The following is a 56,423-nucleotide window of genomic DNA, read 5'->3' on the forward strand; positions in this document are numbered from 1 at the left end:
GGCCGGCACTACCAGAACCCGCTTTCCGAACCCTCACCGGCGCGCTGATGCGCTGTCCGCGCTCGCAGGAAACTGTCAGGAGGGGGCGGGGGCCGCTGGACAGGACCGTTGGCGCCAAGGATGGCGCCATCGAGCACCATGGAGGGGCTTTTGCGTGTCCTGGCCAGCGGCCCCCGCCCCCTCCCACACGGATCAACAAAAGCGCCGGCAGGCGAACCCGCCGCCAGCGCTTTCATCAACTCAACCAGTCCTTGCAGGCGCCATCCACCTGGTCACCGCACGCCTGCTGCATCCGCTGCTGCAGCCGTGCCAGCGTCTCCGCACCCTGATGCTTGCCGCTCCACGCCTTCAACTGCCCGGCAAGTCGCTCGAAGCGCTGGCGGGTGCGCTGGTGGTAGCCCGACGGCTGCGCTTCCAGTTCGGCGATCAGCGAGGCGGTGGCCTGCTCGATGCGCGGTGCATCGTCCGGCGCCAGCTTCAGCAGACCTTCCACGTACAGCACGCCCCATTGCACGCGGGTGGCCGGGCCCTGTGCACCATCGTAGGCGCGCTTCAACCACTCCAGCGCGCCGGCGGCGTCGCCGCGTTGCTCGGCCAGTTCGGCCAGCTCGGGCATGTAGTAGTACGGCTGCTCGCTGCGCTTCAGCTCGGCCAGCAACAGCGCCTCGGCACCCGCGTCGTCACCTACCTCGCGCAATGCGTACACCGCGCTGCTGATCGTGGCCTGGCGTGCATGCGCATCGGTGGCGGCGGCATCGGCAGCGGCCACGCGCTGCTTGACCCGCTCGACCAGCGCCGCGGGCAGTGCGCCCTTGGGCTGTTGCTGGCGGGCCAGCGATACTTCGGTCAGCGCACGCGACAACGCGTCGTCGGCGCGATCACCGCGCTCGGCGTCTGCACGCTCCAGTGCGACCAGCAGCTGCTGTCCGAGCGTGTTGCTGGTGGCCGGCCCGGCACTGGCCTGCTTGACCAGCTGCACGCCTGCATAGCCGAGCAATTCACGGTTGCGGCGCACTTCCGCCGGTTGCGCCAGTACGGCCTGCAGCAGCCCGCGCACTTCGGTGGGCGAGGCATCGGGCTTTTCGGCTGTAGCCAGAGCCAGCAGGGCGAAACGGCGCTGCAGGGCGTCGTCGGGTGCCGCCTTGGACAACTGGCGCAGCACGTCCTGGCTCCTGCGCTCGCCGGCCAGGCGGTTGGCGTCCACTTCCCAGCCGTAGTCGCCCAGCACCTGCCAGTCTTCGGCGGCCAGCCGGTCCGGCGTTGCCAGCGCGGTGGCCAAGGTGGCGGCAACAGCACTGCGGCGGCCAGCGGCGACGGTCAGTGCCCGGGTCAGTTCGGCGGCGTCATTGCCGCCAGCCACGCGGGTGATTTCGTTGCGCTGTGGGTCCAGCACGATCAGCGTGGGATAGCCGCGCACGCCGAAGCGTTCGCCCCAGGCCTGCGCACCTTCCTCGTCGCCATCCAGGTAGACGGGAACGAATTTGCTGGTCAGCGCGATGAAGGCCGGGTCCTTGAACAGGCCCGCCTTGAGCTGGTTGCACGGCGGGCACCAGACCGCACCCCAGTACAGCAGCACCGGCTTGCCGCTGTCGGCGGCTTCGGCGAAGGCATCGTCCACATCGCCCTGGCGTCAAGCGATGGCGGATGCCGGCGCGGGTGCCTCGGCGGAATTGGCGGTGGATACCGGGGCCGGGGTGCAGGCGCTCAGCGCCGAAGCCAGCAGCAACACGGAAAGCGCGACGCGCATCGGCAGCATCTCGAAGGGCAGGGTGACAGGCCATTGTAGGAACCGCCGGGGAGCCTGCTGATTCAGTTTGCTTATGACAGGCGTGCCGCAGGGCATGACGCCCACCGGGCATTGCCGGGCGGATGCCTTCAGGCCGCTGCCCGCACCATCTGCTGGTACACCAGCCCGTTGAACTCGCCGACCTCCCCATCCAGCACAAAGCCATAGCGCAGGTAGGTAGGCACTGCGTTGAGCGAGGCGCGCACTGTCAGTACCGGCTCGCGTACCTGCGGCAGCACGGCTTCGAACAAGGCATGGCCGATGCCTTGGCCCTGGCAGGCGGGATCGACGAACAGCATTGCCAGGTGCCGGCCCTCCTTCAGTTCGACCACGCCGACCACGCGCGCATCCTGTTCGGCCACCAGGATGTGGTTGTCACCCTGCAGGCGCGCACCAAATGCGTCGGCTGCTGCGATACTGCCGAAGGTGGCGATACCGGCAGCGCTGAGCGAAGGCGCCACCGCTGCAGTGAACGCGGCCAGGCACACCGCGCTGATCGCGGGCAGGTCATCGACGTGGGCAGGGCGGATCGTCAGCATGTAGTGTTCTTCCAGTGGTGGGCGGCGCGTCATCGTCGCCGCAGGCCTGCGCGCTAAGCTGGCGGCATGAGTGATTTCAATCCTGCTTACGCTGCCTTGTTTCCGCAACAGGGTCTGAGCCTGGGCCTGATGACGCCGGTTGCGGCGCATGGACTGGCCGATCCGGACGAGGCGCGGCGCATCGCACGGCTGGCCGATGATCTTGGCTTCGCCGCGCTATGGACGCGCGACGTGCCATTGATGGTGCCGCAGGGCCCGGATGCAACAGCGAGTGCGCTGGATGACCCGTTCCTGTGGCTGGGCATGCTGGCTGCAGCGACCGAGCGCATCGTGGTCGGCAGCGCAGCCATTGTGCTGCCGCTGCGGCAGCCGTTGCAGGTGGCGAAGTCGGCGCTGAGCCTGGACCGGATCAGTCGCGGACGTTTCGTGCTCGGGCTGGGTTCGGGTGACCGCCCGGAAGAATTTGCCGCGTTCGGTGAGGATCTGGAGGGCAGGGCGGCGGCGTTCCGTGAGCGCTGGACGTTGTTGCGCGCAGCGTTGTCACCAGAGGCCGATGAACGGACCGCCGTACTGCAGGCGACCGGTGGTTTCGACGTGTTGCCGGCGCCGGCAACGCGGATTCCGATGCTGGTGGTGGGTACTGCGCGGCAGAGCCTGCAATGGATCGCGCGTGAAAGCGAAGGCTGGGCCACCTATCACCGCGAGGAGGTTGCGCAGGAAGGACGCATCGGCCTGTGGCAGCAGGCGCTCGTGCAGCGCGGCGGGCCAGGCAAGCCGTTCGTGCAGTCGATGCTGCTGGACCTGCAGGCGGATCCGGAGGCGCCAGCCGAACCATTGCCGCTGGGCTTGAAGGTCGGCCGCGACGGGCTGCGCGACTATCTGCGGCGCGTGCATGCGCAGGGCGTGGCGCATGTGATGTTCAATCTGGTCGACAACGGACGGCCGATGGACGTGGTGCTGCGCGAGATCGGCGAGCAGGTCCTGCCGGATGTGCTCCGGTAGGTGTCCACCTTGGTGGACACGTTCCAGCAGTCGAGCACGGCTCGACTCTACATGGGGTTCGCATCTGCGTATCATTCGCATTTGATATCCCGCTGCCGGAGCTCCGCGTGACCCAACGTTCCCCCATGCACCCGACTGGACGCCTGTTCGCGGTGGTCGCTTTCATCGAGGCCGTGACCTGGGCCGGCCTGCTCATCGGCATGTGGATGAAGTACGGCCCGATGGCCAACGTTGCGCTGGTCAAGCTGTTCGGGCCCCTGCACGGCGTGGCGTTCCTGGTCTATGTGGCGGTGACGCTGATCGCGGCAGTACGCCTGCGTTGGCCGTGGTGGGCCAGTGCCCTGGCCCTGCTGTCGGCGATCCCGCCGCTGGTGACGCTGCCGCTGGAGTGGTGGTTCAAGCGCCGTGGTCTGCTGGGCCTGCGTGCAATGCGCTGAACCCACTGTTGCATGCCCATTCAAGAGAATGGGTATCAAATGCAAATACGAGCCGTTATCATTTAAGGATGGCATCGGGCCCTGAGCAGGACTGATGCCGGGCGGGGGCGTACAGACGCGCCCGGCCATCCTTTCCTGTTACGGCTGGTGTTTCATGCACGCACGTCCCGTCGTTCCCGGCTTGCCGGCGCTGGTGTTGGCTGCCCTGATCGGCACCATGGCGATGATGTCCTTCGTCGCCGTGATCGGCCCGGTGGTCCGCATGCTCGGTTTGTCCGAGTGGCATGCCGGCCTGTCGGTCACCGCCGCCGGTGTGTTGTGGATGCTGGCCGCGCGCCCGTGGGGCCAGCTCAGCGACCGCGTCGGCCGCAAGCGCGTCCTGATGCTGGCGATGAGTGCCTACACCGTGGTCTACATCGCGCTGGCGGTGTTCATCGACGTGGCCCTGCAGGCGGTGCCGCCTGTGTTGGTATCGGTGCTGGCGCTGGTCGGTGCGCGTGGCCTGATCGGCCTGTTCTACGCCGCGGTGCCTCCTACCGCTGCCGCGCTGATCGCCGACAAGGCACCGACCGGGCAGCGTGCGAAATTCCTCGCTCGCCTGGGCAGCGCCAACGCGCTGGGCATGGTGCTTGGCCCGGCCGCCGCTGGCTGGCTGGCCTATACGAATCTGTCGCTGGCGCTGTATGTGGCCGCATTGTTGCCGCTGCTTGCGCTGGCATTGCTGGCGTGGCGGTTGCCGGCCACACCGCCGGTGGAGAGCGCTTCTGCGCAACGCCGCCAGCCGATGAGCCGTCTCGACCCGCGCCTGCGCCTGCCACAGCTGGCGGCGTTCATCGCCATGATCTCGGTGACCATCGCGCAGGTCACGGTCGGCTTCTTCGCAATCGACCGCCTCGGCCTGGATGCAGCGGCGGGCGCGCGCATGGCCGGCATTGCACTCACAGCGGTTGGCGTCGGCCTGATCCTGGCGCAGGCGCTGGTGATGAAGCTGGAGGTACATCCACGCCGCTGGATCGTCCTCGGCGCACTCATTTCCGGCATCGGCTTCGCTTCGGTGGCTGGCGTGCAGCAGGCCTGGCAGTTGCCGACGGCGTACGCGCTGGCCGCGTTCGGCATGGGTTTCGTATTCCCCTCGTTCCAGGCGCTGGCTGCCGACGCGGTGGAAGCAAACGAGCAGGGTGCTGCCGCCGGCACCGTTGCTGCCGCGCAGGGGCTGGGCATGGTGGCCGGGCCGATGCTCGGCACGTTGTTGTATCGCGGTGGGCCCAGCCTGCCTTACCTGCTGGTGGGCGCGCTGCTGCTGTTGCTGTGCGCGCTGGCCGCCGCGTATCGGATGAAGGAGACCTCATGAACGATTCCCTGATGCAGGGCGCGTGGCCGGAGGCTGCGCCGGCTGCGCTGGAAAGCACCGACGACGCGTCGTTGTTCCTGCTGCAGCATGCCGGCCAGCACGTGCACGCACGTGGCTGCCGCGCCGCGCTGCCGGCCGGTGCACTGGCGACGCTGGCAGAGCGCGTTTCGGAGTTCTTTGCCCAGCAGCGCGGTGGTCCGGGCCTGTTGGTTGGCGCGGTGCCGTTCGAACCGCGTGCGGACGATGCGTTGTACCAGCCCGAGCGCCTGTTGCCTGCGCTGGCATTGCAACCGCAGGCCGCACCGCCGCTGGACGGCGCCCTGCGGGCCGAGCCTGCGCCACAGGACTATGCGTCAGCGGTTGCCGCGGCGGTGCAGGTCCTGCGTGCGCCCGAGCAGAACCTGCACAAGGTGGTGCTGGCGCGCAGCCTGTTGGCACGCACCCGCCAGGCGCTGTCGCCGGACGTGCTGCTGGCACGCCTGGGCGCGGATCCGTCGGTGGCGACCTACGCGGTGCCGTTGCCGGTGGAGCTGGGCCAGGCGCCGGCGTGGCTGGTGGGGGCAACCCCGGAACTGCTGCTGCGCAAGCGCGGTGCCGAACTGCTGTCGCATCCACTCGCCGGTTCAGCACGCCGCAGCGCCGATGCTGCCGAGGACGAGCGTGCCGCGCAGGCGCTGCTGGCCTCGACCAAGGACCATGACGAGCATCGCCATGTGGTGGACGCCATCGTCGAGGGCCTGGCACCGTACTGCAGCCACATCGATGCACAGCCACGGCCGGTGCTGCATGCCACCGCCAGCATGTGGCACCTGGGCACCCGCATCCATGCCACCCTGAAGGATCCGCAGACGTCTGCCGCCGAACTGCTGGCACAGCTGCACCCCACGCCGGCGGTCTGCGGTACGCCGCGGCTGGCGGCACTGCAGCGCATCCGCGAACTGGAACCGGTGCCGCGCGGCTTCTACGCCGGCGCCGTGGGCTGGCTGGATGCGCAGGGTGACGGCGACTGGTACGTGGCGATCCGCTGCGCACGCCTGCAGGGCACGCAGCTGCGCCTGTATGCCGGTGCCGGCATCGTCGCAGAATCGGAACCCGAGGCCGAGGTGGCCGAAACCGCGGCGAAGTTCGCTGCCCTGTTGAACGCGCTGGGTGTCCATGAATCCGCGCCCGCCATCGAGCCTGCCGCATGACTACCTCCATTGATTCCTCCCGCCTGCCACTGCAGCAGGTGTGGCCTGATGAACTGATGGCGCGCTATCGCGAGGCCGGCCACTGGCGCGGCGAGACCTTCCCGGCGTTCCTGCGCGAGCGCGCGGAACGCTATGCGGATGACATCGCGGTGGTCGCCGGCGATGTCCGCCTGAGCTACGCGCAGCTGTGGCACGAAGCCGGTCGCATCGGTTCCGGACTGCTGGCACTCGGCCTGCAGCCCGGTGAGCGAGTGCTGGTGCAGCTGGGCAACACCGCAGGCTTCATCACCACGGTCTGTGGTCTGTTCCGTGCGGGTCTGGTGCCGGTATACGCGTTGCCGGCGCATCGCATCACCGAACTGGTGCACTTCGCGAACAAGGCCGAGGCCAGTGCCTACATCACTGCCGACCTGCACGATGGCTTCGATCATCGCGGGCTGGCGCGGGCGCTGCAGGCCGAGGTGCCGGCGCTGCGCCATGTGGTCATCGACGGCGATGCGGCGGAGTTCACCGCGCTGGAGGCGCTGCAGGGCGATCGCAGCGAGCTGCCGGCCGACCCGGATCCGCAGTCGGTGGCGTTCCTGCAGATTTCCGGTGGCAGTACCGGCCTGTCCAAGCTGATCCCGCGCACGCACGACGACTACATCTACTCGTTCCGAGCCAGCAATGACCTCTGCGGCATCGACCGCGACAGCGTCTACCTGGTCGCGCTGCCGGCCGCGCACAACTTTCCGATGAGTTCGCCCGGCTTCTTCGGTGCGCTGTATGCCGGCGCCCGCGTGGTGCTCAGCCCCGGCCCCGGCCCGGATGCGGCCTTCCCGCTGATCGCCCGCGAGCGCGTGACCTGCTGTGGCCTGGTGCCGCCGCTGGCGCTGCTGTGGGCGCAGGCAGCGGCTACGAGCAAGCACGACCTGTCCAGCCTGCAGGTACTGCAGGTAGGCGGCGCCAAACTGGTACCGGAAGCCGCACGGCGAGTGATCGACGGCCTGGGCTGCACCCTGCAGCAGGTGTTCGGCATGGCCGAAGGCCTGGTCAACTACACCCGGCTGGATGATCCGGAGGAACTGATCGTGGCCTGCCAGGGCCGGCCGATCAGCCCGGACGACGAAGTGCGCGTGGTCGATGACCACGACCAGCCGGTGGCCGAAGGCGAAGTGGGCCATCTGCTGACCCGCGGCCCGTACACCATCCGTGGCTATCACAACGATGCGGTGGCCAACGCGCGCTCGTTCACCGACGACGGTTTCTACCGAACCGGTGACCGCGTGCAGCAGCTGGCCGGTGGCTATCTGGTGGTGCAGGGCCGTGCCGGTGACCACATCAACCGGGCGGGCGAGAAGATCTCCGCCGAGGAGATTGAAGATCACCTGCTGGCCCACCCTGGTGTGTTCGACGCGGCCGTGGTCTCCATTCCCGACGAGTATCTCGGTGAGCGCAGCTGCGCGTTCGTGATCCAGCAGGGGGAGCCGATCAAGGCGCCGGCACTGAAAGCCTGGATGCGTACGCGCGGCCTGGCGGCGTTCAAGGTGCCGGACCAGGTCGTGTTCGTCGACAGTTTCGATACCACCGCGGTCGGCAAGATCAGCCGCCGCGAACTGCGCGCGCAGCTGCGTGCGCGTCATCTGCAACAGACAGGAGGAACGCGCTGATGGCGCTGCCCCGTATCACCGATTACCCCTTGCCGACCGCCGCCGAACTGCCGCAGGCCCGTGGCCCGTGGCGCCCGCAGCGTGATCGTATTGCGCTGCTGGTGCACGACATGCAGCGCTACTTCCTGGCGGCATTCGACGCCGGTAGTACGCCGCTGCGGCCGGCGGTGGAAAACATCGTGCGCCTGCTGGCGCATTGCCGCGCGCACGGCATTCCCGTGTTCTACACCGCCCAGCATGGCGACCAGGATCGCCGTGACCGTGGCCTGCAGGCCGATCTGTGGGGGCCCGGAATGCGCCGCAGCGCCGACCATGAACCAAACATCGAGGCGCTGGCACCGCAGCCGGGTGAGCACGTGCTGGTGAAGCACCGCTACAGCGCGTTCCAGCGCAGCAATCTGGAGACGCTGATGCGGGTGCGTGGCCGCGACCAGCTGCTGGTGACCGGTGTGTACGCGCATATCGGCTGCACTGCGACCGTGGTGGAGGCGTTCCAGCGTGACATCGAGGCCTTCATCGCCGCCGATGCGGTGGCGGACTTTTCGCGTGCCGATCACGATCAGGCGCTGCACTGGATCGCACGCACCTGTGGCGTGCCGATGACCACCGATCAGTTGCTGGAGGTGCTGTGATGGCTGCCACGGGTGATGCGCTGGATCTGGAGCGGATGCGTACCGACGTTGCGCGCGTGCTGGAGTGCACGCCGGCCGAGATCGGTGACGACGACAACCTGATCGACCTGGACCTGGACTCGATGCGCATGCTCGGCCTGGTCCTGGCCTGGGGCAACACCGGGTTGCCGCTGGAGTTCTCGCAGTTGGCCGAACACACCACGCTGCGCCAGTGGTGGGGTGTGGTGCAGAAGCTGCAGGCCGCGCAGAACGCATGAACGTCGCTGTGCTGGCCACGCCGGTGGCACTGACCGAGGCCCAGGCCGGACTGTGGTTCGCGCAGCGGCTGGCACCGGAGAATCCGTCGTTCAATACCGCGCATGCCGTGTGGATCGAGGGTGCGCTGGACGAGGCCGCGTTCGTCGCCGCGGCAGACCAGGCAGCGGGCGAAGCCCAGGCCTTCGCACTGCGCTTTGCCGAAGGGGCCGACGGCCAGCCGCTGCAGTGGCATGACCCGGCACATGTGCCGCTGCTGTCGGTGCGCGATCTATCCGGCGAGACAGACCCGGCATCGGCGGCGCGTGCCCTGATGCAGGCCGACCGGCTCAGCGCGGTCGATCCGACCCGCGACCGCATAAGCCAGCAGGTGTTGTTTGATCTGGGTGGGCAGCGCTGGGTCTGGTATCTGCGTGTGCATCACCTTGCAGCCGATGGCTATGGCATGGCGCTGTTCACTGATCGCGTATGTGCCTTGTATGCCGGTCGTGCGGGTGAGGCACTGCCGGGACTGGCGGGCGTGCTGGCCGATGATGCCGCCTATCGTGCCGACCCGCGTCGCACGCAGGCGGGGCAGTGGTGGCGCGAGCAGATGCAGGGCGCGCCGGCGGGCGCGGGCCTGGCCGGTACGCTCGCGGCCAGTGACGACGCGCTGCGCTGGGTGCAGCCGCTCGATGCTGCATTCCGTGAGCAGCTGCTGCAGGCATCGGTGCGTTGGCTGCAGCCCTGGCCGGATGTGCTGGCCGCGTTGTCGGCCGAGTACCTGCGGCGGACGAGCGCCGCCGATGAAGTGGTGCTGGGGGTGCCCTACATGGGGCGGCTCGGCAACGCATCGGCGCGGGTGCCGGCGATGGTGATGAATGTGCTGCCGCTGCGCGTGGCGGCTGGCGAGGGCAGCGTCGAGGCCTATACCCGCGGCCTGGGGCGGCAGCTCAGCCAGGGTCGCAAGCATGGCCGCTATCGCGGCGAGCAGTTGCGCCGTGACCTTGGTCTGGTGGGCGCACAGCAGCGGCTGCACGGTCCGCTGGTGAATGTGCAGCCGTTCTACAAGCCGCTGGCGGTGACTGGCGTGCGGGCGACGCTGGAGGTGCTGTGCACCGGTCCGGTGGATGATCTGACGCTGGGTTTCCGTGGCGATGGCCAGCACCTGCTGGACCTGGAGATCGAAGCCAATCCCGCGTTGTACAGTCGGGAGGATGTCGAGGCGCACGCGACCCGGTTGCTGCATTTCGTATCGGCGGCGCTGGAGGCCGGAGACATCGCGGCGGTGCCGCTGGCCACCGTCGCAGAAGCGCAGCAGGTGGTGCATGGTTTCAATGCCACCGCGCATGCGCTGCCACAGACTACGTTGGTTGAACTGCTGCAGCAGGGCATGGACCGTGATCCGCACGCGCCTGCGCTGGTGTCCGGCGACACCACGCTGGACTACGCAACGCTGGAAGCGCGGAGTTTCGCGCTGGCGGCACAACTGCGCGCGATGGCGGTCGGTCCGGGCAGTGTGGTGGCGGTGGCATTGCCGCGCTCGCTGGAACTGGTGATCGCGCTGGTGGCGGTGCTGCGTGCGGGTGCCGCCTACCTGCCGCTGGACCTTGCCCATCCCGATGAGCGCCTCGCGCGTATTCTCGCCTCGGCGCAGCCGGCGTGCGTACTGGCTGCGGCAGAGGTATCGGCGCGCATGGACGGCGTGCCGGTGCTTGCCCCCGATCAATGGACCGCGCTGAGTTTCGCAGCACCGTGGGCCGATCCGGCGCCCAGCGATGCAGCCTATGTGATCTATACCTCCGGTTCGACCGGCGAGCCGAAGGGCGTGGTCATCGAGCACCGTGCCATCGTCAATCGCCTGCTGTGGATGCGCGAGCACTACGGCATCCGTTCCGATGACCGTGTTCTGCAGAAAACCCCGGCCACGTTCGATGTTTCGGTCTGGGAGTTCTTCCTGCCGCTGCTGTGCGGCGCGACGCTGGTGGTGGCGGGTCCGGACGCGCATCGCGATCCGACCGAGCTGGCGCGGCTGATCCGTGCGCATGGCATCACCACCGCGCATTTCGTGCCGTCGATGCTCGACGCGTTCCTCGCCGCACCAGCCTCCGAAGGCCTGCAGCTGCGCCGCGTGTTCACCAGTGGCGAAGCGCTGGACGCATCGCTGCGTGATCGTTTCCATGGGCGCGTGCAGGCCGAACTGCACAACCTGTATGGCCCGACCGAAGCGGCCGTGGACGTGAGCTACTGGCCGGCCTCGGCGCAGGACCGCTCACGGCCGGTACCGATCGGCTTCCCGGTCTGGAACACCCGCCTGTACGTGCTGGATGCGCGGATGCAGCCGCTGCCGGTCGGTGTGCCGGGCGACCTGTATCTGGGAGGGGTGCAGCTGGCGCGTGGCTATCTTGGCCGCGATGACCTGACCGCCGAACGTTTCCTGGCCGATCCCTTCCTTCCAGGCGAGCGCATCTACCGCACCGGCGACGTGGGGCGTTGGCGCGGAGATGGTGCGGTCGAGTACCTCGGCCGCAGCGACCATCAGGTGAAGCTGCGTGGCCTGCGCATCGAGCTGGGTGAGATCGAGGCGGCACTGCGTGAGCTCTCGGGCATGGAGCGGGTGGAGGTGCTGCTGCGCCAGGACGCTCCCGGTGACGCCAGGCTGGTGGCCTACGTGCCTTCCGCACTTGCCGATGCGGCGACGCTGCGCAGCCATCTGGCCACGCGGGTGCCGGACTACATGGTGCCGTCGGCCTTTGTCGGCGTGGAGTACTGGCCGGTGACCGCCAACGGCAAGCTGGACCGCAACGCGCTGCCGAAACCACCGCAGCAGGAAGCGGGTGGACTGTTGCCGCGCACGCCGCTGGAACAGGAACTGGCAATGCTGTTCGCACAGGCGCTGGGCCGCGAGGCAGCGGTGGCAGTGGATGCGGACTTCTTCAGCCTCGGCGGCGACTCGCTCTCGGCGGTGCACCTGCTGCTGGCCATCGAAAAACGCTGGCGCTGTGACCTCGGCCTCGGTGCCTTGTTCGTGCAGCCGACCGTGGCCGCATTGGCGACGCGCATTGCCGAACCGCCGGCGCTGGCCGACCACGCATTGGGGCCGGTGATCTCGTTGGCTGCCACTGATGCTGACGGACCCACTCCGTTGTTCGTGCTGCACCCGGCCGGTGGCATCGCCTGGAACTACCGGACGCTGGCGCGCGCCCTGCAGCCGGCACGCCCGGTATATGGCCTGCAGTCGCCCGCGCTGGATCCGAAGCAGCCGTTGCCGTCCAGCATCGAAGCCATGGCCAATGACTATGTGCAGCGGGTGGTCACGCTGCAACCGAAGGGACCGGTGCATCTGCTGGGCTGGTCGGTGGGCGGCATCCTCGCCCAGGGGATGGCGGTGCGCCTGCATGAAATCGGCCGTGAAGTCGGTGAACTGGTGCTGCTCGACGCCTACCCCAGCGAATGCTGGCGGGCTGAGCCGGAACCCGATGCCATCGCCGCATTGCGTGCGCTGCTGGCGATTGCAGGCCATGACCCGGAGGCGCATCCGGAGCTGGACAGCCGTGAACGCATTCTTGCCTTCCTGCGTCGCGGTGGTAGTGCGCTCGGCAGCCTGCCGGACGTGGTGCTTGATGGCGTGGTGCGCGCAGTGACTGGCACCAACCGGCTGATCCGCGAACACATCCACCGTCCGTTCGACGGCACGCTGGTGCACGTGCGCGCGGGGCGGGACCACCAGGCGCGGCCGCAGTTGCATTCGGCACTGTGGCGCGCGCACGCACGCAAGGTGCAGGCGCTGGAACTGCCGTTCCTGCATGCCGAGCTGACCGGCCGCGATGCGGTGGCGCAGCTGGCACCGTGGTTGTCGGCGCGCCTGCGCCACTGGGATGAGCAACAGGAGATCGCAACATGCAGTTGACCGGCTTTGAAGGTCGCGTGGCACTGGTGACCGGCGCCGCCGGCGGCATCGGCGAGGCCCTGGTACGGCTGTTGGCCGAGGCCGGCTGCACGGTCGTGGCAACCGATCGCGAGGCGCCCGTGGTAGTGGATGCACGTGTGCAGGCGTTTGCGCTCGACGTGACCGACAGCGCGGCGGTGGACGCCCTGGTGGATCGTGTGGAAGCCAGCATTGGGCAGATCGGCCTCGCCGCAAGCGTGGCGGGTGTTCTGCATGTGGGAGCTGTTGCGGAGACCGCGGATGCCGATTGGCGCCGGGTGTTCGCGGTCAATACCGATGGCGTGTTCCATGTTGGCCGTGCGCTGGCGCGGGTGATGTCACCGCGGGGTCAGGGCGCGATCGTCACCGTCAGTTCGAATGCCGCCGGCGTGCCGCGGCACGGCATGGCGGCCTACGCCGCGTCCAAGGCAGCCGCCACGATGTTCACCCGCTGCCTCGGGTTGGAACTGGCGCCGCTGGGCATCCGCTGCAATATCGTCGCCCCGGGTTCAACGCTGACCCCGATGCAGACCGGCATGTGGCAGGACGAGCACGGTGCCGAGCGGGTGATCGCCGGCAACCCGGAGACGTACAAGGCCGGCATCCCGCTGCGCAAGCTGGCGACCCCGGAAGACATTGCCCATTCGGTGATGTTCCTGCTCTCCGAGCAGGCCGGGCATGTGGCGATGAGCGACCTGTACGTCGACGGCGGCGCCACCCTGCGCGGCTGAGCCCCGACGGCGGCCTGCCGGCAATGGTAGTGCCGGCCGCTGGCCGGCAACCCACAGCCCCGGTAGTGCCGGTCGCCGGCCGGCAATCCATAGTCTCCGGTAGTGCCGGCCGCTGGCCGGCAACCTTATTCAACTTCAGACATCTCCGAACATCCATCGAGGCATGGCCTGACGTTCAACGCGCAATGATCGCTCCACCATGGGGCATGAGCAGCCATCGCCTCCGCCTGGGCCGGCGTTCCATTGTCGGTCAGGTCTACGTTCTGACAACGACCACACATCAGCGCCGCCGGCTCTTTGAAAGCGAAGCTGCAGTGGCATGTGTAATCGACCAGCTTCATTACATCGAACAGCGCGGGCTCGTACAGTCACTCGCATGGGTCGTCATGCCGGATCATGTCCACTGGATGTTCGAGCTGCGTGCAGCTCATCTTCCAGACATTGCGCGCCGAATGAAGTCGTCGAGCGCGCTTGCCCTGAATCGCCTGGCGGGTCGTCGAAGTACGGTGTGGCAGCCAGGCTACTTCGATCATGCCGTGAGGGCCGAGGAGTCGCTGGCGCGGCAAGCGCTGTACATCCTGGGGAATCCGGTACGCGCCGGTATTGCCCGGCAGATTGGCGAGTATCCGCATGCGTGGTCGGCCTGGACGTGATGCCGGCCAGCGGCCGGCACTACCGGTTACGGTGAGGGCTGAGCAGGCGCTGTACATCCTGGCGAACCCGGTACGCGCCAGTATTGCCCCGCAGGTTGGCGAGTATCCGCATGCGTGGTCGATATGGGCGTGATGCCGGCCAGCGGCCGGCACTACCAGGGGTTCGAACATGGCGGTTGCCGGCCAGCGGCCGGCACAACCCGTTGCAGTCAGGGTAGGGTCAGTCGGTAGACCAGAATGCGGTTGTCGTTGTCGTACGCGCTGTCGCAGGATTGGCCCTGCATGCGGCAGCGGCGGGCGATGAAGTCGTTGTCGTTGCCGATCAGCAGCAGCACGTCGTTCGGATGCTGCGGGTCCAGCGCTGGCAGTACGTCCATGGCTTCCCACTTTTCCGAGAGCAGCCCGGCATGCGGGCCGCGCTTGGTGTTCAGGTCAAGGCCGGCACGCGCCAGCTGCGGGCGGTCGAGCAGGTTCAGCAGTTCGTCGCTGCGTGCGGGCACGATGCCGTCCTTCAGCACGGTGCCCGCCGGGTCGGCCAGCACCGAGGCCGTACCGGACTCATAGTTGCTTCCTGCCAGGTTGCTGGCATCGGCCACATCCACCAGCAGCACCGACTTGTAGACGATCGGGTCATCGCCGTCCTTGCCCAGACCGTTGCCATCGCGGGCCAGCAGCAGGAAGCGGTGGGCATCCAGTGCACGCAGCTCGCTCTGCGCGGCGGTACGGTCCAGCTTGCCCTTGCCGTCGTGTGCATAGGCGGGCAGGGCCATCACGTAATGGCCGATCGGTTGCTGCGGCGTCGGCGAGGCCGTCACGTCGTAGACCAGCACGCGGGTGTTGATGCGCCCGGCCGCGTTGCCTTTTGCGCTGTCCTGCAGCGTCGCGCTCTGAAGGGCCACGAACAGGCGGGTACCGTCGGGGGACAGGCCCATGCCTTCCACGCCCTGGTTGTTGCGGCGCCCAGTCTGCGGCGCCGCCAGCGAACCGAAGGCGGGCTTGCCATCGCGCTGCGGACGGATCGCCGGCGGCGCCACGATCACGCCCTGCAGCTGGCCCTGTGCATCGAAGTAGTAGACGTTGGCGGTGTACTCATCGCCGATGTAGAAGTGGCCATCGGCGGTGAACTGCAGCGACTCCGCATCCAGCGAGACCTTGCCCGCGCCTGCGCCGCTGGCCGGTGAGGGCAGCACCACATCGCGCTGGGTGATCGTGTGCTCACCCGGGTCGGCACCGGTGAACGGCTGCCCCTTGAAATCCTTAAGTACCACGCCCTTGTCGGGCACCATCGTCAGCGTGCCGAGCGCACTGGGCTTGCCAGGGGAAACGTCGATACGCAGCTGCATGCGTTCCACGCGGCCGGCGTAGTCGTAGAACAGGCCGGCCTCGGGGTCGTTACGGCCGCGGTCGGGCAGTGTCCAGAGCACGCCTTCGTAGCCGCTGGCGGTGCGCTTCCAGGTGCCGGGCTGCACCGCGAGCGACGAGAACGAGCCCAGCGTGTCGCCGAGGAAGTCCACCGTGCCTGCGGGCAATCGCCCGGCGGCGACCAGGCCCTTGTCGACATAGGTACGACCGCCCAGCTGCAGGGTGCGCGGTGGTGCACCCGTTGCCTCATGCGGAGCGGAGTATCCGCTGGCGGAGAGGGTGGCCAGCAGCAGGGCGGTCGCGAGCATCGGTGGTCTCCGGGTGGTCGATCAGAAGCGAAGGTCGATCGTACCGAACACCTGGCGCGGTGCCGAGGCATGGAACACGTACAGCTTGCCGGCCGGGTCGCTGGGTGCGAACACGCTCGAATCCAGGTTGCTGGCGTAGCGCTTGTTGGTCAGGTTGGTCACGTTGAACGACAGGCGCATGCCCTTGGCGAAGCCGACCTGCCCGAAGTCATAGCCACCGGCCAGATCGAATACGGTGAAGCCACCGAAGCCCTGGTCGTTGGTGTAGGTGTAGAAGCGCTCGCCGGTGTACTTGCCACGCAGGCTGGCGAACCAGCCGTTGTCGCGCCAGGTGATCTCGGTGGCCAGCAGCTGCTTGGGCGTATCAGTCTGGATCCTGCCCTGGATCTGCTGCTCGACACCGGCCTGCACGTAGTTGGACGCGTAGGTCGAACGGTTCAGCGAGGCCGAGGTGTACCAGCTGAAGTGCTCGTTCGGGGTCCACAGCACGGTCAGCTCGGCACCGTGGCTGTCGACGCCGCCGACGTTGTAGAAGCGGTTGCCGCAGGTCGGGCCGACCGGCTGCCGCGAATCGCAGGGGTTGTACTGCAGCAGGCGGTTGTCGAAGCGCACGCTGTAGGCCGCGATCGAGGCCTGCAGGGTATCGGTGACGAAGCGGTAGCCGGCTTCGACTGAGCGTGACTCCTCCGGTTTCAGGTTGCCCTGTGCGTTCCAGGTGGCCTGGCTGACCGCCTGCGGACCGAGCTTGAAGCCGCCCTGGAACATGGCGATGTTCTCGGCATAGCTGGCGAAGATCTCGTGGTGCTCGGACAGGCGGAAGTTGGCGCCGATGCTGGGCAGGAAATTCTTGCTGGCCTTCAACGAACCGGTGGCGAACTGGTTGTTCGAGGTCGGCGAGATCGGCGTCTTCGCGTCGCCCGGCAGTGCCTGTGCATCGGAGGTGGCATGCGGGCTCTTGGCGCCGAACTCCAGGGTCAGGCGATCATCGAGCAGGCGCCAGGTGTCCTTCAGGAAGAACTGGTGGGTCTTCCAGCGGGTGCGCTGGGCGAACACGCCCACATCGGAGGGCAGGGTGTTCATGCCGCTCAGGTCACGCGGGCCGTCCACGGCGGTCTGGTAGCGCTCGGCGCTGCTGGTGTTGCGCTCATACCAGACGCCGCCTTCGATGCGGTGCGCGCCCAGCTCCCAGTCGAACGACAGCGTGCCGCCATCGCGGTCGATGGTGTAGATGGTGTTGCGGAAGATGATCGGGATCTCCTGCGCGGTGCCCTTGTTCGACCACGCGCCGCTGTTCCAGTTGTGGCCTTCGCCGCGGTCATCGTGGTGGTAGGCCAGGGCGCGCAGGCTGAAGCCATCGGCCAGGAAGAAGTCGCCGGCCAGGTAGTACAGGTTGTCGTCGCGCAGGATCTGGCCGGCGGTGAAGGAACCATCGGCATCCTTGTCCGGGCCGCTGCTGTCGCACTTCTTCGCATTGAAGCTGGCGGTGTTGCAGTAGGCCTTGGCCACCGCCTTGTTCCAGTCCGGCGCGTAGCCGCCCCAGTCCCAGCCCAGGCCGCGCGACATCTCGTCCTTGGACAGGTAGAAGTAGTCCGCCTGGGTGGTGCGCGAGGTATCGACGAAACCGGTGATCTGGCCGCGGCCAAAGTTCCACACGCCCTTGGCGTTGAACTGCTTGGTGGTGGATTTGTTGTAGGCGGTCTGGTCGTTCCACAGATCGGAGACGGCATTCATGCCGGAAACGTAGCCGGAGAAGCCGTTGTACTCGCCGCTGTCCACGCGCACGAAGGTGCGGCGGTTGGCATCGCTGCCGAAGGTCTGCACCACGCGGCCACCCAACTCCTGGGCTGGGCGGTCAGAGGTATACGAGATGGTGCCGCCGAGGTTGCTGGTGGACGGCGTGCCGAGGCTGCCGATGCCCACCGCCAGTTCCGCGCCGGCCATGTTCTCGCTGATCAGAGCACGGTTGATGGTCAGGCCGTTGTAGTTGTTGTACGCGCCGTCTCCCAGCGGCACGCCGTCGAGCGTGTAGCCGAGACGGGTGGAGTTGAAGCCGCGCAGGCTCAGTGTCATCGACTGCTCGTTGGTGCCCAGCGCATCGGCCGACTGTGCGTTGACGCCTGGCAGCAGGTTCAGGGTTTTCTGCAGGCTGGTGCCCGGCGGCAGGATGTCGAGGTTCTCGCGGGTGATGCGCTGCACCTGGCGCGCTTCACCGCTGCCGATCACCGAGACCGCATCGAGATCGGTGGCGGAGGTGCCAGTGGAGGTCGGGGCAGCATCCTGCGCCCAAGCCGCGGGAGCGAGCGCGATCGACAGCGCAGCGGCCAACAAAGTCTTCGTCATGTTACGGACACTCAGGCAGGCACGAGCCACCGCACGGGCGCGGAGCTCATGGAGTTCGAAAGGAGGGACAGCTGATGCGACCGGTGGCGCTGCAGGCGCCGTGGATCAACGTGAAAATGGTGCGCTAGACAGATGACTGTCTGGTGACACTGCTATGCGCGTGGCATGCGGACGCATGCATTGGTAGATGCCAACCTTGGTTGGCATGCGCAGCATCGTTGGTGGAGCGCCAACCAAGGTTGGCGTCTACCAGGAGCGCGGAAAAGGATTGTCGTATCCAGGGGTGCCGAACGAGGTTAGCATCAACGCGCGATCAGCCCGCGTTGCGCGGCTTGCGCGTACGCTTCGGCTTCGCGGTATCGCCGCCGCTGGCGGCGCCATCCTGCAGCGCCTGCAGCCAGGACAGGGTGTCCACGTAGTCGATGAAATGCCGCAGGTAGCCAGGGCTGGTCGCCTGCATCGTGTCCAGCATGCGCTGCACCAGCACCGCCGAGTTCAGCGGGCCGCCATCGGCCGGGGCCTCGGTGCGCAGCGAGCGGCGCACCTGCAGTTCGCTGCGCAGTTCCGACCACTCGCGCTGTACCTGCGCCAGCATCGGCACCTGCGGGTAATGCGGCAGCGAGCGCGACCCCGCATCGAGGTCGCGCACCAGTGCGCGCAGGCCCTCCAGTGCGGGCGGCTTACTTGGCATCCGGGGCCTTGGGCTTGGGAATCGGCGCGATCTCCACGCGGCGGTTGCGCGCGCGGCCGGCTTCATCGGCATTGGAGCTGACCGGCTGCTCGCTGCCGAACGCGGCGGCAAACACCGCATCGGCCGGTACGCCATCGGCAATCAACGTGCGGGTCACGGTCAGCGATCGCTGCGCGGACAGCTCCCAGTTGTCGGCGAAACGCCGGTTGCCTTCGCGCACCGGTGCGTCATCGGTGAAGCCGCTGACCATCAGGATCTCTTCGCGCGTGCCCAGGTAAGCGGCCAGCGGTGCGGCCAGGCTGCGCAGCAGCTCCTGGCCTTCCGGCTGCAGCTGGTCCGAGTTCAGCGCGAACAGCACGCTGCCGCTGATACCGATGCGGCCATCGACCAAGGTCACGCGACCGGCGGCCAACGGGCCGGCCAGTGCCTGTTCCAGGGTCTGCAGGCGCTTGGCTTCGGCCTGGCGCTGCTTCACTTCCTGGTCCAGCCGCTGCGACAGCTCCAGCTGCACGGCGACCACACCGACGAGTATCAGCACGAACGCACCCAGCAGCACCGACATCAGGTCGCCGAAGGCGGCCCAGATCGGGGCGTGCGAACCGCCATCGACCTCCAGCTCGTCGCTCATGCGCTGCCGGCCTTGCCGCGGCGCGTGGCCAGCTGCTGCAGTTCTTCCATCACCTGCTTCTGCGACAGCAGGCTGAGGTCGACCACCTCGCGCGCCTGCGCCACGTAGTAGGCCAGCTGCTCGTCGCTGCGCGCCAGCGAGGCATCCAGTGCGCCGCCGATCTGTTCCAGACGGCCGGACAGCTCGGTGGAAGCGCTGCCGAACTGCGCAACCGCGTCGCCGAAGGCGCCAGCCAGCTGGCCGACGTCACCGGCGCTGCCGCTGAGCGCTGCGGCAATGCCATCCAGCTTGCCGGTCTCGGCGGCGATATGGTCGGTGAAGCGGTTGCCGACGCGTTCCAGCAGCTCGGCCGAACCGTCGACCAGCGCGTCCACCGCGGTGCGCTGCTCGTGCGAAGCATGGTTGATCGCATCCAGCAGGGTCTGCACGGTGGCCAGCAGGCGGCCGCGCTCTTCCAGCATCGCGTTGTCGCGCACCAGGCTCTCGGAGAGCGTGCTGCGCAGCTCGTTGATGACGTCGGCGGCGGCCTTCGGCGCAGCGGCGGCGGTCTGCAGCAGGGTGGACACTTCGGCCAGCGTGGCGCTGGCCTGTGCGCGACCGTTCTCGCCAATCTGCTGTGCGGTCTCGGCCAGCGTGTCGCAGACCTGCTGCTGCTGCGCAGCCAGGCGTTCGCCGTTGGCCTGCAGGCGCTCGGCCAGATCGGCGGAAACGTGCTGCAGGGCATCGCTCCAGCGCTGCAGGCGCTGTTCGTCGCCGGCCTGCAGCTGGGCCTGCAGCGCGGCGTGGGCCTGCTGCAGTTCGGCACTGACCGCATCCCAGCGTGCCTGGCGCTGCTGCTCGCGGCTGTCCAGGCTGGCCTGCAGTTCGGCGTGCGCGGTCGCGGCGGCGGCCTGCGCGGCCTGCCACTGCTGCGAGCGCTGCTCTTCATGATCCTGCAGCAGCGACTGGCTGGCGCTGTGATGCTGTTCCAGTGCCTGCAGCAGCGCCTGCGCACGCGCGTCCAGATGCTCGCTGGTGGCCAGCAATGCCTGCTGCTGGCGTTCGACCAGCGCGGTATTCAATGCCTGCTGCTGATCGGCGGCGGCGCGCCAGGCCTCGGCATTGCCGCTGGCATCGGCATGCAGGCGCTCGCCGATGCGTGTCACCAGTGCTTCGGCCTGCGTGCCCTGGCCATCGCTGAAGGCCTGCAGGTGCTGACGCAGATCACTGACCAGTGCCTGCTGTGTCTGGCTCTGTTCACTCAACGCCTTGGCCCAGCTGGCCTCGGTCGCCACGCGGCTGCGCTCGAAGCCTTCGCTCAGGCCAGACAACTGCTGCTGCACCGCCTGTTCGACACGGGCATGCAGCGCCTCACCATGGTGGGCCAGTCCGGCCAGGGTGGTCTCGGCCATCGGCTGCAGCGCGCCACCGATGGCGGCGGCGCTGGCCTCGGCACCCTCGCGCAGCGACTGCTGCAGCGAGACGGCCAGGCGTTCCTGCAGCGCCTGGCTCTGGGTCAGGAACTCGGCCTGGCCGGCCAGCAGGCGCTCATTGGCGGCTGCACTGTGCTGTTCGAAGCTGTTGGTCATCGCCTGCAGGCGGTCGACCAGCGCCGGCAGTGCGGCGGACTGCGCCTGCAGCAGGCGCAGCGATTCGGCGCGCTGCCAGGCCTGCGAGTATGGGTGCAGGTCGCCGGCAATGGCGCGGTCCAGCTGCTGCACGGCCTGCAGGCGGTCGCGGCGCAGCAGCGCTGCCAGCAGGCCGAGCATGGCGGAGCTGGCCACACCGGCGATCGAGGTGCCGAAGGCCACCGCCAGGCCCTGTACCGGCGAGGCCAGCGAGCCGCGGATGGCTGCCATGTCGGTCGCGCTCTGCAGGGCCAGTCCAGTGCCGCGCAGCGTGTCCATCATGCCGAGCAGGGTGCCGAGCATTCCCAGCAGCACCAGCAGGCCAACCAGATAGGGGGTCAGCACCGGCGCGGGCAGGGCGGTGCGCTCGCCTTCCACGCGCAGGCGCACGGCGTTGCGCAGGCCCATCGGCACGCGCTCCAGCCAGGGGGCAAGGCTTTCCTTCGCGCTGGACAGGTCACTCAGCGCGCTGCGCAGGCCGTTGCTGGCCTGGCGGTAACGGTACAGCTCCACCCCACCAGCGATGTAGCAGGCCGCGATGATCGCCGCCACCGCTGCACCCAGTGGATGCACCGAAACGTAGCCAATGCCGATCCAGCACACGGCCAGCAGGCCGACAAGGAAAACAACGACATGGAAAGCAGTTCTGGACATGGTGTTCCGGTCAGTGGGAGCGCAGGGCGTCTTGCAGCCCTTCGATCGGGTGGAAGCGCAGCTGCAGCTCGGCAAGCAGCAGGGTGCGCATGTCATGGCGGAAGGCCGTGCGCCAGCCGGGCTGGCCGTGCACGCGTTCAAAACGGGCGCCGAGCACCGCCGGCGCGGTGGCCAGCAGGCTGTGCTCGCGCGGGGTGAGGGTCTGTTCCATCACCGCATCGACCTCGGCCAGCCGTGCCAGCTCGGGTGAAGCCTGCACCAGCTGATCGCGCAGGCGGCCCCGCAGGCGCCCGGTGGCGGTCTGGATGGCCTGCTGCAGTACCCGGTAGCGCTGGCGCAGCGAGGCGAAGTTGGGTGCGGCGGCGGCTTCGGCCAGATCCAGCAGGCGCTCGGCCTCGGCATCCTCACTGATCGAGGCCAGCAGGCTGGCATGGGCCTGGGCGCAGTCGTCCAGCACATCCCCGGCCGCTTCGGTGGCCTCACCCGGCTCGGGCAGGCGTCCGCCGAGCGCCCCGGACAGGGCCACGGCACGGCTCCAGTCCACCCATTGGCCGAGGCGATCGGTCAGGGCGGGACTGCTGGCCGGCATCGCGCCGTCGCTGAGACGGGCGAGCAGGCGGAGGAATTCCGGTCCACCCAGGACCGGCTGCGCTGCGTTCGCCATCAAGGGGTGAGGGGCCAAAAACCGTCGATTTTACAACCAGATGACCCGGCCTGGATGAAGGCGGGGCCGGGGGAGGGGACCCGCAGGCGCGACAAGGCTTAGAATGACCGGCTGCACCCATCCCGTTCGACCCTTGGAGTACCCCATGACTGTTGCGCAGTTCTACCCGATCGGCACCCCCGGACAGCCCTGGGGCGACGCGGAACGCGCACAGTGGCGGGCCCGCCAGCAGCGCCAGCGCAGCTACCACGACGACGTGGTGGCCGCCCTTGAACGCCTGGACGACAGCTTCGATGTAATCCAGTACGGTCAGCTGGACTATGCACCTGACCATTACCCGCTGTTCGCCGTGGTCAACCACGACTGGAACCCGGCGCTGCCGACCGCGCTGATCACCGGCGGCGTGCATGGCTACGAGACCAGCGGCGTGCATGGCGCCCTGCAGTTCCTGGAACAGCAGGCCGAGCGTTACCTGGGCCGGCTGAACCTGATCGTGGCGCCGTGCGTCAGCCCGTGGGGCTACGAGCGCATCCAGCGCTGGAACCCGGATGCGATCGACCCGAACCGCAGCTTCCGTGACGGTGGCCAGATCGAGGAAGCCGCCGCGCTGATGCGCTGGGTGGCCGAGCGCAAGCCGAACCTGCTGGTGCACCTGGACCTGCACGAGACCACCGACAGCGACCTGCACGAGTTCGATCCGGCGCGCTGCGCCCGCGACGGCAAGCCGTTCGAGCGCGACACCATTCCGGATGGTTTCTACGTGATCGGCAACAGCGAAGATCCGCAGGCCGAGTTCCAGAAGGCCCTGATCGCCGCAGTGGCGCCCATCACCCACATCGCCCCGGCAGACGCCGAAGGCAACCTGGTCGGCCTGCCGCTGCAGTCGCCGGGCGTGGTCTGGGGCGAGTCGCGTTCGATCGGCGCCTGCGCCGGCTTCACCGACGCGCGCTTTGCCACCACCACCGAGGTCTACCCGGACAGCCCGCGCACCAACCCGCAGGAATGCAATGATGCGCAGGTGGCGGCGGTGTGCGCAGGCCTGGATTTCGCCCTGACGAAGTAAGGCACGTGGGTGTGCAAGCGGACCCGGCAGGTTCCTGCACGATGCGCCGGGTCATAGGATCGATTGTCGGGTTACGATCGGGCGATGACCACGATCAAGATTCTGCTCCGGCCATCACTCGTATCGGTCCTGGTGGCGACGACCGCACTCGGTGGATGCAAGCTGTCGGCGCTCGATCTGACGCCGCCGCGGGTGATCCAGCTGTCCTGCAGCAGCACAAGCGCCACGCCCCAGGCGCCGATGGTGTTGATCCTGGACTCCGGCCAGGCGTCGGTGGTCTGGGTCAACCGTCCGAGCGCGCGCGCGGGCAAGCTGGAGGTGGAGGCGAACCTGTATCGGCTGGATTTTCCTTCGATCGCTGGCGCGGGCAGGCTGCAGGCGGTGATCAACCGCTACGACGGTAGAATGGCGTTGAGCGGGCCTGGCACAGATGTGGCCGGCGCTGGCCAGCCGCAGATGTCCTGTGAGGTACAGCCTGTGCAGCCCAAGGTATGAACATGCCCGATACATCGTCTGATCTGATTGCCGTGCTTACCGGCGACCTGGTCAAGTCCACGGAGATGGACGCGGCCACCATTGATGACGTCCGTGAAGTGATTTCCGTTGCCGTGGCCCAGGCCATGGAGTGGCCTGGGCCGGGCATTGTCGGCCCCGAGTTCTACCGGGGCGACGCCTGGCAGCTGGCGGTCACCCAGCCGCACGGTTTCCTGAGGTTGGCGACCTGGATCAAGGCCAAGCTTGCCGCGTCGGAGTCGCGGGCGCGCACGCGGATCGCGATTGGACTGGGTACGGTAGAGGCATTGGACCGGAAGGCGGTGTCGCGTTCGCTGGGTGAGGCATTCGTGCTGTCCGGTCGGTTGCTTGAATCCATGGGGCGCACGCAGGACATGGACGTAGCCCTGCCAGTACAACGGGAGGATCTGTACTGGTTACCGGCAGTGGTGTCTGCCTGCGATGTTATTGTTGCGCGCTGGACACGCAGTCAGGCTGAGGTGGCGTCGTTGTTTCTGATCCCCGATGCCCCCTCGCAGTTGGAAGCTGCCAATGCGTTGAACCGGCACCGACAATCGGTGAACCGGGTCTATCACGATGCTGGCGTCTTTGCCTTGCTGGCGCTGATCACGGCGGCTGAACGTGCACTGATGCAGCCGTACGGGAGCGTTCACGGTTCTGGAAAAGCAACTAAATAGCGTTGCTTTGGCTTAAGCAACTAAATTTCGTTGCTTTTGGCGGCGACTTGGCTATCGCGACGCGAGTCACAGGAAGGACTCACAGGCAGAAAGGACATGCTTGAAACGCTGCTCGTACTGTTGACCGCTCACCTTGTCGCCGATTTCGTGCTGCAGACCACGAAGATGATCGCGCGCAAGCAGGAACTGCATGGCTTGCTGCTGCACGTAGCAGTGGTGCTGCTCGTCATCGCCGCGCTGACCGGTTCAATCAACCCATGGGTCTATCTCATCATCGGTTTCAGCCATGCGGTGATGGACTGGATCAAGGTGCATTGGCTCCCGGATGGTGTGCACGCATTCGTCATTGACCAGTTGGTGCATATCGTCTTCATCGTGTTGATCGCGTTGATGTTCCCTCACGTTGCCCGCGATGGCTGGTACGGGATGATCCCGACCCAGGTCCAACTGTTGATGTATCAGGGCATGTCGATCGCGAGCGGCTTGATCCTGGTGGTCAACGTCGGCGGCGTCCTGGTGGAGAAGCTGCTTGCGCCGTTCACGGCAGGACTCAAGATGGGAAGCGCCGAATCGGCGCCTACGACCGCAGCCGCGCAGAGCGACGATCACAAGGGCATGCAGACCGCAGGGCGCTATATCGGGCGGCTGGAAAGGGGCCTGATCTTCATGTTCCTGCTGCTGGGCCAGCCGGAGGGCGTGGGGTTGATGCTGGCCGCCAAATCGGTGCTGCGCTTCGCCGACCGGCAGGCGCGGGCACACACCGAATATGTGATCATCGGTACCATGCTCAGCTTCGGTTGGGCCATCGCCGCAACCATGTTGACCAAGCTCGCCATCTCGCATTGGCGCTAGCGGCTGCGGCGTTGTGGCGCCGGGCCATGCATGGCGGGTTGGGCGCGAGCTAACCCAGCAGGATCACGCCCCACACCGTGCCGACCATCAGCAGTGCGGTGGTCTGGGCGGCGCTGCCCATGTCCTTGGCGTTCTTGGAAAGTGGGTGGTGGTCAAGCGAGATGCGGTCGACCACCGCTTCGATGGCCGAGTTCAGCAGCTCCACCAGCAGGCTGATGAAGCAGACCGCCAGCACCACGGCGCGTTCGACTCGGCTGATGTCCAGCAGGAACGCGGTGGCGATCAGCAGCGCATGCAGCAGCAACAGCTGCCGGAAGGCCGCTTCGCCACGGAAGGTGGCGATGAAGCCGTCGCGCGAATGGATCAGCGTGTAGAAGATGCGGCGAAGGCCGGTCTTGCCATGCGGGTATTTACCGCTGTCCTTGGGGGAGGGGGGCTGCATGCCGGTCCTGCCATGAAGTGATCTCACGACAGGATGTGCAGGCGGGCGTCGGGAAAGCGTCGGACGCCCGTTGGATTTTCCTTCAGCCGGCCTGGCGCTGCGCCTGGATGGCCTGGTCGAGGGCATCCAGATCGTCCGTCGGCGAGGCCAGCCAAGCCGGGTACGCCTCGGTCTCGACGAAGGCGGAGGATCGCAGCACATCATCGAACGCCGGATTGTCCTTCTCCGGGTGGCGCAGCAGGCCGGACATCAGCCCGCAGATGCGGACGGCCGCCTGGAAGGCGCCCTGCAACGAACCGGCCGGCTCGGTGACCGTGTTGAGGAAGGCCGCATAGGCCGGGCCATCGAAGATGAAGTCCTCGCGCTGCTGGAAGGCTTCGCCGCTGAGATTGGTTTCGCCGGAGACGTGCCGGGAGAATCCCCAAGACCAGATGTCGAGGAAGCGCAGGTCATCCAGCATCCGGCGCGCATCGTCATTCAGTGGAACGGCGCCGGACAGCGCGTGCTCCAGCGTGGCCGCTGCGAACAGCTCGGTGCCCTGGTGGGCCAGGAAATCGCTCAGGCAGCGCAGTGCAGCGGGATGGTCCGGGTCCAGCTGCAGCGCCCGGTAGATCACCCGTGCGCCTTCCACGTGACGGCCCTGGGCGATGAAGATGTTGAGCGCGTGGTGGGCGAGCTGGTCGGCGTTGAGGTCGGCAATCCGGGTCATCGGGTCTGGCTGGCGTAGGTGAACGGTGGGCGCCAGTCTGACAGATCACTCATTCGGCCGGGCTGCGTGAATCGCGCATCGAGTAGATCACCGAGAAGATCTTCCAGCCCCGCTCGGTGCGGACCAGTTGCCACATCTCCTTGCCCCAGTTGGTCTTCACTCCATCGTCGTGGAAGCTGTAGTCAAACGACACCGAGGCCACATCGCCATCCGTTTCGATCTTCGTGTTGAAGAATTTCTCCTCCTTCGGTTTCGGCGACGCAACGACGCCGTCGATCAGCGCGATGAAGTTGTTGGCGGGAATCTGCCGTGCCTTGATCGCATCGGGCTTGGCCTTGCGGATGTCCTGCAGGCGCACATCCTCGGAGACAAACTGCCAGCCGATGTCTTCCGCCTTGTCCGAGAAGAACAGGCCCATGTAGGTCGGCTTGTCCTTGTTGATCAACGAGGTGCGGAACGATTCGACCACCTGTTCGATGGCTTTTTCATCGGCTGGACTGTGGGCTGGACTGTTGTTGCCGGCATGGCCTGGCGACGCTGACAGCAGAAGCGCGAGGAGGGCGAGTGGTGCTCTTGATGTCTGCATCTGCGGCTTCCGGGGACAAGGGGATGCTGCCGGGGCATTTCGTTACATCAGCGCCCCGGCGCATCCCTTCATTCAACGATGCAGCGCGTCGATGATCAACCCGGTAGCAATCTCCACCAGCAGGTACTCGCTATCGGACTGCCGGACCCAACGCTGGTCGCGGCCCGGCTCGCGCAGGTGGTAGCTCGCATAGTCATCCACCCAGTAACGGCGGTCCACTTCCGCCCATGGCAGGCGCTCACCGCGACGCCAGGCCTTCTTCTGCCAGCCCGGCGGCGGTGCATCACGGTTGTGCGGGCCACCGGCGTGCGGCGGTGGCCCGTTGCCGCGCGCATGGTGCGGCGGATCGGCGAAGGCCGGTGCCGCGGCCAGCGCGGCAGCCGTGGTCAAAGCAATGGCGAACAAGCGTGCGGTGTTCATCGCAACCTCCGGGCCTTGCCGCTGCATGCGGCGTCGTGCCGTGGAGTATGGATCAAGGAATGTGAACGGACTTTTGAGCTGTCACCGTAGCAGCAGGGCGCATTCCACGGCGTTGCAGCTGGCGGCTCGGGCACGACGCCGCCGCCTCCGGCATGGCCGCCTCAAGCGCGCTCGCGCGCCTCATACCAGTTGCGTGACCGGTTCACGATCTTCACCACCGAAAGCATCACGGGTACTTCAATCAGCACCCCCACCACCGTGGCCAGCGCCGCACCGGAGTGGACACCGAAAAGGCCCACGGCCGTCGCCACCGCCAGTTCGAAGAAGTTGCTGGCGCCGATCAGTGCCGACGGCCCGGCCACACAATGCGCCACACCCAGGCGCCGGTTGAGCAGGTAGGCCAGGCCGGAGGTGAAATAGACCTGGATCAGGATCGGGACCGCGATCAACGCAATCACCATCGGCTGCTGCACGATCTGCTGGCCCTGGAACCCGAACAGCAGCACCAGCGTCAGCAGCAGCGCCGACAGTGACAGTGGCCCCAGCTGGCGCAGCGCCGTCTGCAGCCCGGATTCGCCATGGCGCGACAGGATCCAGCGCCGCAGCAATGCGGCCACCAGTACCGGAACCACGATGTACAGGCCGACCGACAGCAGCAACGTATCCCACGGTACGGTGATGGCCGACAGCCCCAGCAGCAGCGCCACCACCGGCGCATAGGCCACCACCATGATCGCGTCGTTCAGTGCCACCTGGCTCAGCGTGAAGTTGGCATCGCCGCGGCACAGGTTGCTCCATACGAACACCATGGCCGTGCACGGCGCGGCGGCCAGCAGGATCAGGCCGGCGATGTAGCTGTCGATCTGGCCGGCGGGCAGCCAGTCGGCAAAGGCGTGGCGCAGGAAGAGCCAGCCCAGCAGCGCCATCGAGAACGGCTTCACCGCCCAGTTGATGAACAGCGTCACCCCGATGCCTTTCCAGTGCTGGCCCAGCTGGCGCATCGCACCGAAATCCACCCTCAGCAGCATCGGAATGATCATCAGCCAGATCAGCACCGCCACCGGAAGGTTGACCTTGGCCACTTCAGCCGCCGCCAGGGAGGCGAAAGCACCTGGCAGGAAGTGCCCGAGCAGCGTGCCGACGATGATGCACAGCGCGACCCAGAGCGTCAGGTGGCGCTCGAACAGGCCCATGGGTGCCGCTGTGCTCATGGCGTGCGCGCTGCCGGCAGCAGATGGCCGATCTGGTCCAGCGCCTGCTGCAGCATTCCGCGGTCCTGCCACACCTGCCCGGGCAGCGCCAGCAGGGCTTGCACGCGTGCCTTCACGATGGCATGCGCGTGGGCGAAGGCGGCAGCCTTGTCGGCATCGCTGCCCCCTACCGCGGCCGGGTCCGGCAGACCCCAATGGCTGCGGATGAAATCACCGAACACCACCGGGCAGGCTTCCGCTGCCGCCGCATCGCAGACGGTAATCACCAGATCCATCGGAGCCGCGTCGGCGAACTCATCCCAGGATTTGCTGCGCAGTCCCGCCACCGGAATACCTTCCGCGCGCAGCTGTGCAAGCGCGAACGGATTGACCTGGCCGGTCGGGTGGCTGCCGGCACTGTAGGCCGTGAAGCGGTCGCCGCCCCATGCGCGCAGGGTGGCTTCGGCCAGCACGCTGCGCGCGCTGTTGCCGGTGCAGAGAAACAGGATGGAGTGGGACATGGTGGCGTTTCCGAATCAGCAGCTGCAGGGATTGCCCGACGGCGCGCACTGTTCGCTGGGCGAACCGGCGCAGCAGTTGTGCGTGAGGTACTCGATCAGGCCGCTCATTGCCCTGAAATTCGCTCGGTAGCAGACGTGGCGGCCCTGGCTCTCGCTCTCGACCAGGCCGGCCTGTACCAGCTCCTTCAGGTGGAAGCTGAGGGTGGCGGGAGGAACCTGGAGCGTTGCGGCGATGTCGCCGGCCATGCGACCGGCCGGGCCGGCTTCGACCAGCAGGCGGAAGGCTGCCAGGCGGGTGGCGTGGCCGAGTGCGGTGAGCGCAACGATTGCATTTGACGTTTCCATATTTCTAGAATAGTGGAATGAATGAGCCGAGCACAAGTCCTTCGCTGCCCCATCTGAGGCAAGCCTCGCTTCCCCAGCCTGACCACCAGCGGCTGGCCGCCGAACGCCAGGGGCCACCACGCATCCTGCTGCTGTACGGCTCACTGCGGCCGCAATCGTTCAGCCGCAAGCTGGCACTGGAAGCCGAACGCCTGCTGCAGCATCTGGGCTGCGAAACGCGCGTGTTCGATCCACATGCCTTGCCGCTGCTGGACAGCGTGGACAAGGGGCATCCGGAAGTGCAGCGGCTGCGCGAGTGGTCGCACTGGTCGGAAGGGCAGGTGTGGGTCAGCCCGGAGCGGCACGGCATGGTGACCGGCGTGTTCAAGAACCAGATTGACTGGCTGCCACTGGAAGACGGCAGCGTGCGGCCGACCCAGGGCCGGACGCCGGCGGTGATGCAGGTCTGCGGCGGCTCGCAGTCGTTCAACACGGTCAATACGCTGCGGGTGCTGGGCCGCTGGATGCGCATGCTGACCATTCCCATCCAGTCGTCGGTGGCCAAAGCCTGGCAGGAGTTCGACGAAGACGGGCGGATGAAGCCTTCGCCCTACTACGATCGTGTGGTGGATGTGGTCGAAGAACTGGTGAAGTTCACGCTGCTCACCCGCGGCCGCGCCGACTACCTCGTGGACCGTTACAGCGAGCGCAAGGGCGATGCGTTGGCGGTGGAGCTGGCGCGGGCGGCGGGAGCGACCGGCGTCTAAGGCGGGTGCCGAATCGCGTGCGGTTCCTGCTCAGCTAGTCGGCGCGGGCTGCAGGGCTTCCAGCACCCGGCAATCGGCCACGCGCCCGCCGGGGCAGTTGCCGATCATCCGCTGCAGCTCACCCTGCAGCGCCTGCAGGTCGGCAATCCTGCGCGCGATGTCGGCAATGTGTGCCTTCACCACGTCATCCACCGAACTGCACTGGTGCTCGCGTTGCTCGCCGAAGGCGATCAGTTCGCGGATCTGCTCGATGGCGAACCCCAGCTCGCGCGCACGGCGCACGAATGCCAGCCGCCGTTGGTCCTGTGCGTCGTAGCAGCGGTAGTTGCCCTGCGAACGCAGCGGCGGCTGCAGCAGGCCGATCTTTTCGTAATAGCGGATGGTCTCTGCCTTGGTGCCTGTCTGGCGGGCCAACTGGCCGATGGTGAGTGGGGCTGTCATGGGCTTGACCTTGTAGGGGCTACAAGGTTGATAAAGGCAGCTCCCTTTCATTTCAAGCCCGGGCACGCCCGGCGGAGCGCCCCCATGGACCAGTGCTGCGGCCACAAGCGCCAGGAGCTGGCATCGATAGCGCTGCACAGCGCCCAGCAGCGGGTGCTGGTGGCGGTGCTGGCAATCAACCTGGCGATGTTCTTCATCGAGTTCGGCGCGGGCCTTGCCGCGCGATCCAGCGCCCTGCAGGCCGATGCGGTCGACATGCTGGGTGATGCCATCGTCTATGGCCTGAGCCTGTGGGCGGTAAACCGGGGCGCGCGCTGGGAAGCGGGCGCGGCGCTGGCCAAGGGCCTGCTGATCCTGGCCTTCTTCGTGTTCATCGTGTTCGAAGTGGCCGGCAAGCTGGTCAACGGCGTGCCACCGTCCAGCACGCTGATGTTGATGTTCGGTGGCATTGCCCTGGTGGCGAACCTCACCTGCCTGGCGCTGCTGTGGCGTTTCCGCAGCTTGAACATAAACATGAAGAGCACGTTCGAGTGCTCGCGCAATGACGTGGCCGCGAACCTGGGCGTGCTGGTGGCCGCAGGTGGCGTGGCGATGACCGGGCGCGGCTGGCCGGACATTGTCGTCGGTGCGGTGATCGCCCTGTTGTTCCTGAGGTCGGCAGTGGGCGTGATCGCGGAAGCGTGGCCGGCATGGCGGGCAGCACGCCGACAGTGACTCAGTTGCGGTGGTGCCTGCTTGGGCAGATCGCCACCTGTTGGCTGCGCTGATCGATCAGCACCACCGCTTCCTGCAGCGCATGGGCGCCCACCACCGCTTCGGGATAGCGCTCGGACACCCGTACGTGCAGCCCCTGCAGTGCCAGGCCGCCAATCAATACGGTGGCATCCAGCCGTGCGCGTCCGCCATCGACCTCGCCGTGACTGAGGGTCAGTCGATCCCCGGTGGTCACTGCGATACCGGCGGCCTGCCGGAAGAGTGCGGTGGGCAGCACCATCGCGACGTTGGCGCCGGTGTCCAGCTGCGCCTCCGTGCTGACTGCTCCAATCTTCACCGGGATGCGGAAGGCGCGTGCATAGGCCAGCGTGTCTGGTTGCGCGGGCAGGAGATCGATGTCGCGGCGGAACTGCAGGCGCCGTTGCGGGTAATCGATGATCAGCACGCCATCAGCGAAGAATCCGCGCGCAAGGATGCCGTCGAACACTGCGTCTTTGGATTGCCGTGCGTTGTAGTCGCGGGTGAGCGCGGTCACGTCGCTGTGGCGCAGCCCTCCGAGCGCGAGGGCGTTGATGCGCACCGTATCGGCCCAGGCTGTCTGCACGCCGTCGGAGTGGCGGGTGCTGGCGTCCGCCGGCAGCGCCAGTTGACGCACCAGGCGGGCGTCCGCGCGGGCCATGCCGCTGGCGCCGGTATCGATGGCGAAGCGGTACGGGCCGCTGCCGTTGACCTGCACCTCCACATAGATGCGCCCGTCGACGATGTCGAAGGGAACGTCGATGATGCGCTCGCCCGGGCGGGCGGCGAGGGAACAGGCGCTCTCCAGCACGGGCGAGGCGAGGGTGGCCACGGAGAGCGTCAGCAGAGTGAGGATGGCGATGCTGCCCCAACGGCGAGCGCCGAGTGCGGTACGGCGATGCGGGGGAATGCGCCTCATGATCCTGTTCCATGGGTGTCCAGGATCTGCTGATGCGTGAGGGAGGCAGGCGGTTGCAGGTGTTTCCTGCCCGCAGGCTGCGCCGAAAGCTGTCGCGGTAATCGGCTGGATCTGAAATCCGCGCGGGTCGAAATGTGACGGATGTCGCAGGCCTTGACTTGAATATGTCTTCGCCTTCAACGATAAAGGCGGCATGTGGCACTGCCGCATTCCGGACCAGGGACGATCCGAAGCATGACGTGATGGGGCTCTACCCCCGCGTTCTCGTTCCCGCCGGCGCTGTGTTCGTCCAGGAAGGAGAACAGGGATGTTGGAACGACTGAAGACCCTCTCGCGTGCCGTGCTGGCGATGGTTGCCCTCGGCTGCTTCGCCTCTGCAGTGGCACAGGCGCAGGAAAGCAAGATTACCTGGCGCATTTCGCAGCCCGGCGGCGATGCGACGCAATACAAGACCCAACAGGCGGCGGTGGCTGCCATCAAGAACCTGCCCGCACCCAGCCCGTTCCCACCGGAGTTCCAGTTCGGCTGGCAATCTGTCGACAAGATCAAGTCGAAAGTCGTGGACTTGAACGGAAACACGTCGATCACCTACTGGATGGGGAAGACGCAGCCCTCCGACCCGGACTGGTCCTACATCGGGCGTGACATATTCCCGACGGAAGAGGCGATGGTGGCCGATTTTCTTGCGGACCAACAAGCCAGCAATCCCGTGTGCCCCGGGGCGGCGGTCACTCCGTCTGGCGATTGGTTTGCGGCTTCGCCCGATCAGGAAGGTGTCATCGAGTCACGCTACTACGATCTGACTTCAATGGCTGGCAACAATACGGCTGAATCGCCGTGCACCCCGTATACCGGGACGGTTGCGGTCGCGCGTACCCGGCGCTTGAACTGCCCGGTTCCGCTCACGCAGTGGTCCAACAAGCACAGCGCCTGCGTCAGCGAAGAGTTCGTTGCGACCATCACCTCGAAGTCGCAGAAGTGCGACAAGGATGGCGGCAACGGCAGCTGCCCGATGTCCCGTAACGATACAGCTACGAACATGAGTCCGCTTCCCGACAAGGACCCGGCCTCCAACGGCGGTACCTGCGACGGCAATGTCGGCAATCCGTGCGACGTCAAAACGGGCGAGAAGTACGAGATCGCGCCGGACTTCGATCTGGGCTGGATCGCGCTGACGCGCTTCTATCACTCCGGCATCTCCACCTCATCCGGTGGCTTCGGCTATGGCTGGACCCACTCGCTGGGCGCCCACCTGGCACTGGATGGCGTTGACAGTGTGGGCATCATTGAAAGTACCGGTTTCCAAAGGGCATTCAAGAAAATCGGCCAGGCCTATGAGGCGGACGACGACAGTGGCGATCGTCTGGTCCAGAACGGCAACTGGACCCTGTACTCGGCGGATTCCATCTCGATCTTCGGCCCGGACGGGCGTCTGGTCGCCAAGCGCTTCCCGGATGGCACGTCGCTGACCTATATCTACGATGACAGCGATCGCCTTGCGGCCGTCACCCACAGCAGTGGCCGCACGCTGGAGTTCGTTTACCAGTCCAACGACTACGAGGCGCTGATCAGTTCGGTGCTAGTCGAAGGCATTCCGCTGGCCACCTATACCTACACGCCTCAGAACCAGGTCGCCACGGTGACCTATGCGGGTGGCGGGGTGCGCACGTATCACTACGAGAACCAGGACTTCCCCCAGCACCTGACCGGCATCACCGCCGAGGACGGTCGGCGCTACAGCACCTTTACCTATGATTCCATCGGCCGTGTTATCTCCAGTCAGCACGCTGGCGGTGCCGATGGCGTGACGCTCGCCTACAGCCCCAACGGCGGTGCAGTCGTGACTGACGCGCTTGGGCGGCAGACCGACTACACCCTGACACCCGGCGGCGACACCGCGCCGTCGCGCAAGGTAACCGGCCTGAGTGATTCGCAGGGAACCGTCAGCCGGACCTACTACGACCAGAGTGTCGACTTCCGCCGCCGTCTGGATACCTACACCGATCACCGCGGCATCCAGACCAAGCACACCTATGCGCAGGGCACCGACCCGGTGAGCGGTCGTGCCGTCAGCATCCATACCGTGACCGAAGCGGTCGGCCTGCCCGAACAGCGGGCGGTGACCACCGCGCGCGACGTCGAAACCAATGCGGTACTGACCACCCGCATCGGCAATCGTGAAACCCGAACGTCCTTCAATACCCGGCGCCAGCCGACAACCAACACGGTGACCGACATCGCTTCCGGTCAGGCGCGCATCACCAGCTACACGTATTGCGAAGCTGCGGACGTGGCTGCGGCAGGGAGCTGCCCTGTGGAAGGGCTGCTGAAGAGCGTGGATGGTCCGCGCACGGATGTGGTCGATGCCGTTACCTACGCCTACTACCCGGCGGATGATGCGGGATGCGCGGCCAATGGCGCCTGCAGCTATCGCAAGGGCGACCTGCGCAGCGTGACCAATGCGCTGGGCCAGACGGTCGAGACCTTGGCCTACGACGCGTTCGGGCGGCCGTTGTCGGTCAAGGACGCCAACGGCGTGGTCACCGATTACACGTACCATGCTCGCGGCTGGCCGACCTCGATCACCGTACGCGGCGCGACCACTGCCGAGGATCGGGTCACCCAGCTGAGCTATTGGCCGACGGGCCAGGTGCAGAAGATCTCCGAGCCGGATGGCAGCAGCGTTTCCTACGTCTACGATGCTGCGCTGCGCTTGACCGACATCGAGGACAACGCAGGCAACACGATCCACTACACGCTGGACAATGCCGGCAACCGCCTCAAGGAAGACACGCTGGATGCTGGCGGCACCCTGCGTCGTACCCTGGCAAGGACGTTCAACACGCTCGGCCAGCTGACCGCGCTGAAGGATGCAGGTAATCACGCCACCGGCTTTGCCTACGATGCCAATGGCAACCCGCAGACGGTGACCGACGCCCTGCAGCGGGTGACCAGCCAGCAGTTCGATCCGCTGAACCGTCTGGCGCAGACCCTGCGGAACGTCGGCGGCGTGGCGGCGGAGATGCGCAGCCAGTACAACGCGCTGGACCAGGTCACCCAGATCACCGACCCGAAGGGACTGCACACCACCTACGCCTACAACGGGTTCGGTGACCTGACCGGCCAGGTCAGCCCGGACAGTGGCGCCAGCAGCTTCACCGTGGATGCGGTCGGCAATCGCAAGACGGCCACCGATGCGCGTGGCGTCACCGCCACCTATCACTACGATGCACTCAACCGCCTGATCGGCGTCGCCTATCCGGACCCCAATCTGGATGTGGGCTACAGCTATGACGTGGCGCCGGCTGCCTGCGCCGCAGACGAGCGCTTTGCCAAGTGGCGCCTGGGGCAGGTGCTGCATGCCAATGGCAGCACCCAGTACTGCCATGACCGCTTCGGCCAGGTCACCCGTAAAGTGCAGACGATCAATGGTGTCGCCAGCACGCTGCGCTACGTCTACAGCAAGTCGGGTCGCCTGACTGCGTTGACCTACCCCGACGGCAGCGTGGCCGACTACGTGCGCGATATCCAGGGCCGCATCAGCCAGATCGGCATGACCCGGCCCGGCCAGGCCCGCCAGATCGTGGTGAACCACGTGACCTACGCGGCCTTCGGCCCGGCGACCGGTTGGACCTATGGCAATGGTCGCCAGCTGCAGCGTCCGCTGGATCTGGACTACCGCCCCCAGGCGGTGCATGACCCGGCCGCAGGCGGCCTGTCGCTGGGCTATGGCTATGATCCGGTGGGTTCGATCACCGAACTGAAGAACGGCACAGGCTCGACGGTGCTGGCCAAGTACGCTTACGACGCGCTGGGTCGCCTGACCCAGACCCAGGACGGTACGACCGGCACACCGATCGAAACCTATGCGTATGACGCCACCGGTAATCGCACCGCGCTGACCACCTCGGCAGGTACCGCCAGCTACACCTATCCCGCAACCAGCCACCGCCTGACTGCGGTGGATGGCGAGGCGCGCACCTATGACGCAGCGGGCAACACCACCAGCATCGGCAGCAAGACGTTCAACTATAACGACGCCAATCGCATGAACGCGGTGAAGCAGGGTAACGCCACACTGGAGAGCTACGGCTACAACCATCGTGGCGAGCGCGTGCTGCGTACCCCGGCCGGTGGCGCAGCGCAGATCACGCTGTATGACGAGGCAGGGCAGTGGCTGGGCAACTACTCGGCCACGGGCCAGGCGCAGCAACAGGCCATCTGGCTGGATAATTACCTGGTGGCGCTGATCAATGTGCCGGGTACCGGCGTGCCGGAGCTGGCCTACGTCCAACCAGATCATCTGGGCACGCCGCGCGTGGTGATTGATCCGGTGCGGAATGTCGCGATCTGGGAGTGGAGCAACAAGAGCGAGGTGTTCGGCAACCAGATACCAAGTGCCGACCCGGATGCCGATGGTGTGGTGTTCGAGCTGGCTCTGCGTTTCCCAGGGCAGCAGGCAACGGATGCGAGTGGGCTGTTCTACAACTACCAGCGCGAGTATGACCCGGCAGCAGGGCGATACTCGCAGAGCGACCCCCTTGGATTGAACGCGGGGATGGCAACTTACGCATACGTGTCGTCAGGTCCGCTTGGTGCTGCTGATCCGTTTGGTCTGTGCGAGGATGATCACGTCTATCGTATTGATCGATTCAGTCTCTGCTCTCCGCAGTCAGCATTCAGAGCTGCAAAGGTGGTAAGTGCCCCAGGTGCGCCGCCGGCCAGAGAGGGATTCACCCCTGACGTTGAGCTTGTCGGGAACGGCGGACGAAACCACATTTCGCAATGGGTGGACTCAAAGAGCATGACAATCGTGAATTCAACGCGTCCCGGCCATCAGTTCCATCCAGGCACGGTATCGTGGAAGGTGGCGCCTGGGCCCCTGGGAATCGGGTCGCAGATAACAATCGTGGGCGAAGGATCCGGGCCCAATCCGATACTCAACGATGCGCTTGGTTTCCTGATTTTTGGTCCGGCGGCGACATTGGCCGCAACGCTTTGCATCGTTGGGCCACGATGATGGTAAAGCTCCTGACAGTGGTACTTCTGATTGGAGTGGGATTTGGATTATCCGATGGCGCTTGCGCGATCGGAAAACGGCCCTTCAAGATGATCCAGTTCTGCGTGCACGACCAAGAGGGCCTGGATCTGTTCAAGCAGACCCTCAGCGCTATCGCCAAGGACGAAAGAATGCAGTTCTTTGATGGCAGTGCTGAATTGGATCGGCAGCTTGCCAGGTCAAAGGTCGACGTGAAGCGTCCTGTCGTCTACGTCGGAGTCAAGCGGGAAGATGGCTCGGGACTGGAGGCGGGGAATCTCGGATTGGATCGCTTCGAAATAGCCATCGGCTTCTCTGAAGGAAGGACGCCCGCCGAGGCCCAGTCATTTTCTGTCCGTGTCGAACGCACCTTGGCCGAGCGCTGGAATGTACTCGCGATTCCACCGGACAAGGGCGCTACGCCGCTGGCATGTCGGGCGGGAAGGCCACAATCGGTCGCGCGATGAAAGAGCTTATGTCGGATGATGGAAGGAGCAGCCTGATCGTCCGCTGCCATTACGGATCAATCTGCAACCGCCCCATCGCCTGCGCGCACAACGACTGGCAGGCCATGACCAACCCCTCCATCACCCGGTCTCCCACGTACTCTTCCGGTTCGCCGTTCTGTCGGGTGCGTTCGGCCGCCAGCATCATTTCCAGCACCACCCGCAATCCACTCAACGCGCAATCGGCATCGGCCAGGGCCAGGCAGCGCCCGGGCAGCTGATGCCGCTCCCGCCAGGGTTGGCCATCGGCCGCCGCACCGACGCCGATGCGATGGAGGTTGGCAATGAAGGTGTTCCTGTCCACTGCGGGCACAGCCTGTGGCGAACCGTCGTCGTGGGCGGTGCTGCGGTAGGCGTGCAGATGCGGGAAGTCCGATTCGTTCATGGCAAGGCTCCGTGCAGGGCAATCGGTAGCCGCCACTCATAAAAGTGGCGGACGGTACGTGGTTCGAACACCGGGTTGATGTCAGTCCGGCGGGCCCGAAGGCCCCCACGCACCGCCCGCCATAGCCGGCAGACGGATTGCCAGCCGGCGCCACGCTAAGGTGACGCCGGCTGGCAAGCGCATACATCAACATCAACTCGGGTGTTCGAAGCCCGGCCACCCTTTTCCGGTGGCACGCCATCTGAGCCCCTGGCGCTGTGCAATGCCAATCAGAAGAGTTGCAAACATCGCTCGATTGGAGACGCTTTCGGCATTCTCCCACGCTGTTAAGCACTGCCAGCGCGGGCTGGCGCGGTGATCCGCCCGCTCCGTGCAATCTGCGACAGGTGTCGAGGTTGGGCGAGGAAAGGAAGCGGGTGGGGAGGGGCGATGGCGACAGGCTCCGCGCGAGGCTGAGTCGAGCCTGGCCGGGCCCCAGCAGCGCCAAAGCGTGACGTGCGACTCGGGTTGACGTTCCCAGCCACCAAGCGCAGGCTTGTTCAGCACGTTTCCTAACCAGAAGGAGACTTATGACCGCGACCGCTTCGCTGCACCCAACCCCCGACACCCAAGGCCGTTCGCGCCTCTGGAGTGTGTTCTGGCTGCAGGGCGTCATTCCCAGCAACATTCTGTGGGCGGTAGCCCTCTGGGCCCTGGCCAACCAGCGCACCACGCTGCTGCTGGGGGTATTTGCCGTGCTGCTGCTCTATACCGGCTGGATCATCCCGGCGGTGTGGCGGGCGGCGCCCACCGCGCACAACCCCAACCTGGGCGTGGCCGCGCGCGGGCTGACCGTGGCCTGGGGCCTGAACACCGTGCTGGTGATCTTCTTCCTGACCCTGCAGCTGGTGGCTCAATAGAACTGAACAGGCTCGCCGCCCCGGTCGAAGGCGGCGAAGCGGCCGATCTGACCGTCATGGATGGCGTTGACCATCAGCTGCAGCGGGCGCGCGGCTTCGTCGCTGTTGGGCGCGAAACCGCCACGGCCGTCCAGCGCCGCCACGAAGACCAGGTCCCAGTCGATGCCGGTGGTGGTCGACTCGGCCGCCAGCGCCTGGAAGCTGGGTACTTCGGTCGGCAGCTTGTCCACGCACAGCACCGGCGACAGGGTGCCGCCCTCGCGGCGGTCATGCCGGTCGCGCTGGTCGCTGGTGGGCGATTCGGGCAGCTCGGCGCGCACGAATACGAACAGCAAGCGTTGCGGTTCAGCCTGCTGGCCTGCGGCGTGCAGCAGCTGCTGGAAATCGTTCATCATCATGAGGGTTGTCACACGCCTACTGCACGGAAAGCCGCATGCTGCCATAACGCCTGCCGCGCGGGGCCGAAGACGATTGATTTAAGTCATGCCCATGGAACTGACTGCCGCGTACTCTGGCAATCGTTCCAGCAGACGAGGGTTTCCGGGCCGTTCCGGGTACAGGCAAGACGGTGGAGCAACAAGGTGGACCAGCCATGAGCCAACTCACCGACGGTTTCGGACGCAGCTTTCCGTACCTGCGCCTGTCGTTGACCGAAGCCTGCAACTTCCGTTGCAGCTACTGCCTGCCCGACGGTTACCAGGCCGATGGCCGCCCGCGCTTCCTGCAGGTGGATGAAATCGCGCGCCTGGTGCGCGCGTTCGCCGCGCTGGGCATGAGCAAGATCCGCCTGACCGGTGGCGAGCCCAGCCTGCGCAAGGACCTGGACGAGATCATCGCCACTGTGGCGGCAGTGCCGGGCATCCGCAAGGTGGCCATCACCACCAATGGCACGCTGCTGCCGCGGCGCCTGCCGGGCTGGCACCGCGCCGGCCTGACTGCGCTGAACGTAAGCATGGACAGCCTGCAGCGCGAACGCTTCAGGACCATCACCGGACACGACCGCCTGCCGGAGATCGAACAGGGCCTGGCCCTGGCACAGGCGCTGGGCCTGCCGGCCATCAAGCTCAACGCGGTACTGCTGCGTGGCCTGAACGACGACGAGCTGCCGCATTGGATGGACTACCTGCGTGACCGTCCTTTCAGCGTGCGCTTCATCGAGCTGATGCGCACCGGCGACAACGAAGCCTATTTCCAGCGCCACCACCTGCGTGCCGACGTGGTGATCGAGCAGCTGCTGGCGGCCGGCTGGCACGAGCGTCCGCGCGCGGCCGATGCCGGCCCGGCGCGCGAGTTCGGCCACCCAGACCATCGCGGCAGCATCGGCATCATCGCCCCGTATTCGCGTGACTTCTGCAAAGGCTGCAACCGCCTGCGGGTGACCGCGAAGGGCGACCTGCGGCTATGCCTGTTCGGCGAGTTCGGCGTGCCGCTGCGCCCGCTGCTGCAGCGCGACGACGACCACGACGCGCTGCTGGCACGCATCACCACACAGCTTGGCCTGAAAGCGGCCGGGCATGGACTGCACCAGGGCCAGACCGGGCTGACCCCGCACCTGGCCTCCATCGGAGGATGAGCAACACGATGAGTGGGGAATTGAATGCGGCCTTCCACATGGCCGATGTCCGCGACAAGCGCATCACCCGCCGCCGTGCGGTGGCGGTGGGCGAGCTGCATGCCGGCCCGGTGGCCTATCCGCTGATCGTCGAGCGCCGCCTGCCCAAGGGCGATGCGCTGGTGATGGCCGAAATTGCCGGCCTGCAGGGCGCCAAGATGGCCTCGATGCTGATGCCGCTGTGCCACCCGCTGCCGCTGGAACTGGTGCAGGTGTTCTGCGCGCCGGTACCGGAACGGCAGGCGATCCGCGTGTGGTGCGAGTGCGCCAGCGAGGCGCGCACCGGCGTGGAGATGGAGGCGCTGGCTGGCGTCAATGCGGCACTGCTGACCCTGTACGACCTGAGCAAGCCAGTAGAGCCGGCACTGCGCATCGAAGGCATCCGCCTGCTGTTCAAGGAAGGTGGCAAGCGCGGTGTGTGGCTGCACCCCGACGGCATGGACGATGCCGAGCGCGCGCGTTTCAAGCCGCGCGCGCCGAAGGGGTTGGAGGGCGCCGCCTGCGCGGTGATCACGCTGAGTGATCGTGCCAGCGAAGGCACGTATGAAGATGTGTCTGGCCCGACCCTGGTGACCGGCGTGAAAAAGCTGGGCGGCGAGGTGGTGACGGCCGAGGTGTTGCCCGATGGCATCGAGCCATTGGCGGGCCGCCTGCAGGCGTTGGCCGCCGATGGCGTGCGCCTGTGCCTGTGCACCGGCGGTACCGGGCTGGGCCCGCGTGACCTGACGCCGGAGGCGCTGCGTTCCTTGAACGCACGGCCGGTGCATGGCCTGGCGCAGATGGTGCGGGCACTGAGTGCGCAGCACACGCCGATGGCCTGGCTGAGCCGCGCCGAAGTGGTGCAGCTGGGCAACATGCTGGTGTTCGCATTGCCCGGCAGCCCGAAGGCGGCGGCGCAGTGCCTGGACATCCTGGCGCCGGTACTGGGCCACGCCCTGGCGATGGTCGATGGTGGTGGCCACTGATGATTGCCTACAGCGAAGCCCTGCAGCACCTGCTGGACGCGGCCACGCCGCTGCCGGCCGAGCACCTGCCGCTGCATGAGGTCGCTGGTCGCACTCTGGCCAGTGACATCGTCAGTGGGCAGTCGCTGCCGCCGTTCGACAATTCGGCAATGGACGGCTTCGCGCTGCGCGCCAACGGCGCGACGTTCGAAGCTGGTACCGAATTCGCGGTGCAGGGCTGGCAGGCGGCCGGCGATGCCGGTGCCGAAGGCGGCGAGGGTGCCTGGGAAATCATGACCGGCGCGCGCATGCCGGTTGGGCTGGATACGGTGGTGCCCGTCGAGAACGTGGACGTCCTCGCCAGCGAGGATGGCCGCCCGACCCGCATCGCCTTGAAGGGCACGGTGAAGCCGGGCCAGAACGTGCGCCTGCGCGGCCAGGATGTACGCGAAGGCGAGCGTGTGCTGCAGGCTGGGCAGGTGCTGGATATCAATGCGCGCACTCTGCTGCATGCCATCGGCGTGGGCCAGGTGGCGGTGGTGGCGCGGCCGAAGGCGGCAGTGATCGCTACCGGCAAGGAGTTGGTGACCGAGGCGGCGCAGACGCTGGAATCCGGCCAGATCCGTGACAGCAACCGGCCGTATCTGGTTGGCCGCCTGCAGGCCGCCGGTGCCGAAGTGGTCTGGCAGGGCACGGTGGGTGACGATGTGGCGGCGTTCAATGCGGTGCTGGATGACGCGCTGGCTGCCGGCGCGCAGCTGCTGATCAGCACGGGCGCGGTGTCGGCCGGCCGCTACGATTTCGTTCCCGATGCGCTGCGTGGACGTGGTGCGCGCATCGTGTTCCACAAGGTGGCGATCCGCCCCGGCAAGCCGCTGTTGTTCGCGGTGCTGCCCAATGGCGCGCTGTATTTCGGCCTGCCTGGCAACCCGGTCTCGGCCGCCGTGGGCCAGCGCTTCTTCGTGGAGCCGGTGCTGCGGCGCCTGCTGGGACTGGCACCGGAAACCGTGTTGCAGCTGCCGCTGCAGGCCGACGTGCGCAAGCCGCCAGGCCTGCGCTTCCATGCGCGGGCGCGGGTGGAAGTGGACGCGCAGGGGCGCCTGAGTGCGCGCGTGCTGTCCGGGCAGGAGTCGTTCCGTTTGATGTCCATGCTGCAGGCCAACGCCTGGGTGGTGCTGGAGGCCGAGGGAGACCTGGCCACCGCTGGCACCTACGTGCGCGTGCAGGGCTGGGGTCACCATGACCCGGTGCAGCTGGCGAGCCAGGAGTCGTGATGAAACAGGTGAATCTGCAGTTGTTCGGTGCGTTTTCCGATCTGGATGCCAGCCGCGAGATCGCCGTGGAGGTGGCTGGTGGCACCGTGGCCGATCTGCGCCAGGCGCTGCGCGAGCTGCTGCCGACGCGTTGGCCGGGTTTCCGCGCCGGCCTGCTGGACTACTCGGCATTTGCCGACCAGCAACGCGTGCTGCGTGACCACGAGGCGCTGCCCGACGATGGCTGGGTGGCGATCCTGCCGCCGGTGAGCGGGGGCTGAGCGATGAGCGAGAAGAAGATCATCGCCAAGGTGGTGGACCGCGCGCAGGCGGCGATCGATCCGGCCGAGGGCATCGCTGCGGTGTCCGATCCGGGTTTCGGTGGCATCGATGTGTTCATCGGCAAGGTGCGCGACGTCAACATCGGCCGGCCGGTGAACGGGATTACCTATGACCTGTTCGAGCCGCTGGTGCTGAACGAGTTCAAGCGCTTGGCCGCCGAGGTCGAGGCGACGTTCGGTCCGAAGCTGAAGCTGTATGTGGCCCATGCCAAGGGCCGGTTGGGCATTGGCGATGTGGCGGTGGTGGTGGCTGCGGGCAGCCCGCATCGAGACGAGGCATTCAGGGCCTGCCGGCAGTTGATCGAGGTGGTGAAGCACCAGTGCCCGATCTGGAAGCAGGAGCATTACGAGGACGGCGACAGCGAGTGGAGCGAGGGTTGCAGCCTGTGCCATGCGGACAGCGAACCCGCACATGCCCATGACCATGCGCACGACCACCACCATTGAGTCCGCTGCAGCCACGCATGGCGTGGCTCTACCATGAATGGAACCATCAACGGCATCGTGCTGGCCGGCGGCCTGTCCAGCCGGATGGGCCGCGACAAGGCGCTGCTGCCGTGGCAGGGGCGCACGCTGCTGGAACACATGCGTGGCCTGCTGCTGCAGGCCGGCGCCGAACGGGTGTGGGTCAGCGGCGACTATCCGGCCTTCGGCGGCATCCCCGATCAGGTGGCGCGCTGCGGTCCCCTGGGTGGACTGCACAGCGTGATGCAGCAGATGCCCGATAGCCCGGCCTGGGTGGTAGCGGTGGACACCCCGTTGCTGGCGCCGCGGCTGCTGCAACGGCTGGCTGCCGTGGGGCAGGGCGCATGCACGATCTTTGACGGGCATCCCTTTCCCATGCTGTTGAATGTGGACAATGCCACTCGTAGCGTGCTGGCCGCGATGCTGGATGATGCGCAGGGGCCGCGCTCGGTACAGGCCTTCCAGCGTCGCCTGCAGATGCACGTGCTGGCGCTGGAAAGCGTTGACGAAGCCTGCCTGGTCAACTGCAATACCCCCGAACAATGGGAGGATGTTGCGTCATGAAAGTGCAGTTGCAGGACCAATCGGTACGGCTTCGCCTGGACGAGGCCGAACTGGCGCGCCTGCTGGCCGGTGAATCGGTCGAGAACATGACCCGCTTCGGCGGTATCGAGGGCTGGGGCATGGCGGTGTCGCTGCATGGCGGCGAGCAGCCCGTGCTGCTGGACGGGGGCACCTTCTGCCGCCTGGTACTGCCGCGCCCGGCCGTCGAGGCCTTGGCGGCGCGGTTGCCGTGCCGTGATGGCCTGCCGTTCGACATTGCCCTGGAAGATGGCGGCCAGCTTCAGCTGCAGTTCGATGTGGACGTGCGCGACAGCGTGCGCCAGCGCGGGGTGACCCGCCGCAACACCGCTTCATCGGTTTGACATTTGTCAGGGGCAGGGTGGAAACCGGCCCCTGATTGATCCAGATCAACCCCGTCGTCCGCGCTGCACGGCCTAATGGCTGCATGACGACGGGTCACAACTTGAAACGCAGTACCCACGTCATTTCACAGCCTTGGAGCCATGTATGACCGTCGGTAGCGATCCTGTTGTCCGCAGCACTGCCCGTCCGGGTCGCGTCATCAGCGACTGGACGCCGGAGGACCCCGGCTACTGGGCGCGCACCGGCAAGCGGGTCGCCACCCGCAACCTGGTCATCTCGATTCCCTCGCTGCTGCTGGCCTTCTCGGTCTGGGTGCTGTTCTCGGCGGTGTCGATCAGCCTGCCGAAGATCGGCTTCAACTTCAGTACCGACCAGCTGTTCTGGCTGGTGGCGCTGCCCAGCCTGTCCGGCGCCACCCTGCGCATCTTCTATTCATTCGTGATCCCGATCTTCGGCGGCCGCCGCTGGACAGCACTGTCGACCGCGTCGCTGCTGGCGCCGACGCTCTGGCTCGGCTTTGCGGTACAGAACCCGGCCACGCCGTACGGGGTGTTCGTGGCCATCGCAATCCTGTGCGGCTTCGGTGGCGCGAACTTCTCGTCGTCGATGTCCAACATCTCCTTCTTCTACCCCAAGCAGAAGCAGGGCCTGGCGCTGGGCCTGAACGCCGGCCTGGGCAACGTGGGCGTGTCGGTGGCGCAGGCGGTGATTCCCCTGGTCATCACCGTGGGCGTGTTCGGTGCGCTGGGTGGTGCACCGCAGCCCACGGTGGAGGGTGGGGCGCCGCTGTTCCTGCAGAACGCCGGCTTCATCTGGGTGCCGGCCATCGCGCTGTGCGCCATCGCGGCCTGGTTCGGCATGAACGACCTGACCAGCGCCCGCTCGTCGTTCTCCGAACAGGCGGTGATCTTCCGCCGCAAGCACAACTGGCTGATGTGCTGGTTGTACATCGGCACCTTCGGTTCCTACATCGGCTTTTCGGCCGGCTTCCCGATGCTGGTGAAGAGCCAGTTCCCGGACGTGAACCCGCTGGCCTACGCCTTCATCGGCCCGCTGCTGGGTGCGTTGATGCGTTCGGTGGGTGGCAGCATGGCCGACCGCTGGGGCGGCGCACGCCTGACTTTCTGGGTGTTCGCGCTGATGATCGCGGCGGTGTTCGGCGTGCTGCACTTCCTGCCCAGTGATGGCCAGGGCGGCAACTTCAATGGCTTCCTGCTCAGCTTCATGGCGCTGTTCGTGCTCAGTGGCATCGGCAACGGCACTACGTTCCGCATGATCCCGGTGATCTTCCGCACCCTGCATGAGCGCTGGTCGGCCAACGACAACGCCGAGGGCAAGGCTGCTGCTGCCCACCAGGCCAGCATCGAATCGGCCGCGGTGGTCGGCTTCTCCGGTGCGATCGGTGCCTACGGCGGCTTCTTCATTCCCAAGAGCTACGGCTCGTCCATCACATTGACCGGCAGCCCCGACATGGCGCTGTACGGATTCGTTGTTTTCTACGTCACCTGCCTGGCCGTGACCTGGTGGTGGTACTACCGGCGCGGTGCCGAGACACCCTGCTGACGACATGAAAACGCACCGCAGCCAGATGACACACACAGCCACGATGCCGATGTCCGCAAAGGGAGACCCCCGATGAGTTATTTCCTCGATCGCTTGCAGTTCTTCAAGCGTGACCCCCAGACCTTTGCCGATGGCCACGGATTCGCCAAGAGCGAAGGCCGTGACTGGGAAAACAGTTACCGCGCCCGCTGGCAGTACGACAAGATCGTGCGTTCCACCCACGGCGTGAACTGCACGGGTTCGTGCAGCTGGAAGATCTACGTCAAGAACGGCCTGGTCACCTGGGAAACCCAGCAGACCGACTACCCGCGTACGCGCCCGGACCTGCCCAACCACGAACCGCGTGGCTGCCCGCGTGGCGCCAGCTATTCCTGGTACCTGTACAGCGCCAACCGGCTGAAGTACCCGCTGATCCGCGGCACGCTGCTGCGCCTGTGGCGCGAAGCGCGCAAGAGCAAGGGCCCGGTCGACGCCTGGGCCAGCATCGTGGAGGACAAGGAGAAGGCGCGCTCGTACAAGACCCGCCGCGGCATGGGTGGCTTCGTGCGCCTGCAGTGGGAAGAGGCCAACGAGATCATCGCCGCCTCCAACCTGTACACGGTGAAGCAGTATGGCCCGGACCGCGTGGTCGGCTTCTCGCCGATTCCGGCGATGTCGATGGTGTCCTATGCCGCCGGCGCGCGTTACCTGTCCCTGCTGGGTGGCGCCTGCCTGTCCTTCTATGACTGGTACTGCGATCTGCCGCCGGCCTCGCCGCAGATCTGGGGCGAGCAGACCGACGTGCCCGAATCGGCCGACTGGTACAACAGCCGCTACATCATCGCCTGGGGCTCGAACGTGCCGCAGACGCGCACGCCCGATGCGCACTTCTTCACCGAGGCGCGCTACAACGGCACCAAGACGGTGGCGATCTGCCCGGACTATTCCGAGCTGGCCAAGCTGACCGACCATTGGCTGCACCCGAAGCAGGGCACCGATGCGGCGCTGGCCTTCGCCTTCGGTCATGTGATCCTGCGCGAGTTTCATGTGGATTCGCCCTCGCAGTATTTCCAGGACTATTGCCGGCAGTACTCGGACATGCCGATGCTGGTGCGCCTGGAGCGCCGCGACGACGGCCGCCTGGTGCCGGGCCGTTTCCTGCGTGCCAGTGAACTGGGCGGGCTGGGTGAAGCCAACAACCCGGACTGGAAGACGCTGGCCTACGACGAGAACAGCGGCCAGATCGTGGTGCCCAACGGCTCGATCGGCTTCCGCTGGGGCGAGAAGGGCAAGTGGAACATCGAGGAGAAGGAAAGCAAGGGCGCCGATACGCGCCTGCGGCTGAGCCTGGCCGACGCCCATGAGGGCATCGAGGCGGTCAGCTTCCCGTACTTCGGTGGCATCGAGACCGACGGCTGGACCGCTGCGCCGGCCGACGACGTGCTTGAGCGCAACATCCCGGTGCGTCGCCTGGCCCTGGCCGAGGGTGGCGAGACCCTGGTGGCCACGGTCTACGACCTGCTGCTGGCCCAGTACGGCGTGGACCGTGGCTTTGGCGGCGGCAACGTGGCATCGAGCTTCGACGACATGGTGCCGGGCACGCCGGCGTGGCAGGAGCGCATCACCGGCGTGTCGCGCGCCGAGGTGATCGAGATCGCCCGCGAGTTCGCGCGTACCGCCGACAAGACCCATGGCCGCTCGATGATCATCGTCGGCGCGGGCATGAACCACTGGTTCCACAACGACATGAACTACCGCGGCCTGATCAACATGCTGATCATGTGCGGTTGCGTGGGCCAGACCGGTGGCGGCTGGGCGCACTACGTGGGCCAGGAGAAGCTGCGCCCGCAGACCGGCTGGCAGCCGCTGGCGTTCGGCCTGGACTGGAGCCGCCCGCCGCGCCACATGAACGGCACGTCGTTCTTCTACTTCAACACCGGGCAGTGGCGCTACGAGAAGCTGCAGGTGGATGAGCTGCTGTCGCCGCTGGCCGATGCCAGCAAGTACAGCGGCAGCCTGGCCGACCTGAACCTGCGCGCGGTGCGCATGGGCTGGTTGCCGTGTGCCCCGCAGCTGGACCGCAACCCGCTGCAGTTGGCACGCGAGGCCGAAGCGGCCGGCGTGGCCCCGGCCGACTATGCGCTGGGCAAGTTCAAGGACGGTTCGCTGGACTTCGCCTTCGCCGACCCGGACGCCAGCCAGAACCACCCTCGCATGATGTTCATCTGGCGCTCGAACCTGCTCGGTTCCTCGGGCAAGGGCCACGAGTACATGCTGCGGCATCTGCTGGGGACGCGCCACGGGCTGCAGGGCAAGGACCTGGGCGAGATGGGGGCGATCAAGCCGGAGGAAGTGAGGTGGCGTGACGAGGCACCGGAAGGCAAGCTGGACCTGCTGGTCACGCTCGACTTCCGCATGTGCACCACCGCGCTGTACTCGGACATCGTGCTGCCGACCGCGACCTGGTACGAGAAGGACGACCTCAATACCTCGGACATGCACCCGTTCATCCACCCGCTGTCGAAGGCGGTGGATCCGGCGTGGGAATCGCGCAGCGACTGGGAGATCTTCAAGGAGGTCGCCCGTACGGTGAGTGAGATGGCGCCGGGCGTGCTGGGCGTGGAGAAGGACCTGGTGCTGGTGCCGACCCTGCACGACACCCCCAACGAGCTGGGCATGCCGTTCGGCGTGGCCGACTGGAAGAAGGGCGAGTGCGAGGCCATCCCGGGCCAGACCATGCCGTCGATGACGGTGGTGGAGCGCGACTACCCGAACCTGTACCGCAAGTTCACCTCGCTGGGCCCGCTGCTGGACAAGCTGGGCAACGGCGGCAAGGGCATGAGCTGGGACACCAAGCACGAGGTCGAATTCCTCGGCAAGCTCAACCACACCGTGCACGACGCGGGCGTGAGCCAGGGTCGCCCGGCCATTTCGACCGCGATCGACGCGGCCGAGGTGATCCTGCACCTGGCACCGGAAACCAATGGCCACGTCGCAGTGAAGGCCTGGGAGTCGCTGGGCACCTTCACCGGCCGCGAGCACACCCACCTGGCGGTGGGCAAGGAGCACGAGGCGATCCGCTTCCGTGACATCCAGGCGCAGCCGCGCAAGATCATTTCCTCGCCGATCTGGTCGGGCCTGGAGGACGACAACGTCAGCTACAACGCCGGCTATACCAACGTGCACGAACTGATTCCGTGGCGCACGGTGACCGGCCGCCAGCAGTTCTACCAGGACCACGAGTGGATGATCGACTTCGGCGAGGCCTTCATGGGCTACCGGCCGCCGGTCAACACGCGCACGGTGGAGCCGCTGCTGAACCAGCGCCCGAACGGCAACAAGGAGATCGTGCTGAACTGGATCACCCCGCACCAGAAGTGGGGCATCCACAGCACCTACAGCGACAACCTGATCATGCAGACGCTGTCGCGCGGCGGACCCATCGTGTGGATCAGCGAGGACGACGCGCGCAGCGCCGGCATCGTCGACAACGACTGGATCGAGCTGTTCAACGTGAACGGTGCGATTGCCGCGCGTGCGGTGGTCAGCCAGCGCGTGATGCCGGGCATGGCGATGATGTACCACGCCCAGGAACGCATCATCAACGTGCCGGGCTCGGAGATTTCCGGGACCCGCGGCGGCATCCACAACTCGGTGACCCGGATCGTGCTCAAGCCCACCCACATGATCGGCGGCTACGCGCAGCTGGCCTACGGCTTCAACTACTACGGCACCTGCGGCACCAACCGCGACGAGTTCGTGATCGTGCGCAAGATGGACAAGATCGATTGGCTGGACGATGAACAAGGAAGTTCGAGTGTCGCGGGCGCAGGACGCGCGGGAGCGACCGGCGAGGCCGTACCGGCCGCCGCCAAGGAGGTGGTGTGATGAAGGTCCGTGCACAGATCGCGATGGTGCTGAACCTGGACAAGTGCATCGGCTGCCATACCTGCTCGATCACCTGCAAGAACGTCTGGACCTCGCGCGAGGGCGTCGAGTACGCCTGGTTCAACAACGTGGAAACCAAGCCGGGCATCGGCTACCCGAAGGAATGGGAGAACCAGGACAAGTGGAACGGCGGCTGGGTGCGTACCCGCGCAGGCAAGCTGGTGCCGCGTGCCGGTGGCCGTTGGCGCATGCTGGCCAAGATCTTCGCCAATCCGGATCTGCCGCAGATCGACGACTACTACGAGCCGTTCGATTTCGACTACCAGAACCTGCACACCGCCAAGGACAGCCAGCACCAGCCCACCGCGCGGCCGCGCTCGCTCATCAGTGGCGAGCGCATGCAGAAGATCGAGTGGGGCCCGAACTGGGAGGAGATCCTGGGTTCGGAGTTCAGCAAGCGCTCGCGCGACTACAACTTCGACCAGGTGCAGAAGGAGATCTACGGCGCCTTCGAGAAGACCTTCATGATGTACCTGCCGCGCCTGTGCGAGCACTGCCTGAACCCTGCGTGCGTGTCGGCCTGCCCGTCGGGTGCGATCTACAAGCGCGAGGAAGACGGCATCGTGCTGATCGACCAGGACAAATGCCGTGGCTGGCGCATGTGCGTGTCGGCCTGTCCGTACAAGAAGATCTACTACAACTGGAAGAGCGGCAAGTCGGAGAAGTGCATCTTCTGCTACCCGCGCATCGAGATGGGCGAGCCGACCGTGTGTTCGGAAACCTGCGTGGGCCGCATCCGCTACCTGGGCGTGATGCTGTATGACGCCGACCGCATCGCCGAGGCCGCTTCGGTGGCCGCCGAGAAAGACCTGTACCAGGCCCACCTGGACATCTTCCTGGACCCGAACGATCCGGCGGTGATCGCCGCCGCGCGCAAGGAGGGCATCCCGGGCAGCTGGCTGGATGCGGCCAGGCAGTCGCCGGTGTACAAGCTGGCGATCGACTGGAAGCTCGCGCTGCCGCTGCACCCGGAATACCGCACGCTGCCGATGGTCTGGTACGTACCGCCGCTGTCGCCGATCCAGTCCGCCGCCGAACGTGGCCGCGTGGGCATGAGCGGTGAGCTGCCGGACGTGGCCTCGCTGCGCATCCCGATGCGCTACCTGGCCAACCTGCTGACGGCGGGTGACGAAGCGCCGGTGGTACGCGCACTGGAACGGCTGATGGCCATGCGTGCCTGGCGCCGGGCCAAGAACGTGGATGGCGTGGAAGACACCGCCGTGCTGGAACAGACCGGGCTGAGCATCGCCCAGGTGGAAGAGATGTACCGCTACCTGGCCATCGCCAACTATGAGGACCGTTTCGTGATTCCGACCGGCCACCGCGAGTATGCCAACGATGCCTTCGGAGAGCGCGGCGGCTGCGGCTTCACCTTCGGCAACGGCTGCAACGGTGACAGCCCGGCCGACCTGTTCGGCCAGCGCAAGAGCACCACCTTCGTTGTGGACAAGGGCCCGAACCATCGCCGCAAGGAGGTGGTGTGATGAGCGTGCTCAAGTTGATTGGGGTGCTGCTGGATTACCCCCGCGAAGAACTGTGGCAGCACGGCGAGGAACTGCTCGCCGCCTGCGACGACCCGGCGCTGGGCGCCGCCCGCCGCCAGCAGCTGCGCATCTTCGTGCAGCAGCTGCTGGCTACCGATGCGCTGGATGCGCAGGCGGCGTGGCTGGCCAGTTTCGACCGCGGCCGCTCGATGAGCCTGCTGCTGTTCGAACACATCCATGGCGAGTCGCGCGATCGCGGCCAGGCCATGGTCGATCTGGTCGAGACCTACCGCCGCAACGGCTTCGAACTGGATGCGCGCGAGCTGCCGGACTACCTGCCGCTGCTGCTGGAGTTCCTGGCCCATCGCCCCGGCAGCGAGGCCCGCGAGTGGCTGCACCACATCGGCCATATCGCCGGGATGCTGGCGGCGCGTGCCGCCGAGCGTGAGCTGCCGCACCGGGTGCTGTTCGAGATCCTGGTCGAAGCCGGCGACGGCAAGGCCGATCTGCAGGCGCTGCGCCAGCGTGCCAGCGAGGAAGTCCGCGACGATACCGCCGAGGCCATGGACCGCTTGTGGGAGGAGGAGGCGGTGCGCTTCGGTGCCGAAGCCCCTGCCGAAGACTGCAAGCCGCCCGTGCGTTCGCCGGCCCGTCCTTCGCATCGAGAGGTCCAGCCATGAGTTACTCCGTGCATCAATTCGCCTTCCAGTACTACCCGTACATCGCCGTGGCGGTGCTGCTGATCGGCAGCTGGGCCCGCTACGACAAGGCCATGTATACCTGGCGCACCGGCTCCAGCCAGATGCTGTCGGACAAGGGCATGCGGATCGGCAGCAACTGCTTCCACATCGGCATCCTGGCCATCCTCGGTGGCCATCTGGTCGGCCTGCTGACCCCGCATGCGGTGTACGAGCACTTCATCACCTCGTCGCAGAAGCAGATGCTGGCGATGGTGGTGGGCGGCGTGTTCGGCGCGCTGTGCTTCATCGGCATCAGCATCCTGCTGGTACGCCGCCTGTTCAATGCGCGCGTGCGGGCCACCGGCAGCTTCGGCGATACCCTGGTGCTGGTGCTGCTGTTCGCCCAGCTGTGCCTGGGCCTGTACAGCATCCGCATCTCGTCCGGCCACCTTGATGGTGGGGTGATGGTGCAGCTGGCCGAATGGGCGCAGCACATCGTGACCTTCCGCGCCGGTGCCGCCGATTACATCGAGGGCGTCAGCTGGGTCTACAAGATGCATATCTTCCTGGGCCTGACCCTGTTCCTGATCGCGCCGTTCACTCGCCTGGTGCACGTGTGGAGCATTCCGATCAGCTACCTGTGGAGGCCGTACCAGGTGGTGCGCCGCCGCCAGGCCACGCTGCGCTACGGTCCGCGGGAGTAAACCATGGGCAGCCTGCCGAAATTCCTGCCGATCACCGTGATCGACTCCGCCGCACCGGTTCCTGCCGAGGCGCATTCGCATCACCACGACGCGGCAGCGCAGGGGCCGCGCTCGCTCGGGCAGCCGGCGCCGTGCCGGCTGTTCGTGGACGAGACCGCGATCAGCGAGGCCGATATCGCCCGTGAAATGCAGCACCACCGGGCGATGCGCCCGGAACAGTCACGCGCCGAAGCGGCGCGTGCACTGGTGGTGCGCGAGCTGCTGCGACTGGAAGCGCAGCGGCTGGGCCTGCAGGCGCCGGAGGGCGGCCGGGTCAGCGATGAAGAGGTGCTGATCCAGCAGCTGCTGGAAGACGCGATCGAGGATCGGGTGCCGACCGACGCGGACTGCCGCCGCTACTTCGCGCAGAACCGCGAGCGCTTCCGCTCGCCCGATCGCGTGCGCCTGCGCCATATCCTGCTGGCCGCGCCGGCCGACGATGTGGCCGGGCGCTTCGCCGCTCGCACCGAAGGCGAGCGGCTGGTCGGGTTGCTGAAGGAATCGCCGCACCTGTTCGCCGATTTCGCCCTGCGCCATTCGCGCTGCCCGTCCAGCAGCGAAGGTGGTGACCTGGGCTGGCTGCAGCGCGGGCAGACCACGCCGGAGTTCGACCGCCAGGTGTTCCGCCTGCGCGAGGGCCTGGCCGGGTTCCCGGTGGAGTCGCGCTGGGGCTACCACGTGGTCTGCGTCGATGCCCGCGAGGAGGGCCAGCCGCAGCCATTCGAGGCGGTGCTGCCGCAGCTGCGTGACTATCTTGAACTGCAGGTGCGCCAGCGCGAGGTGCAGGCCTACCTGCTGCAGCTGCAGGAACGCTACCCGGTGCGCGGGCTGGACGAGATCGAAGCCGAAGCGGATATCGGCTGACCCCCATTGAACGAGGAAACCCCATGAACCAGGCCCTTGCCCCCGCCAGTGCCGGGCAGCAGCAACGTGCGCTGTGGCTGAGCACGTTCGCCTTCACCGTGTGCTTCGCGGTGTGGATGATCTTTTCGATCATCGGTATCCAGATCAGCCAGCAGCTCGGGTTGAATGACACCCAGTTCGGCCTGTTGATCGCCACGCCGGTGCTGACCGGTTCGGTCAGCCGGGTCTTCCTCGGCATCTGGTCCGACCAGTTCGGTGGCCGCAAGGTGATGGTGCTGGTGATGCTGTGTGGTGCTGTGGCCACCTGGATGCTGACCTACGCGCAGACCTACACCCAGTTCCTGATTGCCGCGCTGTGCGTGGGCATCGCCGGTGGCAACTTCTCGGTAGGCGTGGCCTACGTTTCGAAGTGGTTCCCGGCCAGCAAGCAGGGCACTGCGCTGGGCATCTTCGGTGCCGGCAACATCGGCTCGGCGGTGACCAAGCTGCTGGCGCCGCTGGTGATGGTGGCGGCCGGCTGGACCATGGTTGCCAAGGTATGGGCTGTAGCGCTGGCGGTCACCGCGGTACTGTTCTTCCTCTTCAGCAAGGAAGACCCGTCGCTGGAGCAGCGCCGCCGCGAAGGCGTGAAGCCGGTCCCGTTCGCGGAGCAGATGGCGCCGCTGAAGAACCTGCAGGTGTGGCGGTTCTCGCTGTACTACTTCTTCGTGTTCGGCGGCTTCGTGGCGCTGGCGCTGTGGCTGCCGCACTACCTGGTGGGCGCCTATGGCATGGACGTGGGCCACGCCGGCATGCTGGCGGCGTGCTATTCGATCCCGGCCAGCCTGTTCCGCGTGGTCGGTGGCTGGATGTCGGACCGGATGGGCGCGCGGCGGGTGATGTACTGGACCTTCGGCGTGTCGGCCATCTGCACCTTCCTGCTGGCCTATCCGGATACCGAGTACGTAGTGAAGGGCATCCACGGCCCGATCCACTTCCATCTGGCCATCGGCGTGGTGATGTTCACCGTGCTGGTGTTCGTGCTGGGCTTCTTCATGTCGCTGGGCAAGGCCGCGGTCTACAAGCACATTCCGGTGTACTACCCCAAGCACGTGGGTGCGGTGGGCGGTGTGGTCGGCATGATCGGCGGCCTGGGTGGCTTCATCCTGCCGATCGTGTTCGGGGCATTGAACGATGCCGTGGGCATCTGGAGCAGCTGTTTCATGCTGCTGTTCGTGCTGGTGGCGGCTGCACTGGCGTGGATGCACTTCGCGATCCGTCGCATGGAGCGCCGTCACTTCCCGCAGATCGACCGCGAGACCGACCTGCCCGAAGCCATCGATGCGGCCGCCGCCGAGCGGATGCGCGGCAGGTGAACGGGGTTGCCGGCCCGCGGCCGGCACTACCGGAACGGTGCGCGGGGGGTGCAGGGGGGGTGGGCGGGGGGCGGGGGGGCGGCCCGCGGGGGGGGGGGGGGTGGGGGGTGGCCCGCCCGGCGCCGGCCACTACCGGGTAGCGGGTGAAAGGGTAGTGCCGGCCGCTGGCCGGCATGAACCCACCGATGCACCGCGCTTGATTTCAATCAGGGCCACGCGAAGAGGAACGCCCGAAGATGTGTGCCATGAGCTTCCACGTCGATGAGAGTGAGGACACTGCGCTGCAGGCGGCATTGCTGCGGCAACCCCGGTATGTGCTGTTTCCGGCGGCTGACCAGTTCAGCACCGGCTTTGGCGAAAGCGGCTGGCGTGCCGCCGTGCGTGCCAGCAACGAGCACCTGATCCCGCGTGGCTTGACGCTCGGCTTCCAGGCCGGTCGTGGCGGGCGCGATGCGCCACCGCAGGCGTATCTGGACACCTTGCTGCTGGCGTTGCGGCTGCAGGCCGACGCTCTGGCCGAGGACCGCGAAGTGGTGGCGATGGTGTTGCAGCTGGGATTGGCCGAGACGCTGCCGCCGCCCCAGCTGGGCCAGCTGCTGGATGCGGTGCCGCAGCACCTGCGCACGGTGGCGCGGCCACAGGTGGAGGTGCGGCTGGACGCCGGCAGCGCGCTGGCGCCGGCGCAGCTGCGCGCGGTGGGCTGCACCCGCCTGAACGTGATCGATCGTGCCGATGCGCCGGGGCCGACCCTGCTGGCACAGGCGCGGCAGGTCGGCTTCACTGCGCGCTACTACCAGCTGCGCGTGCCCAGCTGCGAGGACGCCGGCTTCATCGAACGGCTGCATGAAGTTCTGGCTGAAGCACCCGAGCGTATTCTGCTGCCGGCGCCGTGTGC

52 protein-coding genes and 1 pseudogene (1 of these 53 running past the window's edge) are annotated in these 56,423 nt (G+C 66.7%); 34 read left to right on the forward strand and 19 right to left on the reverse strand.

Going from position 1 to position 56,423, the window contains the following annotated elements; genetic code table 11:
• Window positions 1–235: 235 nt before the first annotated feature.
• Window positions 236–1,756: pseudogene (locus V3B25_RS02075) on the reverse strand (thioredoxin family protein).
• A gap of 119 nt (window positions 1,757–1,875) precedes the next feature.
• On the reverse strand, window positions 1,876–2,325 hold the full coding sequence (locus tag V3B25_RS02080; RefSeq protein ID WP_154352727.1) for a GNAT family N-acetyltransferase: 450 nt from the start codon (window positions 2,323–2,325) through the stop codon (window positions 1,876–1,878).
• A gap of 66 nt (window positions 2,326–2,391) precedes the next feature.
• On the opposite strand from V3B25_RS02080, the gene V3B25_RS02085 reads away from it, so the two are divergent.
• From V3B25_RS02085 to V3B25_RS02130, 10 genes are all read left to right on the forward strand, one after another.
• Window positions 2,392–3,327, forward strand: coding sequence for a TIGR03571 family LLM class oxidoreductase (locus V3B25_RS02085; protein ID WP_329809925.1), 936 nt, complete (start codon window positions 2,392–2,394; stop codon window positions 3,325–3,327).
• Window positions 3,328–3,452: 125 nt separating this feature from the next.
• Complete coding sequence (locus V3B25_RS02090) at window positions 3,453–3,764, forward strand: DUF3817 domain-containing protein (protein WP_329810125.1); 312 nt, start codon at window positions 3,453–3,455, stop codon at window positions 3,762–3,764.
• 154 nt (window positions 3,765–3,918) lie between these two features.
• The gene (locus tag V3B25_RS02095) at window positions 3,919–5,115 is read left to right on the forward strand and encodes an MFS transporter (RefSeq protein ID WP_329809926.1); all 1,197 of its coding nucleotides are present in this window, start codon (window positions 3,919–3,921) and stop codon (window positions 5,113–5,115) included.
• Entirely contained in the window at window positions 5,112–6,305 is a 1,194-nt protein-coding gene (locus tag V3B25_RS02100; protein ID WP_100434819.1) for an isochorismate synthase, read from the forward strand. Before V3B25_RS02095 ends, V3B25_RS02100 begins: the two co-directional genes overlap by 4 nt.
• On the forward strand, window positions 6,302–7,954 hold the full coding sequence (locus V3B25_RS02105) for an AMP-binding protein (RefSeq protein WP_329809928.1): 1,653 nt from the start codon (window positions 6,302–6,304) through the stop codon (window positions 7,952–7,954). The genes V3B25_RS02100 and V3B25_RS02105 overlap by 4 nt, the downstream gene beginning before the upstream one ends.
• On the forward strand, window positions 7,954–8,586 hold the full coding sequence (locus tag V3B25_RS02110; RefSeq protein WP_329809930.1) for an isochorismatase family protein: 633 nt from the start codon (window positions 7,954–7,956) through the stop codon (window positions 8,584–8,586). The genes V3B25_RS02105 and V3B25_RS02110 overlap by 1 nt, the downstream gene beginning before the upstream one ends.
• The gene (locus V3B25_RS02115) at window positions 8,586–8,843 is read left to right on the forward strand and encodes a phosphopantetheine-binding protein (protein WP_049401311.1); all 258 of its coding nucleotides are present in this window, start codon (window positions 8,586–8,588) and stop codon (window positions 8,841–8,843) included. The genes V3B25_RS02110 and V3B25_RS02115 overlap by 1 nt, the downstream gene beginning before the upstream one ends.
• Window positions 8,840–12,730, forward strand: a complete 3,891-nt coding sequence (locus V3B25_RS02120) for an enterobactin synthase subunit F (protein WP_329809932.1) — start codon at window positions 8,840–8,842, stop codon at window positions 12,728–12,730. The genes V3B25_RS02115 and V3B25_RS02120 overlap by 4 nt, the downstream gene beginning before the upstream one ends.
• A complete protein-coding gene (locus V3B25_RS02125) occupies window positions 12,721–13,479 on the forward strand; it encodes a 2,3-dihydro-2,3-dihydroxybenzoate dehydrogenase (protein WP_329809933.1) in 759 nt (252 codons plus the stop codon). Before V3B25_RS02120 ends, V3B25_RS02125 begins: the two co-directional genes overlap by 10 nt.
• A 206-nt stretch (window positions 13,480–13,685) precedes the next feature.
• Window positions 13,686–14,132, forward strand: a complete 447-nt coding sequence (locus V3B25_RS02130; RefSeq protein WP_132810293.1) for a transposase — start codon at window positions 13,686–13,688, stop codon at window positions 14,130–14,132.
• Between the two features lie 209 nt (window positions 14,133–14,341).
• Here the strand turns inward: V3B25_RS02130 and V3B25_RS02135 are convergent, their stop codons facing one another.
• From V3B25_RS02135 to V3B25_RS02160, 6 genes are all read right to left on the reverse strand, one after another.
• A complete protein-coding gene (locus V3B25_RS02135; RefSeq protein WP_329809934.1) occupies window positions 14,342–15,802 on the reverse strand; it encodes an esterase-like activity of phytase family protein in 1,461 nt (486 codons plus the stop codon).
• Window positions 15,803–15,823: 21 nt separating this feature from the next.
• A complete protein-coding gene (locus tag V3B25_RS02140; RefSeq protein WP_329809935.1) occupies window positions 15,824–18,142 on the reverse strand; it encodes a TonB-dependent receptor in 2,319 nt (772 codons plus the stop codon).
• A 313-nt stretch (window positions 18,143–18,455) separates the two neighbouring features.
• Complete coding sequence (locus tag V3B25_RS02145; RefSeq protein ID WP_049423037.1) at window positions 18,456–18,833, reverse strand: DUF2894 domain-containing protein; 378 nt, start codon at window positions 18,831–18,833, stop codon at window positions 18,456–18,458.
• Entirely contained in the window at window positions 18,823–19,461 is a 639-nt protein-coding gene (locus tag V3B25_RS02150; protein WP_049423036.1) for an OmpA family protein, read from the reverse strand. Before V3B25_RS02150 ends, V3B25_RS02145 begins: the two co-directional genes overlap by 11 nt.
• Window positions 19,458–21,722 (reverse strand): DUF802 domain-containing protein, encoded by a 2,265-nt coding sequence (locus V3B25_RS02155; protein WP_329809936.1) that lies wholly within the window; start codon window positions 21,720–21,722, stop codon window positions 19,458–19,460. Before V3B25_RS02155 ends, V3B25_RS02150 begins: the two co-directional genes overlap by 4 nt.
• Before the next feature lie 10 nt (window positions 21,723–21,732).
• Window positions 21,733–22,386, reverse strand: a complete 654-nt coding sequence (locus V3B25_RS02160; protein WP_329809937.1) for a DUF3348 family protein — start codon at window positions 22,384–22,386, stop codon at window positions 21,733–21,735.
• A gap of 145 nt (window positions 22,387–22,531) precedes the next feature.
• On the opposite strand from V3B25_RS02160, the gene V3B25_RS02165 reads away from it, so the two are divergent.
• From V3B25_RS02165 to V3B25_RS02180, 4 genes are all read left to right on the forward strand, one after another.
• A complete protein-coding gene (locus V3B25_RS02165) occupies window positions 22,532–23,449 on the forward strand; it encodes a M14 family metallocarboxypeptidase (protein ID WP_032129976.1) in 918 nt (305 codons plus the stop codon).
• Window positions 23,450–23,533: 84 nt separating this feature from the next.
• Complete coding sequence (locus tag V3B25_RS02170) at window positions 23,534–23,944, forward strand: hypothetical protein (RefSeq protein ID WP_201116411.1); 411 nt, start codon at window positions 23,534–23,536, stop codon at window positions 23,942–23,944.
• Window positions 23,941–24,639: a hypothetical protein gene (locus V3B25_RS02175; protein ID WP_152905247.1), complete on the forward strand. Its 699-nt coding sequence runs from the start codon at window positions 23,941–23,943 to the stop codon at window positions 24,637–24,639. Before V3B25_RS02170 ends, V3B25_RS02175 begins: the two co-directional genes overlap by 4 nt.
• Before the next feature lie 96 nt (window positions 24,640–24,735).
• A complete protein-coding gene (locus tag V3B25_RS02180; RefSeq protein WP_201116410.1) occupies window positions 24,736–25,491 on the forward strand; it encodes a DUF3307 domain-containing protein in 756 nt (251 codons plus the stop codon).
• A 49-nt stretch (window positions 25,492–25,540) separates the two neighbouring features.
• Here the strand turns inward: V3B25_RS02180 and V3B25_RS02185 are convergent, their stop codons facing one another.
• The 7 genes from V3B25_RS02185 to V3B25_RS02215 form a co-directional block, all read right to left on the reverse strand.
• Window positions 25,541–25,933, reverse strand: coding sequence for a diacylglycerol kinase (locus tag V3B25_RS02185; RefSeq protein WP_107433733.1), 393 nt, complete (start codon window positions 25,931–25,933; stop codon window positions 25,541–25,543).
• Between the two features lie 82 nt (window positions 25,934–26,015).
• Window positions 26,016–26,642, reverse strand: a complete 627-nt coding sequence (locus tag V3B25_RS02190) for a hypothetical protein (protein WP_201116406.1) — start codon at window positions 26,640–26,642, stop codon at window positions 26,016–26,018.
• Window positions 26,643–26,691: 49 nt separating this feature from the next.
• Window positions 26,692–27,228 carry a nuclear transport factor 2 family protein gene (locus tag V3B25_RS02195; RefSeq protein ID WP_329809938.1) on the reverse strand — a complete coding sequence of 179 codons (537 nt, stop codon included), beginning with the start codon at window positions 27,226–27,228 and terminating at the stop codon, window positions 26,692–26,694.
• Window positions 27,229–27,300: 72 nt separating this feature from the next.
• On the reverse strand, window positions 27,301–27,648 hold the full coding sequence (locus tag V3B25_RS02200; RefSeq protein WP_329809939.1) for an RcnB family protein: 348 nt from the start codon (window positions 27,646–27,648) through the stop codon (window positions 27,301–27,303).
• Window positions 27,649–27,809: 161 nt separating this feature from the next.
• Window positions 27,810–28,841: an ACR3 family arsenite efflux transporter gene (gene arsB / locus V3B25_RS02205; RefSeq protein WP_049423026.1), complete on the reverse strand. Its 1,032-nt coding sequence runs from the start codon at window positions 28,839–28,841 to the stop codon at window positions 27,810–27,812.
• Window positions 28,842–28,855: 14 nt separating this feature from the next.
• Window positions 28,856–29,359: an arsenate reductase ArsC gene (locus V3B25_RS02210; RefSeq protein ID WP_154352708.1), complete on the reverse strand. Its 504-nt coding sequence runs from the start codon at window positions 29,357–29,359 to the stop codon at window positions 28,856–28,858.
• A 15-nt stretch (window positions 29,360–29,374) separates the two neighbouring features.
• Entirely contained in the window at window positions 29,375–29,704 is a 330-nt protein-coding gene (locus tag V3B25_RS02215; RefSeq protein ID WP_329809940.1) for a winged helix-turn-helix domain-containing protein, read from the reverse strand.
• Window positions 29,705–29,721: 17 nt separating this feature from the next.
• On the opposite strand from V3B25_RS02215, the gene arsH reads away from it, so the two are divergent.
• Complete coding sequence (arsH, locus tag V3B25_RS02220; protein ID WP_329809942.1) at window positions 29,722–30,450, forward strand: arsenical resistance protein ArsH; 729 nt, start codon at window positions 29,722–29,724, stop codon at window positions 30,448–30,450.
• 30 nt (window positions 30,451–30,480) lie between these two features.
• On the opposite strand, the gene V3B25_RS02225 is transcribed toward arsH, so the two are convergent.
• Window positions 30,481–30,891, reverse strand: a complete 411-nt coding sequence (locus V3B25_RS02225; protein ID WP_101765602.1) for a helix-turn-helix domain-containing protein — start codon at window positions 30,889–30,891, stop codon at window positions 30,481–30,483.
• A gap of 84 nt (window positions 30,892–30,975) precedes the next feature.
• On the opposite strand from V3B25_RS02225, the gene V3B25_RS02230 reads away from it, so the two are divergent.
• Window positions 30,976–31,605, forward strand: a complete 630-nt coding sequence (locus V3B25_RS02230) for a cation transporter (protein WP_329809943.1) — start codon at window positions 30,976–30,978, stop codon at window positions 31,603–31,605.
• Window position 31,606: 1 nt separating this feature from the next.
• Here the strand turns inward: V3B25_RS02230 and V3B25_RS02235 are convergent, their stop codons facing one another.
• Window positions 31,607–32,542: an aspartyl protease family protein gene (locus tag V3B25_RS02235; protein WP_329809944.1), complete on the reverse strand. Its 936-nt coding sequence runs from the start codon at window positions 32,540–32,542 to the stop codon at window positions 31,607–31,609.
• Between the two features lie 307 nt (window positions 32,543–32,849).
• Here V3B25_RS02235 and V3B25_RS02240 point away from each other — a divergent pair, with 307 nt between their 5' ends.
• Both V3B25_RS02240 and V3B25_RS02245 read left to right on the forward strand, forming a co-directional pair.
• Window positions 32,850–37,562 (forward strand): RHS repeat-associated core domain-containing protein, encoded by a 4,713-nt coding sequence (locus V3B25_RS02240; protein ID WP_329809945.1) that lies wholly within the window; start codon window positions 32,850–32,852, stop codon window positions 37,560–37,562.
• Window positions 37,559–38,047 (forward strand): hypothetical protein, encoded by a 489-nt coding sequence (locus V3B25_RS02245; RefSeq protein ID WP_229301028.1) that lies wholly within the window; start codon window positions 37,559–37,561, stop codon window positions 38,045–38,047. The genes V3B25_RS02240 and V3B25_RS02245 overlap by 4 nt, the downstream gene beginning before the upstream one ends.
• 49 nt (window positions 38,048–38,096) lie before the next feature.
• Here the strand turns inward: V3B25_RS02245 and V3B25_RS02250 are convergent, their stop codons facing one another.
• Window positions 38,097–38,471, reverse strand: coding sequence for a hypothetical protein (locus tag V3B25_RS02250; RefSeq protein WP_154352705.1), 375 nt, complete (start codon window positions 38,469–38,471; stop codon window positions 38,097–38,099).
• Window positions 38,472–39,040: 569 nt separating this feature from the next.
• Here V3B25_RS02250 and V3B25_RS02255 point away from each other — a divergent pair.
• Window positions 39,041–39,370 (forward strand): hypothetical protein, encoded by a 330-nt coding sequence (locus tag V3B25_RS02255; RefSeq protein WP_005416862.1) that lies wholly within the window; start codon window positions 39,041–39,043, stop codon window positions 39,368–39,370.
• Here the strand turns inward: V3B25_RS02255 and V3B25_RS02260 are convergent.
• Window positions 39,364–39,768, reverse strand: coding sequence for a ribonucleotide reductase subunit alpha (locus tag V3B25_RS02260; RefSeq protein WP_329809946.1), 405 nt, complete (start codon window positions 39,766–39,768; stop codon window positions 39,364–39,366). The two genes, V3B25_RS02255 and V3B25_RS02260, sit on opposite strands and share 7 nt — an antisense overlap.
• Before the next feature lie 194 nt (window positions 39,769–39,962).
• Between V3B25_RS02260 and moaA the strand changes: the two genes are divergently transcribed.
• The 15 genes from moaA to V3B25_RS02335 form a co-directional block, all read left to right on the forward strand.
• Window positions 39,963–40,943 (forward strand): GTP 3',8-cyclase MoaA, encoded by a 981-nt coding sequence (moaA, locus tag V3B25_RS02265; RefSeq protein ID WP_201116403.1) that lies wholly within the window; start codon window positions 39,963–39,965, stop codon window positions 40,941–40,943.
• Between the two features lie 8 nt (window positions 40,944–40,951).
• Window positions 40,952–41,947, forward strand: coding sequence for a bifunctional molybdenum cofactor biosynthesis protein MoaC/MoaB (moaCB, locus tag V3B25_RS02270; protein WP_329809947.1), 996 nt, complete (start codon window positions 40,952–40,954; stop codon window positions 41,945–41,947).
• A complete protein-coding gene (gene glp, locus V3B25_RS02275; RefSeq protein WP_329809948.1) occupies window positions 41,947–43,200 on the forward strand; it encodes a gephyrin-like molybdotransferase Glp in 1,254 nt (417 codons plus the stop codon). Before moaCB ends, glp begins: the two co-directional genes overlap by 1 nt.
• A complete protein-coding gene (locus V3B25_RS02280) occupies window positions 43,200–43,460 on the forward strand; it encodes a MoaD/ThiS family protein (protein WP_329809949.1) in 261 nt (86 codons plus the stop codon). Before glp ends, V3B25_RS02280 begins: the two co-directional genes overlap by 1 nt.
• 3 nt (window positions 43,461–43,463) lie before the next feature.
• Entirely contained in the window at window positions 43,464–43,967 is a 504-nt protein-coding gene (locus V3B25_RS02285; protein WP_329809950.1) for a molybdenum cofactor biosynthesis protein MoaE, read from the forward strand.
• 33 nt (window positions 43,968–44,000) lie between these two features.
• On the forward strand, window positions 44,001–44,549 hold the full coding sequence (locus tag V3B25_RS02290; RefSeq protein ID WP_329809951.1) for a molybdenum cofactor guanylyltransferase: 549 nt from the start codon (window positions 44,001–44,003) through the stop codon (window positions 44,547–44,549).
• Entirely contained in the window at window positions 44,546–44,911 is a 366-nt protein-coding gene (locus V3B25_RS02295; protein WP_154263732.1) for a hypothetical protein, read from the forward strand. The genes V3B25_RS02290 and V3B25_RS02295 overlap by 4 nt, the downstream gene beginning before the upstream one ends.
• A gap of 145 nt (window positions 44,912–45,056) precedes the next feature.
• Window positions 45,057–46,475 carry a NarK family nitrate/nitrite MFS transporter gene (locus V3B25_RS02300; protein ID WP_329809952.1) on the forward strand — a complete coding sequence of 473 codons (1,419 nt, stop codon included), beginning with the start codon at window positions 45,057–45,059 and terminating at the stop codon, window positions 46,473–46,475.
• A gap of 72 nt (window positions 46,476–46,547) precedes the next feature.
• Window positions 46,548–50,342: a nitrate reductase subunit alpha gene (locus tag V3B25_RS02305; RefSeq protein ID WP_329809953.1), complete on the forward strand. Its 3,795-nt coding sequence runs from the start codon at window positions 46,548–46,550 to the stop codon at window positions 50,340–50,342.
• On the forward strand, window positions 50,342–51,886 hold the full coding sequence (gene narH, locus V3B25_RS02310) for a nitrate reductase subunit beta (protein ID WP_329809954.1): 1,545 nt from the start codon (window positions 50,342–50,344) through the stop codon (window positions 51,884–51,886). The genes V3B25_RS02305 and narH overlap by 1 nt, the downstream gene beginning before the upstream one ends.
• Window positions 51,886–52,566, forward strand: coding sequence for a nitrate reductase molybdenum cofactor assembly chaperone (gene narJ, locus V3B25_RS02315; protein WP_049423010.1), 681 nt, complete (start codon window positions 51,886–51,888; stop codon window positions 52,564–52,566). Before narH ends, narJ begins: the two co-directional genes overlap by 1 nt.
• A complete protein-coding gene (narI, locus tag V3B25_RS02320; protein ID WP_049423009.1) occupies window positions 52,563–53,270 on the forward strand; it encodes a respiratory nitrate reductase subunit gamma in 708 nt (235 codons plus the stop codon). The genes narJ and narI overlap by 4 nt, the downstream gene beginning before the upstream one ends.
• A gap of 3 nt (window positions 53,271–53,273) precedes the next feature.
• Window positions 53,274–54,173 (forward strand): peptidylprolyl isomerase, encoded by a 900-nt coding sequence (locus V3B25_RS02325; RefSeq protein WP_329809955.1) that lies wholly within the window; start codon window positions 53,274–53,276, stop codon window positions 54,171–54,173.
• Window positions 54,174–54,196: 23 nt separating this feature from the next.
• Window positions 54,197–55,528 carry a nitrate/nitrite transporter gene (locus V3B25_RS02330; protein WP_329809956.1) on the forward strand — a complete coding sequence of 444 codons (1,332 nt, stop codon included), beginning with the start codon at window positions 54,197–54,199 and terminating at the stop codon, window positions 55,526–55,528.
• 245 nt (window positions 55,529–55,773) lie between these two features.
• Window positions 55,774–56,423 carry the 5' portion of a coproporphyrinogen III oxidase gene (locus V3B25_RS02335; RefSeq protein ID WP_329809957.1) on the forward strand. It continues 565 nt past the right edge of the window, so the window shows 650 of its 1,215 coding nt (coding positions 1–650); its start codon is at window positions 55,774–55,776; its stop codon lies off the right edge, out of view.

The organism is Stenotrophomonas sp. SMYL8 (genome assembly GCF_036320065.1).
GTDB lineage: Bacteria > Pseudomonadota > Gammaproteobacteria > Xanthomonadales > Xanthomonadaceae > Stenotrophomonas > Stenotrophomonas maltophilia_A.

Coding starts and splice junctions, on each gene's coding strand:
- V3B25_RS02080 (WP_154352727.1), bottom strand. CDS start 2,325: ATGCTGACGATCCGCCCTGCCCACGTCGATGACCTGCCCGCGATCAGC.
- V3B25_RS02085 (WP_329809925.1), top strand. CDS start 2,392: ATGAGTGATTTCAATCCTGCTTACGCTGCCTTGTTTCCGCAACAGGGT.
- V3B25_RS02090 (WP_329810125.1), top strand. CDS start 3,453: ATGCACCCGACTGGACGCCTGTTCGCGGTGGTCGCTTTCATCGAGGCC.
- V3B25_RS02095 (WP_329809926.1), top strand. CDS start 3,919: ATGCACGCACGTCCCGTCGTTCCCGGCTTGCCGGCGCTGGTGTTGGCT.
- V3B25_RS02100 (WP_100434819.1), top strand. CDS start 5,112: ATGAACGATTCCCTGATGCAGGGCGCGTGGCCGGAGGCTGCGCCGGCT.
- V3B25_RS02105 (WP_329809928.1), top strand. CDS start 6,302: ATGACTACCTCCATTGATTCCTCCCGCCTGCCACTGCAGCAGGTGTGG.
- V3B25_RS02110 (WP_329809930.1), top strand. CDS start 7,954: ATGGCGCTGCCCCGTATCACCGATTACCCCTTGCCGACCGCCGCCGAA.
- V3B25_RS02115 (WP_049401311.1), top strand. CDS start 8,586: ATGGCTGCCACGGGTGATGCGCTGGATCTGGAGCGGATGCGTACCGAC.
- V3B25_RS02120 (WP_329809932.1), top strand. CDS start 8,840: ATGAACGTCGCTGTGCTGGCCACGCCGGTGGCACTGACCGAGGCCCAG.
- V3B25_RS02125 (WP_329809933.1), top strand. CDS start 12,721: ATGCAGTTGACCGGCTTTGAAGGTCGCGTGGCACTGGTGACCGGCGCC.
- V3B25_RS02130 (WP_132810293.1), top strand. CDS start 13,686: ATGAGCAGCCATCGCCTCCGCCTGGGCCGGCGTTCCATTGTCGGTCAG.
- V3B25_RS02135 (WP_329809934.1), bottom strand. CDS start 15,802: ATGCTCGCGACCGCCCTGCTGCTGGCCACCCTCTCCGCCAGCGGATAC.
- V3B25_RS02140 (WP_329809935.1), bottom strand. CDS start 18,142: ATGACGAAGACTTTGTTGGCCGCTGCGCTGTCGATCGCGCTCGCTCCC.
- V3B25_RS02145 (WP_049423037.1), bottom strand. CDS start 18,833: ATGCCAAGTAAGCCGCCCGCACTGGAGGGCCTGCGCGCACTGGTGCGC.
- V3B25_RS02150 (WP_049423036.1), bottom strand. CDS start 19,461: ATGAGCGACGAGCTGGAGGTCGATGGCGGTTCGCACGCCCCGATCTGG.
- V3B25_RS02155 (WP_329809936.1), bottom strand. CDS start 21,722: ATGTCCAGAACTGCTTTCCATGTCGTTGTTTTCCTTGTCGGCCTGCTG.
- V3B25_RS02160 (WP_329809937.1), bottom strand. CDS start 22,386: ATGGCGAACGCAGCGCAGCCGGTCCTGGGTGGACCGGAATTCCTCCGC.
- V3B25_RS02165 (WP_032129976.1), top strand. CDS start 22,532: ATGACTGTTGCGCAGTTCTACCCGATCGGCACCCCCGGACAGCCCTGG.
- V3B25_RS02170 (WP_201116411.1), top strand. CDS start 23,534: ATGACCACGATCAAGATTCTGCTCCGGCCATCACTCGTATCGGTCCTG.
- V3B25_RS02175 (WP_152905247.1), top strand. CDS start 23,941: ATGAACATGCCCGATACATCGTCTGATCTGATTGCCGTGCTTACCGGC.
- V3B25_RS02180 (WP_201116410.1), top strand. CDS start 24,736: ATGCTTGAAACGCTGCTCGTACTGTTGACCGCTCACCTTGTCGCCGAT.
- V3B25_RS02185 (WP_107433733.1), bottom strand. CDS start 25,933: ATGCAGCCCCCCTCCCCCAAGGACAGCGGTAAATACCCGCATGGCAAG.
- V3B25_RS02190 (WP_201116406.1), bottom strand. CDS start 26,642: ATGACCCGGATTGCCGACCTCAACGCCGACCAGCTCGCCCACCACGCG.
- V3B25_RS02195 (WP_329809938.1), bottom strand. CDS start 27,228: ATGCAGACATCAAGAGCACCACTCGCCCTCCTCGCGCTTCTGCTGTCA.
- V3B25_RS02200 (WP_329809939.1), bottom strand. CDS start 27,648: ATGAACACCGCACGCTTGTTCGCCATTGCTTTGACCACGGCTGCCGCG.
- arsB (WP_049423026.1), bottom strand. CDS start 28,841: ATGGGCCTGTTCGAGCGCCACCTGACGCTCTGGGTCGCGCTGTGCATC.
- V3B25_RS02210 (WP_154352708.1), bottom strand. CDS start 29,359: ATGTCCCACTCCATCCTGTTTCTCTGCACCGGCAACAGCGCGCGCAGC.
- V3B25_RS02215 (WP_329809940.1), bottom strand. CDS start 29,704: ATGGAAACGTCAAATGCAATCGTTGCGCTCACCGCACTCGGCCACGCC.
- arsH (WP_329809942.1), top strand. CDS start 29,722: ATGAATGAGCCGAGCACAAGTCCTTCGCTGCCCCATCTGAGGCAAGCC.
- V3B25_RS02225 (WP_101765602.1), bottom strand. CDS start 30,891: ATGACAGCCCCACTCACCATCGGCCAGTTGGCCCGCCAGACAGGCACC.
- V3B25_RS02230 (WP_329809943.1), top strand. CDS start 30,976: ATGGACCAGTGCTGCGGCCACAAGCGCCAGGAGCTGGCATCGATAGCG.
- V3B25_RS02235 (WP_329809944.1), bottom strand. CDS start 32,542: ATGAGGCGCATTCCCCCGCATCGCCGTACCGCACTCGGCGCTCGCCGT.
- V3B25_RS02240 (WP_329809945.1), top strand. CDS start 32,850: ATGTTGGAACGACTGAAGACCCTCTCGCGTGCCGTGCTGGCGATGGTT.
- V3B25_RS02245 (WP_229301028.1), top strand. CDS start 37,559: ATGATGGTAAAGCTCCTGACAGTGGTACTTCTGATTGGAGTGGGATTT.
- V3B25_RS02250 (WP_154352705.1), bottom strand. CDS start 38,471: ATGAACGAATCGGACTTCCCGCATCTGCACGCCTACCGCAGCACCGCC.
- V3B25_RS02255 (WP_005416862.1), top strand. CDS start 39,041: ATGACCGCGACCGCTTCGCTGCACCCAACCCCCGACACCCAAGGCCGT.
- V3B25_RS02260 (WP_329809946.1), bottom strand. CDS start 39,768: ATGATGATGAACGATTTCCAGCAGCTGCTGCACGCCGCAGGCCAGCAG.
- moaA (WP_201116403.1), top strand. CDS start 39,963: ATGAGCCAACTCACCGACGGTTTCGGACGCAGCTTTCCGTACCTGCGC.
- moaCB (WP_329809947.1), top strand. CDS start 40,952: ATGAGTGGGGAATTGAATGCGGCCTTCCACATGGCCGATGTCCGCGAC.
- glp (WP_329809948.1), top strand. CDS start 41,947: ATGATTGCCTACAGCGAAGCCCTGCAGCACCTGCTGGACGCGGCCACG.
- V3B25_RS02280 (WP_329809949.1), top strand. CDS start 43,200: ATGAAACAGGTGAATCTGCAGTTGTTCGGTGCGTTTTCCGATCTGGAT.
- V3B25_RS02285 (WP_329809950.1), top strand. CDS start 43,464: ATGAGCGAGAAGAAGATCATCGCCAAGGTGGTGGACCGCGCGCAGGCG.
- V3B25_RS02290 (WP_329809951.1), top strand. CDS start 44,001: ATGAATGGAACCATCAACGGCATCGTGCTGGCCGGCGGCCTGTCCAGC.
- V3B25_RS02295 (WP_154263732.1), top strand. CDS start 44,546: ATGAAAGTGCAGTTGCAGGACCAATCGGTACGGCTTCGCCTGGACGAG.
- V3B25_RS02300 (WP_329809952.1), top strand. CDS start 45,057: ATGACCGTCGGTAGCGATCCTGTTGTCCGCAGCACTGCCCGTCCGGGT.
- V3B25_RS02305 (WP_329809953.1), top strand. CDS start 46,548: ATGAGTTATTTCCTCGATCGCTTGCAGTTCTTCAAGCGTGACCCCCAG.
- narH (WP_329809954.1), top strand. CDS start 50,342: ATGAAGGTCCGTGCACAGATCGCGATGGTGCTGAACCTGGACAAGTGC.
- narJ (WP_049423010.1), top strand. CDS start 51,886: ATGAGCGTGCTCAAGTTGATTGGGGTGCTGCTGGATTACCCCCGCGAA.
- narI (WP_049423009.1), top strand. CDS start 52,563: ATGAGTTACTCCGTGCATCAATTCGCCTTCCAGTACTACCCGTACATC.
- V3B25_RS02325 (WP_329809955.1), top strand. CDS start 53,274: ATGGGCAGCCTGCCGAAATTCCTGCCGATCACCGTGATCGACTCCGCC.
- V3B25_RS02330 (WP_329809956.1), top strand. CDS start 54,197: ATGAACCAGGCCCTTGCCCCCGCCAGTGCCGGGCAGCAGCAACGTGCG.